This window comes from Pseudomonas sp. H26/SER47-MNA-CIBAN-0231 (assembly GCF_040310465.1).
Classification (GTDB): domain Bacteria; phylum Pseudomonadota; class Gammaproteobacteria; order Pseudomonadales; family Pseudomonadaceae; genus Aquipseudomonas; species Aquipseudomonas atacamensis.
In genome coordinates this window covers 288,358-346,028 of sequence record NZ_JBEOPW010000002.1, presented here as the reverse complement: position 1 = coordinate 346,028, position 57,671 = coordinate 288,358, and the positions used below count along the sequence as shown (strand labels likewise).

Sequence of the window (57,671 nt, the reverse complement as noted above, 5' to 3'; positions counted from 1 at the left end):
TCTCTCTGTGGGAGCGAGCCTGCTCGCGAAGACGGTCTGTCAGTTGACGCATGCGTAACTGACCCGATGCTTTCGCGAGCAGGCTCGCTCCCACAGGGTGAGATTTACATCGCCTCTGCAATCTGGATCGCCGGGCCATAGCCTTCGATAAATTCCGCCGGCATGCGCTTGGGCTTGCCGGTCGACAGCTCGATGCAGACAAATGTGGTCTGCGCGCGCAACAGGGTGGCGTTGTCGCTGGGGCGTTTGAGCTGGAAATGCCGGGTCATTTTCAGGCGCTGATCCCAATCGACGATCCAGGTCGCCAGTTGCAGTTCATCGCCTTCATAGGCTGCGGCCAGATAATCGATTTCATGGCGGACAACGGCCATCGCCCGATCCAGCCGCCGATACTCGACCAGGTCCAGGCCGAGGCGCTGCGAATGGCGCCATGCACAGCGCTCGAGCCAGGTCACATACACCGCGTTATTGGCGTGCCCGAGCCCGTCGATGTCTTCGGCGCCTACTTGCAGATCAATGGTAAACGGCGTTGCCCGATCCCAGCCCATGCCCCACTCCCGGTCAAAGTATTCAACCGGGGCAGTGTAACGGAGCTCAGGCCGATTGGCGCGCCTGAAGGCTGCGACCGGCGAGCAGTGATAACACACCATCAATCACTCGAGGGTCGGCCAGCACGCGTTGATGGCCGCCGCTTTCCAGGCGCAGCAGGCGGCTGTCGAACCAGGCTTCGTGAATCAATTGCGATTCTTTGACCGAGACAAAGCTGTCGTCCTCGGCATGCACGATCAGACCGGGCATATCCAGTTGATAGTGGGCCACGTCCAGCGTCGCGGCGCGCATGCCGACGTCCTGCTCGACCTGGCGGATAAACGCCGAACGCGCGCGCGGCGGCATGCCGACCATGCGCGCAAAACCGCGCAGCACGCCGAGAATCCGCGACGGTGCGGCGATGCTGACCAGAGTTTCGGTGCGCAGGCCCAATTGCACAGCGAGCATCGCGCTGGCGCCGCCCATGGAATGGCCGATAACCGCTTGCAGCGGCGGCAATTCGGCAGCGGCTTCGAGCATGGCGCGGGCGAACAGCACTACATTGGCTTCGCGCCCAGGGGAGCGACCGTGAGCCGGACCGTCGAGCGCGACGACGGTATAGCCGGCATCGACCAGAGCATTGATCAGCGAGGCGAACTGCGTTGGCCGCCCTTCCCAACCATGCATCAGCAACACTGTCGGGCCTTGGCCCCAGCGCAGCGCCGACAGGCCGAAGCGCAACGTGATGCGTTCGGAGCTGGCCAACAGCGGCAGCTCCCAATCCCGCAGCGGTAGCGCGCGGGGCGTCATGAACGCCAGACGCATTTTGCTCGCCACCAGCTTCGGTGCAAACCAGCCCAAGGTACCGTTAACGCCACGAACCCACTTCAACGCGTTCATCGCACTCTCCTCAGGCTTGTTGCCTTCAGGTCAACGCACCGCCGACTTGGCGGCGCGCAGCAATCGATCGGATAACTCTCCCGGACCCAGCGCCCTGGCCAAGGCCAGACCACCGACCATCAACGCGACATCGGCCAAAGCCTTGTCGGTGTCTTCAGGGCTAGCGGCCAGTTGCGCGACCATCAGCTCCAGATGCTCGTTCAGCGCGATGCGGAACGACTCCGGCAAACGCCCCAATTCGCCAATCGAGGCCGGAATCGGACATGCGGCTTCGCTGGAATCCCGGTGTTTGCGCGACAGGTAGAACGCAGCCACCAAAGCGCGACGCTCTTCGCCGGTCAGATCGGCGTCCATGTCGGCAATCAGGTCGCGACGCCGGCCCAGCAGTTGCTTGAACGCTTCGAGCATCATCGCGTCCTTGCTTTCGAAGTGGGCGTAGAAGCCGCCGACGGTCAGGCCGGCTGCGCCCATCACTTCGCCCACGCTCGGGTCAGCCGGGCCGCGCTGAATAAGTGCGGCGCTGGCAGCCTTAAGGATGCGTTCGCGGGTTTGAGCTTTTTTATCGTTCATCGTTGCCTCCGAATATTACGACTAGAATATTATTCGCATAATAATATTCTGCAAGTCATGAATATGACCGCTGGTCTGAAGCACAGTGTAAGGAAAAAGGAGAGTTGGCCAAACGCCGGACAAACAAAAGGGCCATTCAATAATTGAATGACCCTTATAAAATCCCGCAGAGCGGGTAATCGTGGCGTCCCCTAGGGGACTCGAACCCCTGTTACCGCCGTGAAAGGGCGGTGTCCTAGGCCACTAGACGAAGGGGACACAAACCCTTCTATACAACTGATCAGTGCTGAGAGCTGATCGATTCAAGGCCGGTGTGGCCAGACCTTGAACTGTAAAATTGGTGGAGCTAAGCGGGATCGAACCGCTGACCTCCTGCATGCCATGCAGGCGCTCTCCCAGCTGAGCTATAGCCCCGGATTTTTCGCCTCGCGGCGGAGTGATCTCTTGCAACATCACTTCTGTAAAACTGGCGTCCCCTAGGGGACTCGAACCCCTGTTACCGCCGTGAAAGGGCGGTGTCCTAGGCCACTAGACGAAGGGGACGCAAACCCTTCTATACAACTGATCAACGCTGAGTGTTGATCGCTTCAAGGCCGGTGTGGCCAGACCTCGAAGTGTAAATTGGTGGAGCTAGACGGGATCGAACCGTCGACCTCTTGCATGCCATGCAAGCGCTCTCCCAGCTGAGCTATAGCCCCTCATCGCTGAGGACGGGGCGAATCTTAAGGGCGTATCGAAAGCCTGTCAAACTTATTTTTGAATAATTTCAAAATTTTTTGCCGGGATAACAATCACTTACCGCCCTCCCCCGTAAATTCGGGAGAAACGCCGAAGGCAGGATCAAAAGATCACAGCCTTCGGCAGTCCTGCAGAGAAGCAAAAGCAATCAGGCGATGGCGCCCAAGAGCTTTTCCCACTCTTTGTTTTCTTTCTTCGACACGCCGCCCAACAGGTCAATCGCCTGGCGCAGACGGAAACGGGTCAGGTCCGGGCCGAGGATTTCCATCGCATCGAGCACCGACACCGAACTCGCCTGCCCGGTGATCGCAGCAAACATCAACGGCATCGCATCGCGCAGTTTGAGCTCGAGGGATTCGACCACCGCCTGAATCGTCGCGGTGATGCTGTCCTTCTCCCACTGCCGCAGGCTTTCCAGTTTCCACAGGATCAACTGCATCAACTGGCGAACCTGATCGCCGGAGAGCTTTTTCGACTCGAACAGCTTGGCATCCGGATTCACGCCGCCAGCAAAGAAGAATCCCGCCAGCGGTGCGACCTGGCTGAATGTTTCAACCCGGCCCTGCACGTGCGGCGCGATCTTCATCATGTATTCAGAGTTGAACGCCCACTTCTGCACGCGGGCGGCAAACTCTTCCACCGGCAGATCGCGCAGCCACTGGCCGTTGAGCCACGACAGCTTCTCGATATCGAAGATCGGCCCGCCGAGGGAAACGCGCTTGAGGTCGAAGTTGTCGACCATTTCCTGCAGCGAGAACTTCTCGCGCTCGTCCGGCATCGACCAGCCCATGCGCCCGAGGTAGTTGAGCATCGCTTCCGGCATGAAGCCCATGCGCTCGTAGAAGGTCACCGAGGTCGGGTTCTTGCGCTTGGACAGCTTGCTCTTGTCCGGGTTGCGCAGCAGCGGCATGTAGCACAGCTCTGGTTGTTCCCAGCCGAAGTATTCGTAGAGCAAGATCAGTTTCGGTGCCGATGGCAGCCACTCTTCGCCACGCAGCACGTGGGTGATGCCCATCAGGTGATCGTCGACGACGTTGGCGAGGAAGTACGTCGGCAGGCCGTCGGTCTTCATCAGCACTTGCATGTCCATGCGATCCCACGGGATCTCGACGTCGCCACGCAGCATGTCCGGCACCACGCAGACGCCTTCGCTCGGCACTTTCATGCGGATCACGTGCGGTTCGCCAGCGGCCAGACGCGCCGCAACTTCTTCCTTCGACAGCAGCAGTGCGCGGCCGTCGTAACGTGGAGTTTCGCCGCGAGCCATTTGCTCGGCGCGCATCTGATCGAGTTCTTCAGCGGTGCAGAAGCACGGGAACGCATGACCCATGTCGACCAGTTGCTGGCAGTACTTCTGATAGATGTCGCCGCGCTCGCTCTGCCGATATGGGCCGTGCGGGCCGCCGACGTCCGGGCCTTCGCTCCAGTCGATACCGAGCCAGCGCAGGGCGTCGAAGATCTGCTGTTCGGACTCGCGGGTCGAACGCAACTGATCGGTGTCTTCAATGCGCAGGATGAACTCACCGCCGTGCTGCTTGGCAAAGCAGTAGTTGAACAATGCGATGTAAGCGGTACCTACGTGGGGGTCCCCGGTAGGCGATGGCGCGATGCGAGTGCGGACGGTGGTCATGGCTTGTCTCGAAAAAATGAAGAGCAGAACAATCAAGCGGCGAATGGTAACAGGCGACACCCGCCCCGCTCCAGCGGGCAGGGTATTTAAGCCGGAGACCGGGACTCGCTTATACCGAGTCGCCCCCATTCGCGAGCAGGCTCGCTCCCACAGGGAAACACAATGATCGTTCCCACGCTCTGCGTGGGAACGATCCCTTATACCGTAAGCAATCGTTCGCGCAGTTTGGAAATCTCGTCGCGCATCTGCGCCGCCGCTTCAAACTCCAGATCCCGCGCCAGTTGGTACATCTTCTCTTCCAGCGCGCGGATGCGCTTGGTGATTTCGCTTGGCGAGCGCAACTCGGCTTCGTACTTGGCGTTCTCTTCGGCGGCCTTGGCCATGCCTTTGCGCTTCTTGCTGCGCGAACCCGGTACGGTGGCGCCTTCCATGATGTCGGCGACGTCCTTGATCACACCTTTCGGGGTAATGCCGTTCTCAAGGTTGAAGGCGATCTGCTTCTCGCGGCGGCGCTCGGTCTCACCAATCGCCCGCTCCATCGAACCGGTCATGCGATCGGCGTAGAGAATCGCCCGGCCATTGAGGTTACGCGCCGCGCGACCGATGGTCTGGATCAGCGAGCGCTCGGAACGCAGGAAGCCTTCCTTGTCGGCATCGAGAATCGCCACCAGCGACACTTCCGGCATGTCGAGGCCTTCACGCAGCAGGTTGATCCCGACCAGCACATCGAACACGCCGAGGCGCAAGTCGCGGATGATCTCGACGCGCTCGACAGTGTCGATGTCCGAGTGCAGATAACGCACGCGCACACCGTGGTCGGCGAGGTAATCGGTCAGGTCTTCGGCCATGCGCTTGGTCAGCGTGGTGACCAGCACACGTTCTTCGATCGCTACACGCTTGGTGATTTCCGAGAGCAAGTCATCGACCTGAGTCAGCGCCGGCCGCACTTCAACCTGCGGGTCGACCAGGCCGGTCGGCCGCACCACTTGTTCGACCACGCGCCCGGCGTGCTCGGCTTCATAGTTGCCAGGCGTCGCCGAAACGAAAATGGTCTGCGGGCTGACCCCTTCCCACTCGTCGAAACGCATTGGCCGGTTGTCCAGCGCCGAAGGCAGGCGGAAGCCGTACTCGACCAGCGTCTCTTTACGGGAACGGTCGCCCTTATACATCGCGCCGACCTGCGGCACGCTGACGTGGGATTCGTCGATCACCAGCAAGGCGTCGGCAGGCAGATAGTCGTAAAGCGTGGGTGGCGCCGCGCCGGATGGACGCCCGGAAAGGTAGCGCGAGTAGTTTTCGATGCCGTTGCAGTAACCCAGTTCGAGAATCATCTCGAGGTCGAAACGGGTGCGCTGCTCCAGGCGCTGGGCCTCCACCAGTTTGTTGTTACTGCGCAGGTATTCGAGGCGCTCCTGCAATTCGACCTTGATGCCTTCGATGGCGTCGAGCAGGGTTTCCCGAGGCGTCACGTAGTGGCTCTTCGGATAGAAAGTGAAGCGCGGCATCTTGCGGATGACTTCGCCGGTCAGCGGATCAAACGCGGAAATGCTCTCGACCTCGTCATCGAACAGCTCGATGCGGATCGCTTCCAGATCGGATTCCGCCGGGAAGATATCGATCACATCACCGCGCACGCGGAACGTCGCCCGGGCAAAATCCATGTCGTTGCGGGTGTATTGCAGGTCAGCCAGGCGCCGCAACAGCGCACGCTGATCAAGCTTGTCGCCGCGATCAACGTGCAAGACCATTTTCAGATAGGTTTCCGGACTGCCCAGACCATAGATGCACGACACCGTGGTGACGATGATCGCGTCCTTGCGCTCCAGCAAGGCCTTGGTTGCGGACAGGCGCATCTGTTCGATGTGGTCGTTGATCGAGGCGTCCTTCTCGATGAAGGTGTCGGACGACGGCACATACGCTTCGGGCTGGTAGTAGTCGTAGTAGGAAACGAAATATTCCACGGCGTTGTTCGGGAAGAACGCCTTGAACTCCCCGTACAACTGCGCGGCCAGGGTCTTGTTCGGCGCCAGAACCAGCGTCGGACGCTGTACCTGGGAGATGACGTTGGCGATGCTGAAGGTCTTGCCCGAGCCGGTCACACCGAGCAATGTCTGGTGCGCCAGCCCGGCGTCAATGCCCTCAACCAACTGGCGAATGGCTTCCGGCTGATCGCCGGCAGGCTCGAAGCGGGTGACTAGCTGGAATTCCGACATACACACCTCTGGATTCGCGGCGCTCCGCGTCAGACGGAGCACCACGAGGACGACCGCAAACGACCGATGTCGCGCAAGAAAAAACCTGGATTGTGCTGAATGTGGTGGCGATTGCCTTACCTTTCAAGGCAAACGTCCTACATCCGGTAAAGAGTCTGACAAAGTCAATCGACTAACGGTCCAGAAATAATCGGAAAAACTTACCCCAAAAGCCGATTCGCCTGTCGCCATTGCGCGGTGATGGCCTCTATACTAGCTCCCCGTTTGTGCACCGCTCTAGTGCATTCGGCTGGAGCGCTACACGTCCCTCCACTCTCCATTCAGAGCCGCCGTAATAATGAGCCTGTTCTCCGCTGTCGAAATGGCACCCCGCGATCCAATCCTGGGCCTCAACGAAGCATTCAACGCCGATACCCGGACCACCAAGGTCAACCTGGGCGTGGGCGTGTACTGCAACGAAGAGGGGCGAATTCCACTGCTGCGCGCGGTGATCGAAGCCGAGACGATTCGCGTCGCGCAACACGCTTCGCGCGGTTACCTGCCGATCGATGGCATCGCTGCCTACGACCAGGCCGTGCAGAAACTGCTGTTCGGCAACGACTCGCCGCTGATCAGCGCCGGTCGCGTCATCACCACTCAGGCCGTCGGCGGGACCGGCGCACTGAAAATCGGTGCCGACTTCCTCAAGCAACTGCTGCCGAACGCCGTCGTGGCGATCAGCGACCCGAGCTGGGAAAACCACCGCGCGCTGTTCGAAACCGCGGGTTTTCCGGTGCAGAACTACCGTTACTACGACGCTGCCACCCACGACGTGAACCGTGCCGGCATGCTCGACGACCTCAATGCCCTGCCGAACGGCTCGATCGTTGTCCTGCATGCTTGCTGCCACAACCCGACCGGCGTCGACCTGACCCCGGCGGACTGGAACAAGGTGCTCGAAGTGGTCAAGGCCAAAGGTCATGTGCCGTTCCTCGACATGGCTTACCAGGGTTTCGGCGACGGCATCGACGAAGACGCCGCCGCTGTGCGCCTGTTCGCCGAATCCGGCCTGACCTTTTTCGTCTCGAGCTCGTTCTCCAAATCGTTCTCGCTGTACGGCGAACGCGTTGGCGCATTGTCGATCATCAGCGAATCGAAAGAAGAAAGCGCGCGCGTGCTGTCGCAGGTCAAGCGCGTGATCCGCACCAACTACTCCAACCCGCCGACCCACGGCGCCAGCATCGTTGCTGCGGTGCTGAACAGCCCGGAACTGCGCGCGCAGTGGGAAGCCGAACTGGCCGAAATGCGTCTGCGTATTCGCGGCATGCGCGAGCAGATGGTTGCCCTGCTGGCGGAAAAAGCCCCGGGACGCGATTTCAGCTTCGTTGGTCGTCAGCGCGGCATGTTCTCCTACTCCGGCCTGACCACTGAACAAGTGCATCGCCTGCGCAACGAGTTCGGCATCTACGCCCTGGACACCGGCCGCATCTGCGTGGCCGCGCTGAACCAGAGCAACATCAAGGCTGTGACGGACGCGATCGTTCAGGTCATCTGATTTCGGCGAGTGATGAAAAACGGGAAGCCTTTTGGGCTTCCCGTTTTTATTTGTCTCTGGAAACGCCTTGCAACCTCTAGACTGCACACAATTCAAAGTGTAGGAACTGACGAGTGCAACGAGGCTGCGATCTTTTGATCTTGTTTCTAAGATCAAGATCAAAAGATCGCAGCGTTCCGCAGCTCCTACCGGTTTTGTGTACACCCGAGATATTTGAAGAGAACCCACATGAAAAACGACAACCTGCGCGCTGACCGTGACGACCTGGATGATTTCATCCCGCGCGCTCCGGCCAAGCGTGAAAAGAGCCTGGTGCTGCAAGTCGCCACCGGGGTATTCCTCGGTGGCCTGGCCCTGTGGCTGGTGCAACTGGCGGCGACGGCGGCCTATGCCAAGCTGATGCTCGGCACGATTACCTTCGGCAGTTAAGCCAGCTCGACCGAGCGTTGAGTGGCAGCATCGTCGTAAATCACATACAGCGATTCGGCGACCTGGCTCTTGATGGCCTTGCTGCTTTCAAGACCAAGGACGAAACCTTCGGCCTTGCCGCCAGCGCGGTTCAATTCTTCGGCGGTGCTTGCCCCGGTGATTGCATCGAAAAGTTTTTCGGCGTGCGGGCCGATCCCTTTGGGCAGGCTGATCTGTGCAGTGCTCATGCGAGCACCTCGGTGTTACGGGTGATTTGATTCATGGCGCGTACCTTTGCGGCGAATGGCCGGCAGCGCGTGTGACCACTTCCGGGCTGCCATGGTAGACCTCTGAGGCCTTTCTGGTAACCGCCAATCGCTGACAAAATGCCGTCCGTCCCGACGAATCGCAAAAGTTGCCAGGCGATGCTTGACTTCTCTTTTTGAATCAGTAACATACGCACCAATTCCGCAATAGCTCAGTTGGTAGAGCAAGTGACTGTTAATCACTGGGTCCCTGGTTCGAGTCCAGGTTGTGGAGCCAAATAGCAAAGCCCCTGAATCGCAAGATTCAGGGGCTTTTTTGTGGACACTCGAAAAATGCCAAAAGGCCGATCTGCTTGGGCAGATCGGCCTTTTTTGTTTCAGACGCAGCGGTCAGACATGTTCGCTGCTTTTCACCTGAACCTTAGGCGCGCCGTGGCCATGGTCGTGGTCATCCGGCTCGATCACCGGCACTTCCTTGCCATCGCAGTCATGCAGCTTGCCGTCGCTGAAGTAATCGCCTTCACGCAGCGCGGCCAGATCGCGATAACGCAGGGTGCGCTCTTCGGCTGCGGCGAACACCGACTGTTGATCCGAGTTGCCGGTCGTGAAGTGGTTGAACGCCAGGTTGAGCAGGATCGCCATGATTGCCGACGAACTGATGCCCGAATGGAAAATAGTCGCGAACCAGCTCGGGAAATGATCGTAGAAGTTCGGCGCGGCGATCGGGATCATGCCGAAACCGATCGAGGTGGCAACGATGATCAGGTTGACGTTGTTGCGGTAGTCCACCTTTGACAACGTGCGGATGCCACTCGCGGCCACCGTGCCGAACAGCACGATACCGGCGCCGCCGAGTACCGAAGTCGGCACTGCAGCAATCACCCGACCCATGAACGGCAGCAGGCCAAGCACGACAAGGAACAGACCACCGGTGGCCACCACAAAACGGCTCTTGATCCCGGTCACCGCCACCAGACCGACGTTCTGCGCGAAAGCACTTTGCGTAAACGAACCGAAGATCGGCGCAAACATGCTCGACAGCATGTCGGCACGCAGGCCGTTGCCCAAGCGTTTGGAATCTACCTTGGTGTCAATGATTTCGCCCACGGCGAGGATGTCCGCCGAGGTTTCCACCAGCGTCACCATGACCACAATGCACATCGACAGGATCGCGGCGAAATGGAAGGTCGGCATGCCGAAGTGGAACGGTGTCGGGAAGCCGAACATGGGGCCGGTGGTGACACTGGAGAAATCCGCCATGCCAAGGAACACCGCCAGCACCGTGCCGATGACCATGGCCAGCAGAATCGACAGCCGAGAAATGGTCGCGCTGCCAACCTTGCTCAGCAGCAACACCAGCACCAGCGTCACCGCCGCCAGACCGATGTTCTGCATGCTGCCGAAGTCCGGCGCGTGGCTGTTGCCGCCCATCGCCCAGCGTGCGGCCACCGGCATCAGCGTCAGGCCGATGGTGGTGATCACAATGCCGGTGACCAGCGGGGGAAAGAACTTGGTGATGCGTGAAAACACCGGCGTGATCAGCAAGCCGATCAACGAGGCGGCAATCACCGCACCCAGCACCGATTGGAAACCGCCCTCCCCGCCGCTGCTGACGATCGCAACCATGGTCGCCACGCCGGAGAACGATACGCCCTGGACCAGCGGCAGCTGACAGCCAAAAAACGGCAGACCCAGGGTTTGCAGCAACGTCGCCAGCCCCCCCGCAAACAATGAAGCAGCAATCAACAGACCAATGTCCGCCGGCGACAGACCGGCCGCCTGGCCAATGATCAGTGGCACCGCAACGATACCGCCGTACATGGTCAGAACATGTTGCAGGCCGTAAGCCATATTCGCGCCGACCCCGAGGTTTTCGTCCTCGGGCCGTTGGTGTGAAACATGGGGCGTTTTCATGGTGGGGGGTTCCCTGGTTTTTGTTATGCGCACACTGTATTCAATACTCAGGACAAATGTCCATAGAGTTGTATACAACTTGTCAGTCACATAATGGTTAGGTAGCCATCCAACCTTCTAGCCTGCGCTTCTTGTCCCAACAAATCCGGCAACACATCCCCGCTGCGTCCGCGCCAGTGCCCACTAGGCTCAAGTGTTCACGGCGACCGACGGTGCAGTCGCACTCTTTCAGCGGCCATCGGCGAAATCCGTCGCGTATTGGAGCCTGATGTAAAGCCTTAGATGGAGGCTGGCGCGATGACCCGAGCCAGCGCTTGTCGCATACGCGGTGAATCAGGCACCTGAAGATCGAACTCGCGCCGCAGCAATTTCATCAGCTCGTCGACGTCTGCCACCTCGCGCCGCTCACTGTCCGCGCCCATGTGATGAATGGCAAAACTGCCGTTGTTCAGAGTTTTGCGCCAGCCAGCGCCGGTGCGCGCGACCATCAGGCGCTGCGAAAAGGGTGACTCGGGATGGGTGGAGACGTACCAGTTGCCGACGGTGTAATCGATGTCTTCCTGGCGTTGCAAATCGAACAGGTACATCGGCCGCCATTCGCCTGCGACTTTGGCGCGCAGCAGGTAGCCATCAGCTTGCTTGTCGATACGGTAGGGTTCGTGTGGGGTGGGTTGCTCATCTTCACTGTCGAGCAGCAGCGGTGCGGTCGGCACCATGCCGCCAAAGCCGACGTCGGCGATATAGCGAGTGCCGTCAATGGTCACCAGACTCAAACGATGGGTGCGCGCCGTCCAGCTGCCTTCCGGTTGATTCATCACCACGCGCCCGCTGATCGCCCGCGCGTCGAAGCCCAATTCAAGCAGCAGCGCATAAAACAAATGATTGAGCTCATAGCAGTAGCCGCCCCGCCCCTGCTGCAATACCTTGTCTTCGATGGAGACCAAGTCGATCAACACCGGCTCTGCACTGATCGTTGCCAGATTTTCGAAAACAAACCGAGCGGTGTGGCGGGACTGCAACTGGCGCAACGCATCCAGCGTCGGTGCCGGCGGCGCATCGAAACCCAAACGTTGCAGGTACAGATTGGTACTGGTCAGCCGTGGCGCACTCATTGCTCGATCCTTATGCATGGGCCGCAGAACACTGCGTTGATGTTGCCCTGTATACGGGATCAGGCACAGCTTTCGACAATTGATTTCGCCAATCGCCCAGTCAGCGCTTTTTCCGCGAGCCGATGCGAATCCATGTCGGTGCATGGTCGCTGGCGTGCGGTTCGTTGCGCACCCAGGCGTCAACACCAGCGTCGTGCAAATACGGGCTCAATGCCGGATTGAGCAGCAGGTGGTCGATGCGCAGGCCGGAATTGGTTTGCCAATGGTTACGGAAGTAATCCCAGAAGGTGTAGAGGCGTTCTTCGGGATACACGTGGCGCAGGGAATCAGTCCAGCCCTGATCCAGCAGCCGCTGATAGCACTCGCGGCTTTCAGGTTGCAACAAAGCATCCTTGAGCCAGGATCGGGTGTTGTAGATGTCCATGTCGGTGGGCACGACATTGAAGTCACCGGCCAGGACCACCGGGTGATCGCTGCTTTGCAGGTCTTTGGCGTAATTGATCAGACGCTCGAACCAGGCCAGTTTGTAATCGAATTTCGGCCCCGGCTGCGGGTTGCCATTGGGCAGATACAGGCAACCGACCAGCACGCCGTGCACCGCCGCTTCGATATAACGGCTGTGGGTGTCATCGGCATCGCCGGGCAAACCGCGTCGACTCTCCAACGGCTGCGCATCACGCGCCAGAATCGCCACGCCATTCCATGACGCCTGGCCCTGCCAGATTGCGCCGTAACCGGCGGCCTCCAGTTCGGCGGCGGGAAATGCGCTGTCGACTGATTTGAGCTCTTGCAGGCAGACGATGTCCGGTTGCTCGCGCTTGAGCCATTCCAGCAGATTCGGCAGCCGTGCGCGCATGCCGTTGACGTTGAAGGTGGCGATTCGCAGGTTTTTCATCGTCTGCAACTCCTGCCCGGTGGGATTGCAAATTGTGACCCTGAGAACGCCGCGCAGGTTGCATCCAATAACGGTGGGCTAGTTCAGACCCGATTGCGCAGCCATTGCAGAAAGCCCCTTTTCGGCGCGACCACGGGCGTTTCCTCGGTCAGCGACTGCGCCTTGTGCAGACGGAAATCGAGCAATGCCTGCATCGCATCGTGGATGTCATGGCGCGCGTCCAGGCACGGTTTCAGGTAGGACTTCTCGATGCGATACAGGCCGCAGAAAGTCTTCGCGGAAAAATCCGCCGGCAAGGCGGTGTCGGAAAGAATCCCGGCCTCGCCGATCACCTCACCCGGCCCCATGCGCCCGGATTCCAGTGGCGCACCATGGCGCTTGAGCGTCACCGAAACCACGCCGGACTCAATGATGAACAAATGATCGCTGACCTCGCCGCCCGCCAGAATCGTTTCGCCGGCGCGGAAAGTTTGCAGGGTCATGTTCTGGCTGAAGGTGTCTTTTTCTTCTTCACGCAGAGTCGAGAAGATCGGCGAGCTCTCCAGCAGCGCCCGTGGCCGCGACAACTGCGGCGCGGCGCTGGTCTCGTTGCTGGACAGCAGATTGACCCCGGACGCCTGCAAATGCCGGTAAGCAAGGTCGAACAACTGATTGCGCACCACGCGCTTCTCACCCATCGAAGCGACAAACCCGCTGATCTCGTATTCCGCGCCGCCGCTGGCAGAACTCTTCAACGATACGCTCGGCGCCGGCGTGTCGAGCAATTGCCGACAACCCTGCATTGCCCGCTCCAGCGCCTCGATTACCGAACTGGGCCGGGCATGGGGGCTGACGGGCACGCTGACGGAAACGCCGAACATATTGCTCGGTCGGCTGAAGTTGATGATTTTGGCTTTCGCCGCCAGCGAGTTGGGAATCACGGCCATGCTGCCCTGACTGGTTTGCAGACGCGTGGCGCGCCAGTCGATGTCGGTGACGCGGCCCTCGGTGCCGTCGATGGAAATCCAGTCATCGAGTTGATAGGGCTTGGTGGTGTTGAGGACGATGCCGGAGAACACATCGCTCAATGTGCTCTGCAAAGCCAGGCCGACAATGATCGCCAACGCGCCGGACGTCGCCAGCACGCCTTTGACTGGCAGATCGAGCACGTACGCCAGCGCCGCAATGATCGCGATGAGGAAAATCACCGCGCCGAGCAAGTCCTGCAACAGCCGGCCGGTATGGCCGACCCGTTGCATCATCACCGCGCCGATCAGCACCGTCAGGGTCCGTGCACCAAACAGCCACCAACCGATCTGCAGCCCGGTTGCCGCCAGATGCAGCGGCACGTTGTCGGCCCACGGCGCCGGTTCCATCGGGTTGAGACCTTCGTTGAACAGCACAATGCTGAACAGGGCAAAAATCAGCACCCGCACCAGCAGCTTCCATTCACTGCCGCGAGAGCTGATCAGCCGCCACAAGCCAAGATCGAGCAGGATCAGGATCAACGCGCTAAACAACGGGTGTTCGGTCAGCAGAGACAGCATCAAACAACTCCGACAAAGGCCAATCGCGAGAAGATCGCACAGATTGGCACAGTGTAGGAGCAATTGATTTCGGTGGATGAGCACCGGCTTACAAACACTGCAAAACCCTGAGCTGACGAAGGCTGCGATCTTGAGGCTGTGGGACGCGGAGCGTCCCCGGCTGCATTCCCACGCAGAGCGTGGGAACGATCAGACGTTGAACAACCTGTGGGAGTTTCAGTTGCCAGTAAAGCTTCGGGTCAGGCGTGCATCTGGCCAAAGCGCCCGGACTGAAAGTCGGCGAAGGCCTGGTGGATTTCCTGCTCGGTGTTCATCACGAACGGGCCATGGCCAACGATCGGTTCGTCGATCGGCTCGCCACTGAGCAGCAATACCACCGCGTCTTCGCTGGCCTGGAGGGTGAGTCGATCACCGTCGCGTTCGAACAGCGCCAACTGCCCTACCCCAACCGATTCCGCACCGTTGACCAGCACCGAACCCTTCAACACCACCAGTGCGGTGTTGCGTCCTTCGTGCAGATCAAGCGTCAGCAACTTGCCGGCATTGAGGCGCAGATCCCAGACGTCGATTGGCGTGAAAGTCCGTGACGGTCCGGTGTGCCCATCGAATTCGCCGGCGATCAGACGCAGGCTGCCGGCGTTGTCCTTGAGCGCGATGCTCGGAATGTCGCGGTCGAGAATGGTCTGGTAACCCGGCGCGGCCATTTTGTCCTTGGCCGGCAGGTTGACCCACAGCTGGACCATTTCCAGCTTGCCGCCGGTTCGGGCGAAGTTTTCCGAGTGGAATTCCTCATGGAGGATGCCGGAAGCTGCGGTCATCCACTGCACATCACCCGGGCCGATGGTGCCGCCACTGCCGGTGGAATCGCGGTGCTGCACTTCGCCGTCGTAAACGATGGTCACGGTTTCGAAACCACGGTGCGGGTGCTGGCCGACGCCACGCTGTTCAGTGGTCGGGGTGAATTCGGCGGGACCGGCGTGATCGAGCAGCAGAAACGGGCTGATGTGCTTGCCCAGGTTGTCGTAGGAAAACAGCGTGCGCACCGGGAAACCATCGCCGACCCAATGGCCGCGCGGGCTGGTGTAAATGCCGATGATGTTTTTCATGGGGTCTCCAATGGGTAAATGCATTGGATTAAGCGTAAGGGCATATCGAATATTCGACTAGAGGGTGGAAATCGGCTTGAGTGTTCCATATGCAGAACAATTGAGTCAGCGGCGCGCATTTCGCGAGCAGGCTCGCTTCCACAGGAGTCTGCAATGGTTCAGAGGCACCGTGCGAGGCCGTGCATGGCTTCGCGCAACCTGTCGATGGCACGCTCGATAAACGCGTTTTCACCGTCTCGGCATGCCGTGTCCAGATCTGCACACGCCGCAACAACCCGCGCTGCCCCAACCATTTGCGCACCGCCCCTGATGCGATGGGCCAGCTCACGCAGGCCGTTGCGGTCGCCGACGCGGGTCTGATCCAAAGCCTGCAGATCGTCGCGCAAGCTATTGCCGACTTCCTTGCGCAAACGCTCGATCAACGAGTGATCGGCACCGGCCATCTGCTCCAGGGCACTCAGATCAATCTCGACGGGCTCGGCACTTGGCGGTTCATCTTCGTGGCGCTCGCAACGATGAGCGCCTTTCAGGGCTTCAGCCAGATCATGCAAGCGAATCGGTTTGAACAGGCAGCCGTCCATGCCGGCATCCAGACAACGCAGGCGCTCTTCGATCTGCGCGTTGGCCGTAAAACCGAGGATCAGACAGGGCCTGCGGCCGCTGGCGGCTTCTTCGTTGCGAATCGCCTGCGCCAGCTCATAGCCATTGCGGCGCGGCATGTTGCAGTCGGTGATCACCACATCGAAGGCCTGGGTTCGCAAGCGGTCCAGCCCCTGTTCTCCGTCGCCCACGTCTACCGTGCGATGCCCCAATTCACTCAGTTGCCAGCACATCAGCAAGCGATTGACCGGGTGATCGTCGACCACCAACACGCTTAATACACAGGTCGCGGCTGCCGCCTCGGGCGTTGCCAGTGCGGTCGTCACCGACGTCAACAGCGGCAACTGGATATTGATTTTTACTCGCGTGCCTTGCCCGAGATCACTATCGAGACCCAGTGTGCCGCCCATCATTTCGCAGAGGTTACGGCTGATCACCAGCCCCAGGCCGGAACCGCTGCGCGCCGCTTGAAGGCTATTGCTCGCTTGAACGAACGGGCTGAACAGGCGCTTTTGATCTTCGCCGCTGATGCCGATGCCGTTGTCTTCGATGCGCAACAGCAAGTCCACTTCAGCGTCGGTCATGGCGATGACCTGCAAGCGCAAACTCACCTCGCCCGCCTCGGTGAATTTGATCGCATTGCTCAACAGGTTCGACAGCACTTGTTTGAAGCGCGTCGGATCAATCAGCACATCCACGTCGGCGCGCGGATCAAGTTCGATGCGCCACAACAAGCGCTTCTGCCGCGCCAGCCCTTCGAAAACCCGACACACCGATAACACCGTCTCGCGCAGGTTGGCCCGCTCGGGCGAAAGGGACAAATGCCCCGACTCGATACGGGCGATATCGAGAATGTCGCCAATCAACGCCAATAATTGCTGGCCGGCATTCGACGCCACCTGAATGGCGAGTCGATCGGTCACGCCCTCCTCTGCGCGCTTGAGGGCCAGTTCGAGCATGCCGATCAAGGCGTTCATCGGTGTGCGGATCTCGTGGCTCATGGTCGCCAGGAAAGTGCTTTTGGCCCGATTGGCCTCATCCGCTACGTCCTTGGCCTGTTGCAGTTGCAACAACCATTGCTGGCGCTGATGGATCTGCCGACGCTGCCAGCCGATCCAGATCAAGGCCAGCAGCAGCAAGCCTGCGGCGCCGGCAAAACCAAGCAGAATCTCGCGGCGATGGCGCGACCAATAGCTGTCCTCCACCACCACATCGTGGCTCCAGCGTTCGACCAGTTCATCCATTTGCTGCGGCGCGATGCTCAGCAACGCCTTGTTCAGGATCGAGTGCAGCAGCGCCGACTGCGGCGCCGTGGCCAAAGCGATGCGCGCCGGCTGATCGCCTACGGTGCCGGTAATACGCAGGCGGTCGCGGTATTGGCGGGCGATCAGAAAACGCGCCACCAGCAACGAACTTACCGTCACGTCGACCTGTCCACGGGCAATCAGCGCCATGCCTTCGGCGGGGCTTTTGACTTCGACCAGACGCAGTCCGGGCACCCGTTGCAGCAAATAATCGCGCAACGGATGCCCTCGATAGATGGCCAGGCGTTTGCCCGCCAGTTCGTCGAGCGGCAATGGATGTGGTCCGTTCGCTGCGCTGACCAGCACGAACGGATTGTTCAGATAGGCGCGGGTGAATTGCAGCTGCGCTTCCCGCTCGGTGCTCGGCGTCACCACCGGCAGAACATCGAGTGCGCCGGCCTGGAGCTGCTCGAACTGATCGTTCAAGGAGGTGCCACGCACGATCTCGAAATTCAGCCCGCTGCGCTGTGCAATCAGGCTCAGCAACTGCGCTGCCAGCCCGTTGAAGCGTCCATCGGCATCGAAAAACGCCAACGGCGCGAAGTCTTCGACAGCGCCGACCCGCACCACCGGGTGCTGATCCAGCCACTGCTGCTCGGCGGCGCTGAGCTGTACCCGCGACTGTTCGGCCATCTCGGCGAGGCCGACGCTCCAGCGCTGTTCGATCAGATGGCGACGCTCCATGGGCACGGCCAGCAAGGCCTTGTCGACGATGCGTTTGAGCACCACATCGCTGCGCAACAACGCAAAGGCGAACGGATTGGCATCAAGCCCCGACGGCCCGGCCAGTTGCAGGTCGTTGCGATAATTGGTGTTGATCAGGTAGTTGGCGCTGATGAAGTCGCCCAGGTACACATCGTCGGCACCGAAGGCGACCGCGCCGAGTGCATCCATGGCCGAAGCATAAAGCTGCACGTGGGCGCCGGGGTAGAACGCCTGAACATGGGCCAGTGGCAGGTAATCCTCGACCATGGCGATGCGTTTGCCTGCAAGGTCAGCAGGCAGTTTCTCGTCATGACGCGTCACCAGCATTGGCTGATCTTCAGCGTACGGCCGCGACAGAACAAAGGCCGGATCGGCGGCTTCGAAACTGTTCGAGGTGCCCAGGAGTTCGACGTCAGCGCGCTTGAGTGCGGCCATCAGTGCGGGACGATCGGCGAAACGCCGCACCTCGATCCTGATGCCGAGCAGTTGCGCCAGCAGATCGGCGTAATCGGCGGTCAGCCCTTCCAGCTCATGCTGATTGCGGGTGATTTCGAAGGGCGGGTAATCCGGGCCGGAGATGCCCATGCGCAAGACTGGATGCTCACGCAGCCACTGGCGCTCCCGATCATCGAGGCGGACCTGGATACTTCCCGGTTCGAGGCGCGCCAGCACCTCCAGCGTCTGCGGCTGGTCATTCGCCCCGACCGAGGCAACAAGCCCCAGCCACAGCAATAAAACCCGCAGTCCCTGCATCATGTCGGGGTACTCAGATCAAGTGATTGCGCTTGGCGAACTCACGCAGAAGCACCAGCGAACCCAGGCCAAGTTTCGCCATCATGCGGGTCTTGTAGGTGCTGACGGTTTTGTGACTCAGGTGCATTTCCAAAGCGATGGCCTTGTTCGGTTTGCCCAGCGCCAGATTCACGAAAATGCATAACTCTCGATCGGACAGCTGCGCGATCAGCTCCTTTTCCGTGCGTTGCACGGCGTTGTACAGACCGCTGGTATTGGGCAATGCGGAGAAATAAGTGTGGCCGGACATCAATGCCTTGATGGCTTCGTGCAGCAGAGTCAGTTGATTGCTCTTGGTCACGTAGCCCCTCGCGCCGGCGCGCAGACAACGCTCTTGATAATGCGTGGGCTCATGCATGCTGAACACCAGCACCCGGCAACGCGCCGTCGGCGCCTTGATCTGGATTCGCGTCAGCACTTCCAGACCGTCCATCGATCCCAGCCCCAGATCGAGCACAACCAGGTGCGGATCATGCGCGCAGATCAACGGCACGACTTCATTGCCATTGGACGCTTCATGAATCTGCGTGAAGCCTTGAGCCTGCAGGACAATTCGAATGGCCGCGCGCACGACTGGGTGATCATCGACGATCAGCGCTGACTTCATTGGTACTCCTGCAAAATCGAAGACACCGCAACAGTCTGTCCCGGAGTCGGTGGCCGCGCCGGCACTGTTACATGGATGAGCAAGAGAATCACCTGTCAGGTCTGACAGTTGTGCAGAGTGGTTTTTTATGCATTGGCATGGCGCAACGACGCGTGAGAGTCGGGCGCTGCCTGGCGTTCGTCGCAAGCTTCGACTCTCGCCATCACCTGCCCGATGAGCTGTGAATTGGGCAATGGCGTCGGGCTGATCTGCGCGTTTTCCTGAGCAAACCCCGCAACCGCCAGCAAGGGCGCCGACGGTTCGTTGTAGATCAGAGCGTGGCGAACCTGTGGGTGATCGAGCAGAAAGCCCGACAGATCCAGGGAGCCTGCCGCCAGCTCGGCATTGATCACCAATACATCGAACGGCTCGCAGCCATAGTCAACCAGGGTCAACAGTTCGCCGAGAGTCTGCACCGGGGCGACGCGGTAGTAGCCGAGCGCGTTGAACAGGCGCTCGATTTTCATGCGATGAAAATGCTGCGGGTCGGCGATCAGGATGCGCAACGCTTTGTTGCTCATGGTCATTCTCCCGGTGAGGTTTGGGGAGGGCAAGACTACGCAAGCGTCGGGGATAGCTCTGTAGGACTTTTCCTAAAAACCCGCTCATTTATCCGGCGGCCCTGACGCACCAATATCCCCTGTGGGAGCGAGCCTGCTCGCGAAGGGGCTATACCAGTCAGAGATGTACTGACTGACACGACGCCTTCGCGAGCAGGCTCGCTTCCACAGGGGAAAGCATTCCATGGCGGTTATTGCCAGCCGAACCGGCGGATGTAGAAGCCTTTAACGGCTTGGGTCAGCGTCATGTACGCCAGCAGAATCACCGGTAGAAACACGAAATACAGCGACGGCAGCGCCTGCAATTTGAAGTAATGCGCCAGCGGCCCCATTGGCAGGAAGATGCCGACCGCCATGATGACCCCGGTCATCACCATCAGCGGCATGGCGGCGCGGCTTTGCAGGAACGGGATCTTCGGCGTGCGGATCATGTGCACGATCAGCGTCTGGGTCAGCAACCCGACCACGAACCAGCCGGACTGGAACAGCGTTTGGTGATCCGGCGTGTTGGCGTCGAACACGTACCACATCAAGGCGAACGTCGTGATATCGAAGATCGAACTGATCGGGCCGAAAAACAGCATGAAGCGCCCGACGTCAGCCGGCTGCCAGCGCTGCGGCTGTTTCAGCATCTCGTCGTCGACGTTATCGAACGGAATGGCGATCTGCGAAATGTCGTACAGCAGGTTCTGTACCAGCAGGTGCATCGGCAGCATCGGCAGGAACGGGATGAACGCGCTGGCAACCAGCACCGAGAACACATTGCCGAAGTTGGAGCTGGCAGTCATCTTGATGTACTTGAGCATGTTGGCGAAGGTGCGCCGCCCTTCGAGCACGCCCTCCTCCAGCACCATCAGGCTTTTTTCCAACAGGATGATATCCGCCGCTTCCTTGGCGATGTCCACCGCGCTGTCGACGGAAATGCCGATGTCGGCGCTGCGCAGCGCCGGCGCGTCGTTGATGCCGTCGCCCATGAACCCGACCACATGGCCGTTGCCCTTGAGAATGCCGACGATGCGCTCTTTGTGCGATGGCGTCAGTCTGGCGAAGACGTTGGTCGTCTCAACCGCCACGGCCAGTTCGGCATCGCTCATGCGCTCAATGTCATTGCCCAGCAGCAAACCCTGTTGGGCGAGGCCGACCTCACGGCAGATTTTCGCCGTCACCAGTTCGTTGTCACCGGTCAGCACCTTGACCGCTACGCCATGCTCGGCCAAAGCCTTGAGCGCTGGCGCGGTGCTTTCCTTCGGCGGATCGAGGAACGCCACGTAACCGATCAGCGTCAGTTCCTGCTCATCGGCCAGGCTGTAAATCTCGCGCCCTGCTGGCATTGAGCGAGCCGCGACCGCCACCACGCGCAGACCTTCGGCGTTGAAAGCACCGGTGACGTGGCGAATCCGCGCCAGCAATTCATCGCTCAAGACTTCATCGACCTCGCCGTGACGCACCCGGCTGCACACCGCCAGCACTTCTTCCACCGCGCCTTTGCAGATCAGTTGATGGGGCTGACCGCGGCTCTCCACCACCACCGACATGCGCCGGCGATTGAAGTCGAACGGGATCTCATCGACCTTGCGAAACACGCTGCCGACTTTCAGTTCGCGATGGACTTCCACGTGTTCGAGCACGGCGACATCCAGCAGGTTTTTCAGGCCGGTCTGGTAGTAGCTGTTGAGGTAGGCCAGTTCCAGCACAGCGTCAGAATCCTCACCCCAGACATCGACATTACGCGCCAGAAAGATCTTGTCCTGAGTCAGGGTGCCGGTCTTGTCGGTGCACAGCACATCCATGGCGCCGAAGTTCTGGATCGCGTCGAGACGTTTGACGATGACCTTTTTGCGCGACAGAAACACGGCGCCTTTGGCCAGGGTCGAAGTGACGATCATCGGCAGCATTTCCGGGGTCAGGCCGACGGCAATCGACAGCGCGAACAGCAGCGCTTCACTCCAGTCGCCCTTGGTGAAACCGTTGATGAACAGCACCAGCGGCGCCATGACGAACATGAAGCGGATCAGCAGCCAGCTGACCTTGTTGACCCCCTGCTGGAACGAGGTCACCGCCCGGTCCGTCGCGCCGACCCGTTGCGCCAGCGCACCGAAGTAGGTGCTGTTGCCGGTGGTGAGAATCAGTGCAATCGCGCTGCCGGACACGACGTTGGTGCCCATGAACAGAATGTTGTCCAGCTCCAGCGGGTTACGCGTGTCGCGATCGGTCTGCCGGGTGAATTTTTCCACCGGCATCGATTCACCGGTCATCGCTGCCTGGCTGACGAACAGGTCCTTGGCGCTGAGCACGCGGCAATCGGCGGGAATCATGTCGCCGGCCGAGAGCACGATCAGATCGCCGGGCACCAGTTGCTTGATCGGCAGCTCCCGCCGTGGCACATCCCGGCGCAGCACCGTAGCGGTGTTGCTGACCATGGCTTTGAGCGCATCGGCAGCCTGATTGGATTTGCTCTCCTGCCAGAAGCGCAGCAGCGTCGACAGCACCACCATGGAGAAAATCACCACGGCCGCCTTGAGGTCTTCGGTCAGCCAGGAGATCACCGCGAGTAAGGTCAGCAGCAGGTTGAACGGGTTTTTGTAGCAGTGCCACAAATGGGTCCACCACGGCAGCGGCTGCTCGTGTTCGACTTCGTTAAGGCCGTGTTGCGCGCGCAGTACATCGGCCTCGACCTCGGTGAGCCCCTCGCCGTGCGTGCCCAGCGATGACAGCAACGCAGCGCTGTCTTCATGGGCGGCAGCGACCAGCGTGTTGGCCAGCGTCGGCGGCACTTCACGGCTGACCGTGGTGTCATTGATCGAATCCAGCAGCGCCAGACGACGGAAGTGCCGGGCGATGTGGCGGCTGCGCAGAAAGCCTGCGAAAAATTCCTTGAGCGTGAGTTTCATGGCTGTGTCCCCTGTGGTCAGCCGGGAAACCATCGAGCAGGTACCGCCGCGCCCTGGCACCGGGAAAACCGGCACGGCAAGACGTGGCACGCCGGTCGGGAATGACAGGCGTGTCGATAGGCGGCGCTGACGATTGAGGTCGTCAGCACGCTTGGTTCAGCGTCGTTGAGAAGGACGTCGAGACACGATCCAGAACTGGCCGTGCACGGGATGCCGCTGCTCGCTGTTACGGCGAGACAACGGCAGGGAAAGGCTGCGCGTTATCTTGCCGAGAATCTGCCGGTGATCGAGACCGGCCGACAACTGTCACTCGAACAAGTACCCACTGTGGGTCTCCGCAATTGATGAAAACGCGCGCAGCTTACGCCCGCAGCTAAACGGCTGGAAGAGGTGTTTTCGGGGAATGTGGGGGGTGTTCAGGAAGGGTTCAGAATTTCCCCGCGATCGTTCCTGCGCTCAGCGTAGGAACGCCTCATCGGACGCTCCGCGTTCGGCTTCTGAAATGGACGCGGAGCGTCCCGGGCTGCATGCCCACGCAGAGCGTGGGAACGATCATATGTGGGGCTTTCCATGGCCCCTTCGCGAGCAGGCTCGCTCCCACATTCTGGCCTGCGTTCACAGAACCATTGTGGGAGCGAGCCTGCTCGCGAAGGCGATATGTCAGACAATGCAGATTCAGCTGGCAGTCGCCAACAACAGCTCCGCCACGGAACGGCTGTGCCCGCGCTGTTTGCCATGCTCGTACAACGAGCCAGCGATTTCATCGGCGCGAATCGGCAGCACCGACAGCAGCGTATCGCTCAGGCCATGGCTGGCCTGGCAGAAGCCCTGCATATATATGCCGGCCTTGCAGCGCTCGTCGGTGATCAGTTTGTAGTTGCGATCGACTTCGAATTCGCCGAGGTATTCCTCCAGCGGCGCGAGCAATTTGCGGTGCATCTGCCGCTCGTAACCGGTGGCCAGCACCACGGCGTCATAGATTCGCACCGTGACTTCGCCGGTGGCGTTGTTGCGCACGGCCAGTTCGATGCCGTTTGCCGTGGCAGTGGCGCTCTCGACGGTGGTCAGGGTGCGGAACGCATGACGGGCAATCCCGGAAACCTTCTGCCGGTAGAAGATGCCGTAGATGCGTTCGATCAGGTCGATGTCGACCACCGAATAGTTGGTGTTGTGGTACTCGTTGACCAGACGCTCGCGCTCGACGCTGTTCTGCTGGAACACCAGATCAGTGAATTCCGGCGAGAACACTTCGTTGACGAACGGGCTGTCGTCCGCAGGCTTCAAGGCCGAGCCGCGCAGGATCATGTCGACCTGCACCGACGGGAATGAATCGTTCAGATCGATAAAGGCTTCCGCCGCGCTCTGTCCGCCTCCGATGATGGCGATGCTCATCGGTTGATTGTTCACGCAAGGCTGTCTGGCCATTTGCGACAGATACTGCGAATGGTGGAACACGCGATGATCGCCCTTCAGCGCCTTGAACGCCTCCGGAATGCGCGGTGTGCCGCCAGCGCTGACCACCACCGAACGTGTGGTACGCACGAATTGCTGGCCGTCGCTGCCCCGGGAAATCACCCGCAGCGCTTCAACCTGCTGGTTGTGCAACACCGGTTCGATGAACTGCACTTCTTCACCGTAACGGCTCTGCTCGGTGAACTGCCCGGCCACCCAGCGCAGGTAGTCGTTGTACTCCATGCGGCATGGATAAAAAGTGCCGAGGTTGATGAAGTCGACCAGACGCCCGTGGTGCTTGAGGTAATTGACGAAAGAATACGGGCTGGTCGGATTGCGCAGGGTCACCAGGTCCTTGAGGAAGGAAATCTGCAACTCGCTCTGCGTAGACAAGGTGTTGCCGTGCCAGCTGTAAGTGGCCTGCTTGTCGAGGAACAGCACATCCAGTTCGCCCTGAATCCGGCCCCGCTCTTGCAGGGCGATGGCCAGTGCCAGGTTCGAAGGGCCGAAACCGACGCCGATCAGGTCGTGAACGATGGGCGATGCAATTGCCTGTGTCATTTCCAGTGTCCTCTGGATGAACCCCTCAACGCGGGGAAATAAAGCCTGGGTGGCCTGACCGGCCTGAATCAGGTCAGCAGGTCGTCTGTTGAGTAGGAACGAGGACGATGAAAGGAAATTTAACCGGCGCGGCTCACTGGCCATCCCATTGCTGGATGCGCAGGCGGCAATGTTTCATGGCGTTGACGATGTGTTTTTCCACCAGCGCCCGGGAGATGCCGAGGGTCTGGGCGATTTCCGGATGGGACATTCCTTCGATCTTGCGCAGCAGAAAACTGTCGCGGCACAGCGGCGGCAGCTCGGCCAGTGCGCGCTGAAGCATTTCCAGGCGCTGTCCGTGATCGAGGGTGCCGTGGGGGGACGGGGTGAAATAGCGCTCTTCATTGTCGAGCACGTCCAGCGATTCGACCTGGCGCAGCGCGTTGCGGCGGTGATCGTCGATAACCAGGTTCAACGCGGTGCGATAAAGGAAGGCCCGGGGTTGTTCGATCGGCACCTCGCTGGAGCGCTCCAGCACGCGTACATAGGCGTCATGCACCACATCCTCGGCGACCTGACGGTTGCCCAGTCTGGCGTTGAGGAAACACACCAGCTCACGATAGTAGTTTTCCAACATGACTCCCGACCGCATCGATGCCGTTTCTGTCCTTGAGCGCACTGATCAGAACTGCAAATCACGCAGTAGCAAGATAGTGGCAACTTGAGGTGCGTAATTTATAGTAATTCTCATATAGATTTAAAGAGTTGATTCGATATCCCGGACAAATAGTCGTGGCCCGGCTGCGGTGACTCGATGTGTCTGCGGCTAAATTGCGTCGCCCATGCCTCGTTTACAGGACAGCCCCTGTGTCTGTCGTGCCTTGCGACGGGCCGCAACCACTGGCCGGAACCCTGCATGAATCGTCCCCGCCCCGCCCGTCGCGCGCTGTTTGCCGCCCTCTGTCTGATTCCCGTGATCGCCGTCGCTGCCTGGCAAGTCTTGCCACCCGGTCGCGACGCCGTTGCCACTGTGCAGGTCAGCCGCGGCGATATCGAAAACAGCGTGACAGCGCTCGGCACCTTGCAGCCGCGCCGCTATGTGGATGTCGGCGCACAGGCTTCGGGGCAGATTCAGAAGATTCACGTCGAGGCCGGCGATACGGTCAAGGAAGGTCAGTTGCTGGTGGAAATCGACCCGTCGACACAGAAAGCCAAGCTCGATGCCGGGCGCTTTTCCATCGAGAACCTCAAGGCGCAGCTGCAGGAGCAACGTGCCCAGCACGATCTGGCGCAGCAGAAATACCAGCGCCAGCAGAAACTCGCCGCCGGTGGCGCCACCCGCGAAGAAGACGTGCAGACCGCGCGCGCCGAGGTTCGCGCAACCCAAGCGCGCATCGACATGTTCCAGGCGCAGATCCGTCAGGCCCAGGCCAGCCTGCGCAGCGACGAGGCCGAACTCGGTTACACGCGCATCTATGCGCCGATGAGCGGCACCGTGGTCGCCGTCGGTGCGCGCGAAGGCCAGACCCTCAACGCGCAGCAACAGACCCCGCTGATCCTGCGCATCGCCCGACTGTCGCCGATGACGGTATGGGCCGAAGTTTCGGAGGCCGACATTGGCCACGTCAAACCGGGCATGACCGCCTACTTCACCACCCTCAGCGGCGGCACTCGGCGCTGGAGCAGCACCGTGCGGCAGATCCTGCCGGTGCCACCACGTCCGCTTGAACAGAATCAGGGCGGCAGTCCCAACAGTGGTCGCAGTGGCAGCGAACGGGTGGTGCTGTACACCGTGCTGCTCGATGTCGATAACGCCGACAACAGCCTGATGACCGACATGACCGCCCAGGTGTTCTTTGTCGCGCAACAGGCGCAAGACACTTTGACCGTGCCGACTGCCGCCCTGCAACCGGGTTCGCGTCCGCAGTGGCAGCGGGCGCAGATCGTCGCTGCCAACGGCGATATTCAGGCGCGTGAAGTACGCACCGGCATCAGCGATCGCCTGCGCACCCAGGTGCTCGAAGGTCTGGCCGAGGGCGAGCATGTTCTCAGCGCGCCGGCCACTGGTCATGGAGGCTGAATGCACACGCCCCTGATCGATCTGCGGCAGATCCGCAAAGCCTATGGCGGTGATGACAGCCCGCTGGTGGAAGTGCTGCGCGGGATCGATCTGTCGATCCATGCCGGCGAGTTCGTTGCGATTGTCGGCGCCTCCGGTTCGGGCAAATCGACGCTGATGAATATCCTCGGTTGCCTCGACCGTCCCACCAGCGGCGAGTATCTGTTCGCCGGGGAAAATGTCGCGCAGCTGGACAGCGATGAACTGGCCTGGCTGCGCCGCGAAGCCTTCGGTTTTGTCTTTCAGGGCTACCACCTGATTCCCTCCGGCTCGGCCCAGGAAAACGTTGAGATGCCAGCGATCTACGCCGGCACCCCGGCCGCCGAGCGGCATGCCCGAGCTCACGCGCTGCTGGAACGTCTCGGCCTCGGCACTCGCACTGGCAATCGTCCGCATCAGCTTTCCGGCGGCCAGCAACAGCGGGTGTCGATTGCCCGTGCGCTGATGAACGGCGGCCATATCATCCTCGCCGACGAGCCGACTGGCGCCCTCGACAGCCACAGCGGCGCCGAGGTCATGACCCTGCTCGACGAACTCGCCGATCAGGGTCATGTGGTGATCCTCATCACCCACGACCGCGAAGTGGCGCAACGGGCCAAACGCATCATCGAAATCCGTGACGGCCTGATCATCAGCGACAGCGCCGAGCACGCGTGCGCGCCGCCTGTGGCCAATCCCGGCGCGTTGCAAGCGGTCGACCTGCGCCAGCGCCTGAGCAACGGCAGCAGCCAGACCGGCGCCTGGAAAGGTGAACTGCTCGACGCTGTACAAGCGGCGTGGCGGGTGATGTGGATCAACCGCTTTCGCACGGCGCTGACCCTGCTGGGCATCGTCATTGGCGTGGCCTCGGTGGTGGTCATGCTCGCCGTCGGCGAAGGCAGCAAGCGGCAGGTCATGGCGCAAATGGGTGCGTTCGGCTCGAACATCATTTACCTCAGCGGCTCGGCGCCGAACCCGCGTACGCCGGAGGGCATCATCACCCTCGACGACGTCGCCGAACTGTCCGCCCTGCCCCAGGTGGAACGGATCATGCCGGTCAACGGCTCGACCGCCGGGGTGCGCTTTGGCAACGCCGATCACAGCAGCTACGTCGGCGGCAATGACACCAACTTTCCGCAGATTTTCAACTGGCCGGTGATCCAGGGCAGCTACTTCACCCAGGCCGACGAGGACAGCGCCGCCGCTGTCGCGGTGATCGGCACCAAGGTCCGCGACAAGTTGCTCAAGGATGTCGCCGACCCCATCGGCCGATACATCCTCATCGAAAACGTGCCGTTCCAGATCCTCGGCGTGCTTGCGGAAAAAGGCGCCAGCTCCGGCGACTCCGATAGCGATAACCGCATCGCCGTGCCCTATTCGGCGGCGAGCACGCGCCTGTTCGGCAGCCGCAATCCGCAATACGTGGTCATCGCGGCCAAGGATGCGCGCAAGGTCAAGGACGCCGAACAGGCCATCGAACAGGCAATGCTGCGTCGGCACCACGGCAAGAAGGATTTCGAGCTGACCAACAATGCCGCGATGATCCAGGCCGAAGCGCGCACGCAAGGCACGCTGTCGCTGATGCTGGGGGCGATTGCGGCGATTTCCCTGCTGGTCGGCGGTATCGGCGTGATGAACATCATGCTCATGACCGTACGCGAACGTACCCGCGAGATCGGTATTCGCATGGCCACCGGCGCCCGTCAGCGCGACATCCTGCGGCAGTTTCTCACTGAAGCGCTGATGCTCTCGGTGGTCGGCGGAATCGCCGGAATCGGCCTGGCGCTGCTGGTCGGCGGCGTGTTGTTGCTCAGCGGCGTGGCGATCGCCTTTCAAGGGCTCGCGGTGATCGGTGCGTTTGCCTGTGCGCTGGTCACCGGGGTCATTTTCGGCTTCATGCCGGCCCGCAAAGCTGCCCGGCTTGACCCGGTCACGGCCCTTACCAGTGAATGATCGACCTATGAAAGTGCGACTGACGTTCCTTGCCGCCAGCCTGTTGCTGGCGGCCTGCAGCGGCCCGGCGCCGCGCCTCGACAGCGGCGTGCAGCCACCGAGCGCGTGGCAGTCCGCCGACACCCCCGGCGCGCTGCAGAGCAATCGGCAATGGTGGACGCAGTTCGGCAGCCCCGAACTGGAGCGGCTGGTGGAACAGGCGCGGCTGGGCAGCTACGACCTCGCCGCCGCCGTGGCACGAGTCAGACAGGCCGAGGCCAGCGCAACCATTGCCGGCGCCCCGCTGCTGCCGGAACTCAAGGCCGGGCTGAATGCCAATCGGCAGAAACTGATCCACGGCAAGGGCTACAGCCAATTGGATGTCAGTCCCGAGAATCGCTCGCTGGACTATTACGATGCCGAGCTCAGCGCCAGTTACGAAATCGATTTCTGGGGCGGCAAGCGTGCCGCCCGCGACAGTGCGGTGTTCGGCGTGCAGGCCAGCGAATTCGATCGCGCCACCGTCGAGCTGACCTTGCTCAGCGGCGTCGCCAACAGTTACACCCAAGCCCTGGCCTTGCGTGAGCAGGCGCGCATTGCCGAACTCAATCTGAAAAATGCGCAGAATGTGCTGCAGCTGGTGCAGACCCGCTTCGACGCCGGCAGCGCCACCGCGCTGGAACTGGCCCAGCAGAAAAGCCTGGTGGCCGAACAACAGCGTCGCCTGCCGCTGGTGCAACAACAGGCCCGCGAAGCACTGATCAGCCTCGCCGCCCTGCTCGGTCAACCGGTGCAAGCGTTGCCGTTGCCCACGCAATCCTTCGCCCAACTGCACTGGCCGGACATCGCCAGCGGCGTGCCGAGCGACTTGCTGAGTCGGCGTCCGGACATTGCCAGCGCCGAGGCCAAGCTCGCCGCAGCCCAGGCTGATGTCACCGTCGCCCGCGCCGCGATGCTGCCGAAAATCACCCTGACCGCCAGCCTCGGCAGCGGCGCCGATCTGGCCGCCGATTTGCTGCGCACGACGTTCTACAACCTGTCCTCGGGGCTGACCGCGCCGATCTTCAACAACGGCCGCCTCAGCGCCGAACGCGACAAGGCCAAGGCGCGGCAGGACGAATTGCTGGAGACCTATCGCGGGGCAATCATCAACGGCTTCGCCGACGTCGAAAAAGCCCTCAGCAGCATTCGTGGCCTCGACGAACAACGGCAATGGCAAAGCGAAGAACTGAACCAGGCACAAACCGCCTTCGACATCGCCCAGAGCCGCTACCAGGCCGGCGCCGAAGACCTGCTCACCGTCCTGCAAACCCAGCGCACGCTGTATGCGGCGCAAGACCTCAACGTACAACTGCGCCTGTCGCGATTGCAGGCGAGCATTGCCTTGTACAAAGCGTTGGGGGGTGGTTGGGAGGTGATCTGAGGGCAACGCGTCGACTGAACTGACGCCTTCGCGAGCAGGCTCGCTCCCACAGGGAGCCTTGGTCGTGCCGAAAATTTCTGTCCAGACCGAATTTCATTTGTGGGAGCGAGCCTGCTCGCGAAGGGGTCCTGTCAGGCACTGATGCATCTGCATGACACTCCGCATTCGCGAGCAGGCTCGCTCCCACAAGGGGATTGCGACCTATCCTGAGTATGTGTTGAACCAATCTAGAGCTGTCGGCCCTTGACCTTCAAGTGCCGCGCATACCAAGGGCGCTGTGGCACTTTGCGGAACAGTTCGGTCATGTTGTCTTCGTCGCCAAAAGTGATACGCAGCGCCAGTTTCATGGTTTCCGGGTCCATCTCCACGGATCGCCCCGCTTGCAGGCCGGGCACGGTGCTGCAGCCGTGGGTGTCGGGGCCGAGCCAGGGGTCGGCGACTTCCACCCAGCGTCCCGGCGCAAACCACGGCACGCCGTTGACTTCCAGACGGCTCACTTCGCCCGGATGAAAACGTTCATGGGCGCGGAACCAGTCTTCCAGGCGATCATCGATCCAACCATGAAAGCGCCAGAACACCGGGTTCACATGGGAGGAAAACGGATCACCGAGAAAGTCGTTTTCCGGCGCATACCAGCGCGCAGCGAAGTCCGCCTGATCGCGCGCCATCGGCACCGGAATGTCGTTGGACGGATCACGCGCCACCGAAGCCCAGCGCATGTGCAGCCAGTCGTGCAGGCCCAGTTCGACTTCCGAGCCGAACTGGCCAAGGGTCAATTTCGACAAGTAGCGCGGGTCACGGTACTGCGATTCCCATACCAGGAAATTGCTCTGGAAAGTCTCCGCCGCTTTGATGTCGCTGACCCATTTGGTGTACTCGTCATCACCCTCGGCCAGCCAGGTCGGCGGCAGTGAGTTGCCGTCGTGGTTGTCGAAATAACGCGCGAAGCCTTGGCGGTCCCGCTCCAGCTCAGGCTGCGGCTGCGGGAACGCCGGCCACGATGGCAAATCCTGCATCGAGCGGGCGATGCCAAGCATGTGCCGGTGCATAAAGAAAAAATCCACGCCCGAGCCATTGCGATCCTTGCTTGGCCCACGGGCGTCGCGTTCCTTGTCACGTGGCCCGGGCTGCCAGCCGATGCCGCGCAGCGATTCGCGTTTTTTCTCCGAGAGCTTGTGCCACTTGTCGCGGGTAGCGTGCCAGAGTTGGTGGAACAACCGATGCTCGGGCGCCACCAGCCAGGCCAACAGTTGCGGATTCAGACCGGTGCGTTCACGGGCCTCGGGAAAACGCCGCTTGATAGCGATGAAATGATTGTCCAGCTCGGGCAACGCCAACGGCCGGTCCAGACGCAGCACTTGCCCGGTGAACGAGGCGCTGCCGGCATTGCCGAACGCCGCCCAGACTTCATCCAGTTTGACTTTGAATTCATACACCGGTGGCGCCAGCGGCTCATCGGTGCGCAGCAGGCGCCAATACATCTCGGCGCCGTTGCCCGGTGCCAGATCGCCAACCACTTGATAACGCACAGGCCCTTCGGCACGCAGATTCGCTCCGGTGTCGAGATAACCGCGCAGGCCGCGCCCACGATGAGCGATGTCGAGAAACAGTTCCAGACCTTGCGCAGGCAGACCATCAAGCCCCGCCGCCGCACCGGTAAAGCGAATGTCCCAGACCCCACGCAAATTGTCCGCCAGCTGTTGCCCGGCGGTGTCCGCCAGATCGACCGTGGCCTCGCCCGGGGTGATCGGAAACTCCTCGCGAGTCAGTTCACGATGTGCATAAAAAGCGGCAGGCAGCGCGGCGCCCGTGAGTGCCATGCCCGCCATGAACCAGCGTCGAGAGATCGTCATTGCCCTACCTGTGTCAGCCATGAAGCAGGCTTTATCCAAGCTAGAACGTTTGCTCGGCGCGGAAATTTACGCTGCCGGCAAACATCACCCGCGCCGCTGCCGGGCATTTGTAACGCACACCTAAATTAGCCGTGCAGCCACTCGTTCTTCCCAGATAGCAAAGGCCCCTGCGCCTGTACCTCGACGGCGAACCTGAATGAGATGGCAATGACAAAACCGCGTTGGAAAAAGGCTCTATTCATCGGCCTGCCGCTGGCCCTGGCGATCAGTGCCGGCGCAGGATTTCTGGCCTGGGATTACCTGAACAACCCCGGCTACCCGGTGAAGGTGATGAAACAGGCGACCGAGTTGCAGGATCGCCTGCTGTCGTTCGACAGCCACATCACCGTGCCGCTGAGTTTCGGCAGCCACGACCACGAAGTCGACAAGGATGGCTCGGGCCAGTTCGACCTGGTCAAGGCCAATCGTGGGCGCTTGTCTGGCGCGGCGTTGACGGTGTTCGGCTGGCCGGAAATGTGGAACGGCCCGAACGCCCCGCACCGTCCGACCGAGGGTTTTGTCGAAGAGGCGCGCAACCAGCAGGAAGTGCGCTACAAGATCATTTCCGGGATTGTCCGCGACTTTCCCAATCAGGCCGGCATCGCCTACACACCGGATGATTTCCGCCGCCTGCACGGCGAAGGCAAGTTTGCGATTTTCATCAGCATGCTCAACGCCTATCCACTGGGCAATGACCTGAGCAAGCTCGACCTGTGGGCCGGGCGCGGTATGCGCATGTTCGGTTTCAGTTACATCGGCAACAACAGCTGGGCCGACTCGTCGCGGCCGCTGCCGTTTTTCAATGACTCGCCCGATGCCCTCGATGGTCTGTCGGACATCGGTAAACAAGCGGTGCAGCGCTTGAACGATCTGGGGGTGATCATCGATGTTTCGCAGATGTCGACCAAGGCCCTCGAGCAAGTCGCCGAACTGAGCCGTACACCGCTGGTGGCCTCGCACTCGGCGCCCCGGGCGGCGGTGGATATCCCGCGCAACCTCAGCGATAAAGAGCTGCAACTGATCAAGAACAGTGGCGGCGTGGTGCAGGTCGTCGCCTTCTCGCAGTACCTGAAACCGCTGACCCAGGGCGCGCAGGACAAACTCAATGCGCTGCGTGCGCGCTTCGATCTGCCGCCACTGCCTAATCTGGCCATGGCGCTGATGCCGGGCGATCCGATCATCACCGCCTGGTCGGAACAGAAGCTCGGCCAATACGCCAGCGGCCTCTACGCGATCCTCGAAGAAGAACCGAAAGCCACTCTCAAGGACTTCGGCGACGCCATCGATTACACGGTACGCAAGATCGGTATCGACCACGTCGGCATTGCTTCGGATTTCAACGACGGTGGCGGCATCAAGGGCTGGGAAAACGTCGGCGAGATCCGCAACGTCACCGCCGAACTGCTGCAGCGCGGCTACTCCGAAGCGGATATCGCCAAGCTCTGGGGCGGCAACTTCATGCGCGTCTGGGATCAGGTGCAAAAAGCCGCGAAACCGGCGCTGGCGTCACGCCAGGAGGTGGCGCGACCATGACCGATCGTCGCACTTTTCTGAAACAGGCCGGCCTGCTCGCCGCCGCGCTGCCCCTGGGCGCCAGCCTGACTGCACCGGCGGCCGTCGCTGCCGTGCCGAATGCCTCGCGGGACAAATGGGCGCAGTTGCGTCAAATGTTCGATCAGGATCCTCAGGCGATTCACTTCGCCAATTTCCTCGTCACCTCACATCCGAAACCGGTGCGCGAAGCGATCGAACGCCATCGCGCAGCGCTGGATCTGAATCCGGGTCTGGCGATGGATTGGGATCTGGGCGTCACCGAGAAACGCGAAGAAAACGTGCGCCACTGGGCCGGCAAGTATCTGCAAGCCAAACCGGCGCAGATCGCCCTGACCGGCAGCACCACCGAAGGCCTGGCGATGATCTACGGCAGCGTGCAGGTGCGCGCGGATCAGGAAATTCTCACCACGGTTCACGAGCATTATTCGACGCGCAACATCCTCGATTTCCGCAGCCGGCGTGACGGCACGCGCGTGCGCAAACTCAAGCTGTTCGAAACCCCGCAGAGCATTTCTCTGGATCAGGTGCTCGACACGATCAATCGCAATATCCGCCCCGAGACCCGTGTGTTGGGCATGACCTGGGTGCATTCGGGCAGCGGCGTGAAGCTGCCGATCCGCGAAATCTCGCAATTGGTCGACGAGCACAACCGCCAGCGTGCCGATCAGGATCGGCTGATCTACGTGGTCGATGGCGTGCACGGATTTGGCGTCGACGACTTGAGTTTCCCGCAGATGAACTGCGACTTTTTCATCGCCGGCACGCACAAGTGGATGTTCGGCCCGCGCGGCACCGGCATCGTCTGCAGCCGCACCGAAGAACTGAAATACGTCAGCCCCAGCGTGCCGACCTTCTCCGAGGCCACCGCTTTCTCGACCATCATGACCCCGGGCGGCTACCACGCTTTCGAGCATCGCTGGGCGCTGGACGAAGCCTTCAAGTTGCACCTGCAACTGGGCAAGGCCGAAGTGCAGACGCGCATTCATCAGCTCAACAGTTACCTCAAGCAACGATTGCAGGAGCACCGCAACATCGAGTTGGTGACACCGCTCGACTCGCAGTTCTCCGCCGGTTTCACCTTCTTCCGGATCAAGGGCCAGGACAGCGACGCAGTGGCGGCCTGGCTGATGCAAAACCGGGTGATCTGCGACGCGGTCAGCCGCGACGTCGGGCCGGTGATTCGCACCGCCCCGGGCTTGCTCAACAGCGAAGCCGAAGTGGATCGCTTCATGGACATCCTCGGCAAAAAGCTGCGTGCCTGATCCTCGATTGCCGTTTTCCTTTCAAAGAGACGACTCATGAAAAAGCCTCACGCGTCACTCACCTTCAAAGCCCTGCCCGCATTGGCGCTGAGTGCCCTCTGCGCTGCCCTGTTGCCCGGCACCGCGCACGCGGCGACAGCACCCGCTGCGGGCAAAGTGTTCAAGGATTGCAAGGACTGCCCGGAAATGGTCGTGTTGCCGACCGGCAGTTACACCATGGGCACGCCGGACGATGAGGTCGGCCGCCAACCCGACGAAGGCCCGCTGCACACGGTGACGTTCAGCAAACCATTCGCTATCAGCCGCTCGCAGGTGCTGGTGGGCGAATGGGACGCCTATGTCCGCGAAACCGGCAACAAGCCCTACGACTTCGATGACCGCCCCGGCCGCCGCTGCACCGCCGGCAAGCCGGAATTCAAACAGACGCCACGCGATCCGGCCGTATGCATGAACGTCGCCGAAGCCCAGGGCTACATCGACTGGCTGTCGAAAAAGACCGGCCACGCCTATCGCCTGCAAAGCGAATCGATCCGCGAATACGCCGCGCGTGGCGGCAGCACCGGGCCTTTCCCCTTCCCGTTCGATGAGGGCAAGGATTACCAGATTTCCAAGCACGCCAACACCTACGGCGCGGCCGATGGCTACAACTTCACCTCGCCGGCCGGCACCTTCCCGGCCAATGCGTTTGGCGTGTTCGACGCCCACGGCAACGTCTACGAATGGACCGCCGATTGCTACCACCCGGACTACTCCGGCGTGCCCGCCGACGGTCGCCCATGGACCCAGGAAAACTGCGAACGCCAGGTCATGCGCGGCAATGACTGGGGCGAGGCGCCGATCTTTTCCCGCTCGGGCAACCGCAACAGCAGCTGGCCGACCAGCAAGGGCGACTGGCTGGGCTTTCGCGTAGTACGCGACCTCTGACCCCGCCCTCGACGAGCGCAGCCACGCCTGCGCTCGGTTAAAGAAACTCCGCGACCATTCGTTTTCCTTAAGTACCGGCACTCCCTCCGCATCGAAGCAGGAATCCTCCATGACCAAGCCTACGCGTGGGGCGATCAACGAATTGTTCGCCCTGCTCAAGCCCTTCCGCCTGATCGTCTCGGCGTCCATCGTGCTCGGCATGCTCGGCGGCCTGAGCGTCACCGTGCTGCTGGCGACCATCAACAACGCCCTGCATTCCGATGACGGCCTGACCCGCACTGTGGTGATGATCTTCGCCGGCCTCTGTGCCCTGGCCCTGCTGACCACGATCCTGTCGGACATCGGTACCAACTATGTCGGCCAGCACATCATCGCCAAACTGCGCAAAGAGCTGGGGGAGAAAGTCCTGTCGGCGCCGATCGACCAGATCGAACGCTATCGCAGCCATCGCCTGATCCCGGTGCTGACCCACGACGTCGACACCATCAGCGACTTCGCCTTCGCCTTCGCGCCCTTGGCGATCTCCATGACCGTGACCCTTGGTTGTCTCGGCTATCTGGCCATGCTGTCGTGGCCGATGTTCCTGATGATGCTGGTGGCCATCGCCATCGGCACCACCATCCAGGCCATCGCCCGGGCCAAAGGCATGCGCGGTTTCTACGCCGCCCGCGACTCCGAAGACGAACTGCAGAAGCACTACAACGCAATTGCCGAAGGCGCCAAGGAACTGCGTATCCACCGCCCGCGTCGCCAGCGCATGTTCGTCGCCGGCATTCAGAAAACCGCCGAGAAAATCTGCGACACCCAGATCAGATCGATCAACACCTTCGTCATCGCCAAGTCGTTTGGCTCGATGCTGTTCTTCGTGGTCATCGGCATGGCCCTGGCCCTGCAATCGCTGTGGCCGAGTGCCGACAAAGCGGTGATGAGCGGTTTCGTTCTGGTGCTGCTGTACATGAAGGGGCCGCTGGAACACTTGATCAGCACCCTGCCGATCATCAGCCGCGCGCAGATTGCCTTCCGCCGCATTGCCGAACTCAGCGAACAGTTCTCCTCCCCGGAGCCGCACCTGTTGCTGCAGGATCAGGGCAGCAAGCCAGCCGCCGTCAACAGCCTGGAACTGCGCAACGTGCGCTACGCCTTCCCTCCCGTGGAAGGCAGCGAGCCGTTCCGCCTCGGCCCGGTGAACCTGCGTATCGAACAGGGCGACATCGTGTTCATCGTCGGTGAGAACGGCTGCGGCAAAACCACGCTGATCAAATTGCTCCTGGGCCTGTACGCGCCGACCGAGGGCGAAATTCGCGTTAACGACAAGCCCATCACTGCGGTCAACCGCGACGATTACCGGCAGAACTTCACGACGATCTTCGCCGACTACTACCTGTTCGATGACTTGATCCAGGGCGATCGTGAAGTGCCGCAGGATGCCACCCGCTACCTCGAGCGTCTGGAGATTGCGCACAAGGTCAGCGTGCGCGACGGCGCCTTCAGCACCACCGACCTGTCCACCGGTCAGCGCAAACGCCTGGCACTGGTCAACGCCTGGCTCGAAGAGCGCCCGGTGCTGGTGTTCGATGAATGGGCGGCGGATCAGGACCCGACCTTCCGGCGGATCTTCTATACCGAGCTGCTGCCCGACCTCAAGCGCCTGGGCAAAACCATCATCGTGATTTCCCACGACGACCGTTACTTCGACGTCGCCGACCAACTGGTGCGCATGGAGGCCGGCAGGGTCAAAAGCGAACTGCAAACCGCTTGATCGAGGCAGCCGCGACCGGGCCGGAGAAAAAACTTTTCCGGTTTGCCGCGGCTTCCTCGTCTTAATGAGATGAATAAGAACCATTAACAACTATACCTGCCAAGGTCTTAACCTCATGTCCGCATCCCGTTTCATGCTTCGCCCTCTGACTCGAGCCCTGCTGATGCACGGCGCGACCCGCACACGCCTGGCCGGTAGCGGCCTGGGTCTGGCACTGACCCTCGCGGCAGCGCCGTATGTCCAGGCCCAGGAATGGACCCTGAACATCCCGGCCCAACCGCTGGCCCAGGCCCTGCAAACCCTCGGTCAGCAGACCAGCCTGCAAATCGTCTACAGCCCGGAAAGCCTGCAAGGCCTGCGCTCCAGCGCCCTCAACGGCCGCTATCAGGATGACGAGTCGCTGAAAGCCATGCTCAGCGGCACCGGCATTCGCTATCAGCGTGACGGCAACACCGTCACCGTGCTCGGCCCGGCCACTGGCGGCAGCGCGATGGAGCTGGCGCCGACCAACGTCAACGCCAACCGCCTCGGCGCCACCACCGAAGGCAGCAACTCCTACACCACCGGCGGCGTGACCATCGGCAAGGGCGTGCACTCGCTCAAGGAAACGCCGCAGTCGGTCACGGTGATGACCCGCAAGATGCTTGATGACCAGAACCTCAACACCATCGAACAGGTGATGGAGAAGACCCCGGGCATCACCGTCTACGACTCGCCAATGGGCGGCAAGTATTTCTACTCGCGCGGTTTCCGCATGACCGGCCAGTACCAGTACGACGGCGTGCCGCTGGACATCGGCAGCAGCTACGTGCAGGCGGACAGCTTCAACAGTGACATGGCCATCTACGACCGCGTGGAAATCCTCCGCGGCGCGGCCGGCATGATGAAGGGCGCGGGCGGCACCGCCGGCGGCGTCAACTTCGTGCGCAAGCGCGGCCAGGACACCCCGCACACGCAGCTGTCGCTGTCGGCCGGGACCTGGGATAACTATCGCGGCCAGGTCGACACCGGCGGCCCGCTGAACGACGCCGGCACTGTCCGTGGCCGCGCCGTGGTGACGCAGCAGACCCGTAAGTATTTCTACGACGTGGCTGAACGCCGTGATCAGATCTACTACGGCGCCCTGGACTTCGACCTCAGCCCCGACACCACCCTCGGTCTGGGCATGGCCTATGAAGACCTCGACGCCACCCCGTGCTGGGGCGGCCTGCCGCGCTACGCCGACGGCTCCGACCTGCACCTGAAACGCTCCACCTGCCTGAACACCTCGTGGAACAACCAGCGCAGCAAACGCGCCACCTACTTCGCCGACGTCAAACACCAGTTCAACGATGACTGGTCGCTGAAAGTTGCCGGCGTCTACTCGCGCAACACTCAGGACATGGAATATTCCTTCCCGAGCGGCACAGTGCCGTTGGGCGCCACCGCCACCAACACGCTGATGCTCGGCAGTACCTATGATTACGATCAGCGCGACTACGGCTTCGATGCTTACGTCGACGGCAAATTCGACGCCTTCGGCCAGCAGCACGAACTGATCGTCGGCGCCAACGCCAGCCGTTCGCACAAGGACGACTTCTACGCGGTGGCGGCATTGCCACAGCGCCAGAACGTGTTCAACCCGAACCACAACATCCCGCAGCCGGATGAAAGCTACTACCTGGCCAACGCCTCCCGTGGCGGCCCGGTGGACATGCACATCAAGCAATACGGCGCCTACTCGATCGCCCGCCTGAAACTCGCCGACCCGATGACCCTGGTACTCGGCAGCCGGGTCAGCTGGTACAAATCCGATACCGATTCGGTGCAGTACTTCCGCGGCGAAGGCACCGAGGTCAACACCCAGTCCACCGAAACCGGCCAGGTCACGCCATTCGCCGGCCTGCTCTACGACCTCAACGACAACCTGACCGCCTACGCCAGCTACACCGACATCTTCACCCCGCAAGGCTCGTACAAAACCATCGACGGCAGCACGCTCAAGCCGCTGATTGGCCAGAGCTACGAGCTGGGGATCAAGGGTGAGTGGTACGACGGTCGTCTGAACACCACGTTCAACCTGTTCCGCACCATCCAGAAAGATGCGGCCCAGGATGACCTGCGCTGCGAAGACAGTTCGTGCCAGATCAACTCCGGCAAGGTCCGCGCCCAGGGCTTTGAAGCTGAAGTCAGCGGTGAAGTGATCGACCGCCTGCAATTGCTGGCCGGTTATACCTACACCCAGACCAAAGTGCTGGAAGACGCCGACGCCACTCAGGATGGCGCGGTCTACAACTCCTACGTGCCGCGTCACCTGTTGCGCGTCTGGGGTGATTACGCCCTGAGCGGGCCGCTGGACCGTGTGACCATTGGTGCGGGTGTCAATGCGCAGACAGGCACTTACCGTGTCTCGCCTCTGGGCGGGGACAATGTCGACGGCGCGGGTTATGCGGTCTGGAACGGTCGCATCGGTTATCGGATCGATGACACCTGGTCGGTGGCGTTGAACGGCAACAACCTGTTCGACAAGCGTTATTACGCGACCATTGGTACCGAGGGGTTCGGTAACTTCTACGGGGATCCGCGCAATTTTGTGATGTCGGTGAAGGCTGATTTCTGATTGGTCTGATGTTGTTTAGAAGCCCCGCTTTGGCGGGGCTTTTTGATTTTTGGGATTGGGGGCATATCCGTTGTTGCGGGTGCTGCCGCTGGCGGTTTCGCTCTTACAGCGAGTCCCTTTTTCAAACGCCGGAGTGCCGGCCCAGCAAAAAGGAACCAAAAGGCTTTGCCCCGGCGTACGGCCCGCTCGCTGGGGCTCGGGGTACCTTCGTTACGGGACCGATCCTGGCGCAGCGTCTACGGTTGGCTTCGCTGCACCTACAATCGCTGTGTACGACTGCGTCGTACGGTCGCTGCGCTCCCACGCCCGGATCGATCCCGTAACGAAGCCTGCCGAAGGGGCAAAAGATCAAAAGCCGGATCAAAAGCCAAAGCCAAAGCCAGATCAAAAGATCGCAGCCTTCGGCGGCTCCTACAGTTGGATCAGGTGCGGGCATAGAGAAATCGGTCGGCTGTCAGGACGCCTTCGCGAGCAGGCTCGCTCCCACAAAAAACAAAAAGCAAGGCAGCGCAGCTGCCCGCGGCGAAGCCGCACCACTCAACAATGAGCGCAAGCTCGAGTGCTTTTGATCTTGATCCACCGGCGACGTCGGAAGGCTGAGTGGAGGGATTGATCCGGGGGTGGGAGCGCAGCGACCGTCTGGCGCAGCCAGACACATCGGAAGGAGGTGCAGCGAAGCAAACCGTAGCCGCTGCGCCCGGATCAGTCCCGCAGCGATGGAACCCGAGCCTGCGAGGGCCGAACGTAGGAGCTAGCGTTTTTTGCTTATTTTTTTTCTGGGCCGGCATTCCGGGCGCTTGTAAAAAAGTAAGTCGCCGTCAGGCGAAACCGCCAGCAGCCGCTACCAAAGCAACGGATATTCACCCCATCCAAAAAGCCCGCGCAAGCGCCCCACCCACCCTCGAATAAACCTCCAGAACCCCAGGCACCACCGCCCCCAACCGCAACAAATCATGAGTCAACCCGGCACAAACCTCGACCTCGACCTCAACCCCCTGCCCACGCAGCCTGTCGACATAAGCCTGCCCCTCATCCAGCAATGGATCAAACCCGGCGAGCAGCACAATGGCCGGCGCAACCCCACGCAAATCCTCCGCCAGCAACGGCGAAAAACGCCAATCCAGATAATCCTCCGGCCCACGCGCATAGTGCTGATAAAACCACTCCAGCGTGTCGTTCTCGAGCAAATACCCCTCGCCAAACAACAGCCGCGAATCATGCACCCGCGAAGCATCGGTCACCGGATAACACAACAACTGCGCCTTGGGCGCGATAGCCACCGTGTGCGGCTGCCGCACCGCCTGAATCGCCAGCACCGTCGCCAACGTGGCACCCGCGCTGTCGCCACCAAACGCAACGCGCGAACCATCCAGGCCGAGGCTCGCAGCCTGTTCGGCCAGCCAGGCCAAAGCGTCCTCGCCATCCTCCAGCGCTGTCGGAAAGCGATGCTCCGGCGCCAGTCGATAACCGACCGAGAGCACCGCACACGGCGTGCGCTGGCAAAACTCGCGGCAGACGCCGTCGTGGGAATCCAGACTGCCAACGACAAATCCGCCACCGTGGAAATACACCAGCACCGGCAGCGACGAGGCAACACCGCTGGGCCGATACAACCGCAACGCCAGCGCCGCACCATCGCGGGCCAGTGTCTCAATCTCGCTGACTTCAACATCCTGCGGCGCTGGCCAGCGCAGTTGCGCGGTGGTCTGTTCGAAGGTGGCGCGGGCCTCGCTCGGGGTCAGTTGGTGCATGGCCGGCAAGCCGGCGTCCTGGCTGTCTTGAGCGAGGTCGAGAAAAGCTTCCAGATCAGGGTGTAACGACATCGTTAAAAATCCTTGTATCTGCAATAAGACGGGCGCGCCTGGGCAGCGCCCGCGCAAAAGGCCGGGTGATCAACCCACCCGCGCCATGCAATGTTCGATCAACGCTTCAAGCTCGCGCTGGTAATCGCTCATCAGCGCATCCATGGTGCCGGCGCGGTAACGCTGGCTGCTGTAGATGCAGCGCAAGGCCAGTTGCCCGTCATAGACCTGGCCGACGATTTCCAGCCAGTTGCCCAGATTCGCCTTGAGACTGTAGTTGTCGCCGGTCTCTTCCAGTGCCGGCACCAGCAACGCCTGTTCGTCGAAGCTCTGGTCGAACTGTCCGAGGTAGTTGAAGGTCACCCGTGCCTGCGGCAGTGCGGCCAGTTGCGCCGAGATTTCCGGCCCGGCCAGATGACGCAGCACGCCATAGCCGATGCCCTTCTGCGGTACGCCCGCCAGTTGCGCCTGCACATCGATGATCGACTGGCCGATGTCATCGCTGTCCGGGCGCAAACGCACCGGGAACATGCTGGTGAACCAGCCGAGGCTGCGGCTCAGGTCGATCGATTCGAAGAGGTCTTCGCGACCGTGACCTTCAAGCAGAATCAGCGCCGACGGTTGCTGACTCCAGCGGCACAGGGCGCGGCTGAGCGCCGACAGCAGCAAGTCGTTGATCTGCGTGCCGTACACCGCCGGGGCCTGTTTGAGCAGTTGTTCGGTGTGCTCGCGGGAAAGCTTGAGCCGTGCCTGCGCTTGTTGCCGCACAAGGTTCTTGCCGCGCGGGTTGTCGCATGGCAGATCAACGCCGGGCTGATCCATTTGCTCCAGCCAATAGCTCAATTCCCGCTCGGCTATCACTGGCGCCTGCGCCTGCAACGCCTCGGCAAACGAACGATAACTGCTGGTACGAATCGGCAGTTGCGGCACCCGCCCCTGCACGCACGCCTCATAAGCGACTTTCAGGTCGTCGAGCAGAATCCGCCACGACACGGTGTCGACCACCAGGTGATGAATCACCACCAGCAACCGCGCCTGACCATCCGGCAAGGCCACATGCATGACCCGCCAGACCGGCCCGTCATCGAGTTTGAGACTGCGCTGCGCGAGGTTGGCCAAGGCTTCGACCTCTTCGCTGCTTTGCGCTTCGCGGCGCCACAGCACAGCCTCGTCGGACAAGCGGGTGCTGTAGCGCTGCAACCAGCGCCCGCCGTCGTTGGAAAAACGCAGGCGCAGCGAATCGTGATGCTGTTCGATCAAGCCCAGCGCCTGTTCCAGGGCATCGAGATCCAGCGGCTGACGTGCGCTGAGCAGCAACGACTGGTTGTAGTGATGCGCCTCGGCCATGCCTTCGGCGAAGAACCATTGCTGGATCGGCAGCAAATTGAACGCGCCCTCTGCGGCAACCTGAGTCAGGTCCGGCAGCGCTTGCCCGGCGCCCTCCTTCGCCACTTGCTGCTCGAGAATGCCGGCGATGGTTTGATAGCGCATCAGATCGCGCAGCTTCAGCTCCATCTGCAGCGTCGGGTGGTTTCTCACCCGCGAGATCACTTGCAGGCTGAGGATCGAATCGCCGCCCAGTTCAAAGAAGTTATCGCTGATACCGACCTGCCCGACCTGCAACACCTGCGCCCAGATTTCCGCCAGCAGGCGTTCCTGCTCGGTGCGCGGGGCAACATATTCGTCGCTTTTGAACTCCGGCTCCGGCAGTGCCTTGCGATCAAGTTTGCCGTTGGGCGTAACCGGGAACGCGCTGAGGCAGACGATCTGCGCCGGCACCATGTATTCCGGCAGCGAAGAACGCAGCCTGGCCTTGAGTTCATCGCCGATATCATCACCCGTGGCGGTGACCACATATCCGATCAGTTGCTTGCCGGAGGCATTGTCGCGGGCAATCACCAGCGCATCGCTGACCGCCGGCAACTGACGCAGGCTGGCCTCGACTTCGCCCAGCTCGATGCGGAAGCCGCGCACCTTGACCTGATGGTCGATGCGCCCGACGTAATCGACCACGCCGTCCGCGCGACGGCGCACCAGATCGCCGCTGCGGTACAGGCGTTCGCCCGGGGCAAACGGGTTGGGCACGAAGCGCTCGCCGGTCAGATCGGGGCGCCCGTAATAACCGCGAGCGACGCCGTAACCGCCGATGTACAACTCACCGGCAAAACCCGGCGGCAGCGGATTCAGATCGTCGTCGAGCACGTACAGCGAACGCGCACCGACCGCGCGGCCGATCGGCGCATACGCCGCTTCGCAATGCTGGCTGATGGCGACTTTCCAGAGCATCGGCGTGACCACAGTTTCGGTCGGACCATAACCGTTGGTGAAGAACTGCGGACGCAACGCGGCTTTGACCTGTTCGAAGGTCTGTTCCGGCACCGCATCGCCACCGAAGCAGTAGATGCGCACCGGCGGCGGTGCAATGCCGCTGGCGGCCGCGTACTCGGCCAGTTGCTTGAGATAGGCCGGCGGGAAACAAGCGATGGTCACGCCGTAATCGTGCAGGGCCTGATAGGTCTGCTCCGGGGTCCACAGGCATCCGTCGCGAATCACCAGACGACCGCCGCTGTACAAGGTACTCAGCCAGCGTTCATGGGCACCGTCGAAAGCGAACGACATGAAGTGCAACTCGCAACTGCTGGCGTCCATTTCGTACAACTCGGCAATGGCCTGGCAATGCATGCTCAGCGGTCCCTGGGTCACGGCCACGCCTTTCGGCCGCCCGGTGGAACCGGAGGTGTAAACCAGATAGGCCAGGCTCTGCTCGTGAACATCGCAGACCGGGGCAGCATCGCTGTAAAGACTGCGATCGAGTTGATCGATTTCCAGACGCCGCACGCCTTGTGGTGCAGGCAACGTCGCGCGCAGGCTGGTTTGCGTCAGCAGCAGGGCCATGCGCGAATCTTCGATCATGTACGCCAAGCGCTCGGGCGGGTAATCGATGTCCAGCGGTACGTACGCCGCACCGCTCTTGAGCACGGCGAGGAAACTCACCAGCATTTCCAGCGAGCGCGGCAACGCCACGCCGATCACCACTTCCGGCCCGGCGCCGTGGGCGATCAGGCACTGCGCGAGTCGATTGGCCTGCCGCTCCAGTTCCGCGTAGGTCAGGCTCTCGCCGGCGCATTGCACCGCGATCGCATTCGGTTGCTGTTGCGCATGACGACTGATCAGCTCCGGCAGCAACTGCGGCGCGTGGCGGTGGGAAGGCTCGGCGCTCCAGGTCTGCGCCGCTTGCCATTGCTCGGCGGACAGACGCTGCAAGTTGCCCAGCCGCTCATACGGCGCGGCCATCATCGCCGCGAGGGTGTTTTCCAGGGTCAGGCGAATGCCATCTACCGCCTCGGCGCTGAAGTGGCTGCGCAGGTACAGGTACTCGATCGACAACTCGTCGCCGAGCATCACCGCAAGGTCCATCGGCACGTTGGTCACGCCGTGGCCAATGGATTTGCCGAAGGTCAGCTCGGTGTCGGTTTCTTCCTGCAAGCGCTCGTCGATCGGGAAGTTCTCGAACACCACGATGCTGTCGAACAGCGCCTGACCACCGAGGTTCGACCAGCGCTGCACATCGGCCAGCGGTGCCTGGGAGTAATCGCGAATGTCGAGGTTGTAGGCCTGCACTTCACCCAGCCAGTCGGCCAGACGCTGATCGGCCTGCGGGGTCTGAATGATCGGCAAGGTGTTAATGAACAGGCCGAGCATGTTGCCGACGTTCGGCAGACTTTCCGGACGCCCTGATACGGTGGCGCCGAAGGTCACCGTCTGCTGGCCGGTGTAGCGTTGCAACAGCAGCAGCCACGCGCCCTGGATCAGTGTGTTGGGGGTGATGCGCAGGTCGCGGCAGAACTCCAGCAGGCGTGAGGTTTGCGCCTTGTCCCAATTCGAATAGAGCGCATCGTGACCGGTAACGTCGGCACTGTGGCGCGGGTGCATGGCCTGACTCAGCGCGGTCGGTTCGTTGACCACCGCCAGACGCGCCTTCCAGAACAGCTCCTGGGCATCCTGATCCTGCGCCTGCAACCAGGCAATGAAGTCGCGATAGCGGCCATTTTCGCCAGTCACCTCGCCCGTGGAGTAGTACTGCAAGACCTCGCCGAACAGCCGCGAACTGCTCCAGCCGTCCATCAGAATGTGGTGGCTGGTCCAGATCATCTGGTACTGCTCGTCGCCCAGCTGCAGCAGGGTCACCCGCTGCAAACGCGCTTCAGCCAAGTCGAAGCCCAGCGCGCGATCAGCGCTGGCGAACTCGGCAATCGCCGCCTCGCTGCAGTCCTGCCCACGCCAATCGAGCACCTGCATCTGCAGCGGCGCATGGCGATGGACGACCTGCAGCGGTTTGGCCAGGCCGTCCTGCCAATGGAAACTGGTGCGCAGGATCGCCTGACGCACAATGATGAATTCCCAGGCCCGGCGGAAACGCTCAACGTCGAGGCCCTTGATCGGCAGGCTGACCTGTTGCACGTAAAGGCTGCTGCCGTTATCCGACAGGGTGTGGAAGAGCATGCCTTCCTGCATCGGCGACAGCGGATAGACGTCTTCGATCAGCTCCGCCGGCACCGGCAAGGCATCGAGCTGCGCCTGATCCAGTTGCGCCAACGGGTAGTCGGCGGCGCTGGCGGATTGCGCGTCTGCAAGCGAAACCACTGCGGCCAGTTTCTGCACCGTCTGCTGCTGGAACAGGTCTTTGGGCGTGAAGCAAACGCCCTGCTGCCGCGCGCGGCTGACCAGTTGAATCGAGATGATCGAATCACCGCCGAGGGCGAAGAAATTGTCGGTCACGCCGACCTGCTCGATCTTCAGAATGTCCTGCCAGACCTCGGCCAGCTGCTGCTCCAGCGGCGTCGACGGCGCGACATAATCGCGTTGTGCCTGGCTGGCATCCGGTGCCGGCAAAGCCTTGCGATCAAGTTTGCCGTTGGGTGTCAACGGCAACTGTTCGAGGAACAGCCACTGCGCCGGCACCATGTAGTCCGGCAGATGCGCCTTGAGCGCGGCTTGCAACTCAGCACTCAGCGCGTCCAGTTGCGCGGGGCTTTGATCGGCTTCGGCCGGTACCACATAAGCCACCAGTTGCTGGCCGCCAACGCCGTCCACCGCCAGCACCACGCCTTCGCGCACGCTGGCCTGGGCCAGCAGACGCGCTTCGATTTCACCCAGTTCAATACGGAAGCCACGCACCTTGACCTGATGGTCGATGCGGCCGACGTATTCGATCCGGCCGTCATCCAGCCAGCGCGTCAGGTCGCCGGTGCGGTACATACGCTCGCCGTTGCTCGCCAACGGGTTGGGCACGAAACGTTCGGCGGTCAGGCCCGGGCGCAACAGATAGCCACGGGTGATGCCCTCACCGGCCAGATACAGCTCCGCTGCGATGCCGACCGGCGCTTGCTGCAATTGCTCGTCGAGCAGGTACGCAGTGGTATTGCGCAATGGCCGGCCGATATTGGCCTGGCCACCGAGTTCGCGACGGGTCCAGGTCGAATACGTGGTGTCTTCGGAAGGCCCGTACAGGTCGTATACGTGGGCAACCGAAGTCTCGCGGTACAGGGTGTCGACCAGCGCCTGCTTGAGCGGCTCGCCGGCCAGATTGATGATGCGCACGCCCGCCGGGATCTGGCCGATGCGTTGCAACGCGGCAATCGCCGACGGCACGGTGTTGATCAGGCGCACCTGATCACGCTCGGGCAAGTCCGCCAGCTCCAGGGCATTGCGCGCCATGACCATGGACCCGCCGCGCGCCAGGGTGACGAAAATCTCCCACACCGACAGGTCGAAGCACACCGACGTCGAGGCCAGCACGCCTTGCAGATCGTCCTCGCTGTAGACCTCGGCGGACCACTGGATCAGCGCCTGTACGTTGCGATGGGCGATGGCCACGCCTTTCGGTTTGCCGGTGGAACCGGAGGTGTAGATCACGTAGGCAAGATTGGCCGAGTCGGCGCGCGCCGGCAGGTTGTCCGGTGCTTGCGCGGCGAACGCCTCACCGCCGGCCTCGACCAGCACCACCTGCGCTTCGCTGGACGGCAGTTGCGCCAGCAAGGCTTGCTGGGTCAGCAGGACTTTCGCCTGACTGTCGTCGAGCATGTAGGCCACGCGGTCGGCCGGGTAGTCCGGGTCCAGCGGCACGTAGGTGCCGCCGGCCTTGAGCACCGCCATCAGGGCGATCACCAGTTCCGCCGAACGCGGCAGTGCCACGCCGACGCGCACTTCGGCGCTGACACCCAGCGTCACCAAATGCCGGGCCAACTGGTTTGCGCGCCGGTTCAGTTCGCCATAGCTCAGCGCCACGCCGGCATGACTCAACGCCAGTGCCTGCGGATGTGCTGCGACCCGTGCTTCAAAGCTCTGCGAAATCAACCGCTCGGCCGGATAAGCCGCGTGATTGTCGTTCCACTGCGCCAGCGTCTGCCGTTCGGCCAGCGGCAGCAGACCGATCTCGCCAAGTGCCCGTTGCGGCGCTGCGATAAACTGCTCGAGCACTTCACGCAAATGCGCCGCCAGAGCAAGCACGCTGCGTTCGGCAAAGTGCTCGGTGAGGTAGTTGAAATCGAGGTTGAGCACTTCGCTGGCACCAGCGATCAGGGTCAGGCCGTAGTTGGTCTGTTCACGATGCTCCAGACCGGAAAAGCGCAGCCCGCCCGGATTGGCCTCCAGCGCTTCGGACACCGGATAGTTCTCGAACACCAGCAAGGTGTCGAACAACGCTTCGCCACTCAATGCGGCCAGACGCTGAATGTCCTGCAACGGCGTCTGTTCGTAGTCGCGCAACAGCAGGTTATGGTCCTGCACGCTGCGCACCCAGTCGCCGACGCTGAGGGTGGCCTGCGGGCTGGCGATCACCGGCAGAGTGTTGATGAACAGCCCCAGCTGTTCTTCGATGCCCGGCAAATCCACCGGCCGCCCGGATACCGTGGCGCCAAACGCCACCGTGGCTTGGCCGGTGTAGCGCTGCAACACCAGCAGCCACGCGGCCTGCACCAGACTGTTGAGGGTCACCTGTTGCTGACGGGAGAAGCTGTTCAGACGCTGGGTCAACGCTTCATCGAAATGCAGACGGTGCATCTGTTTGCCCGGCCCCGGCACGGTGCGTCCGTGGCAGGCAGAGGCCAGTCGGGTCGGCTCGTCGAGTTCGGCCAGTTGCCCGCGCCAGAATTCCTGCGCCCCAGCCTTGTCCTGGCCCTGCAGCCAGACCAGAAAATCGCGATAGCGACCCTGCGCGCTCGGCACCGACTGGCCGGCGTAATCCTGCAGCACCTCGCCGAACATCCGCGAGTTGCTCCAACCATCCATGAGGATGTGGTGACAAGTGAAAATCAGTCGATGGCGATCGTCGGCAGTGCGCAGCAGGCACAGGCGCAACAGCGGCGGATTCTGCAGATCGAAGCCGCGTTCGCGGTCGGCCTGCGCCCGTGCTTCAAGCACTGCTGGCAGATCAGCGGCATCGCGCACATCGACTTCCGGCATTTCCAGGGTCAGTTGGCGATTGATCACCTGCAACGGCGCGTCGAGGCCATCGCGGCCCCAGATGAAACCGGCGCGCAGCACTTCATGGCGATCGACCACCCGCTGCCAGGCTTGCTGAAACCGCGCGACGTCGAGGCCGTCGATGTCCAGCAGCATCTGATAGACGTAGGCGCTGGGGTCGGCGTCGTACAGGCTGTGGAACAGAATGCCCTGCTGCATCGGCGCCAGCGGATAAATGTCCTCGATGCGCTGGGCGGCAATCGGCAGGCTGTCCAGATGCGCCTGGGACAAACCGGCCAGCGGCACATCGGACGGCGTGAGGCCGCCCGCATGGCTAAGGCAGTGGTCGATCAATTCGCTCAGCGCCACTTCGTAGGCGCGGGCCAGCGCGGCGATGGTCGCCTCCTCGAAGACGTCGCTGCTGTAGGTCCAGGTCAGGCTCAACTGGCCCTGATAAACCCGGCCATCGATGGTCAGCCAGTTGGCCATCGGCGCGTTTGCGTCCTGACCGGCGCCCTTGTCTTCGGTGGCAGGCCGCCACAAGGCGTCTTCGTCGAAGTTGTTATCGAACTGGCCGAGGTAGTTGAACGTCACCTGCGGTTGCGCCAGTTCATGCAGTGCCGCTTGTGCTTCGGCGGTGCCGAGATAACGCAGCAAGCCATAGCCGATGCCCTTGTTGGGAATCGCGCGCAGTTGCTCCTTGATGCCTTTGATCGAGCTTTCCAGGCTGGCGTTTGGTGTCAGGCGTACCGGGAACATGCTGGTGAACCAGCCCACGGTGCGGCTCAAGTCGATGTCATCGAAGAGGTCTTCGCGGCCATGGCCTTCGAGCTGCACCAACGCGCTGTCGCTAGCGGTCCACTCGCAGAGCACCCGCGCCAGTGCGGTCAGCAGCAGGTCGTTGACTTGAGTGCGGTAGACCGCCGGGGCCTGTTGCAGCAGCTGGCGAGTGCGTTCGGCGTCCAGCCGCGTGTCGACGCTGCGTTCGAAGCGGTTGTTCAATTGGCCCTGCGGATTATCCAGCGGCAAACCGAGCGGCGCATCGCGCAACTGTTCGCGCCAGTAGCTCAGTTCGCTGCCCAGCGCCGCGCTTCGCGCATGTTCTTGCAGGCGCACGCCCCAGTCCTTGAACGCGCTGGTCTTGGCCGGCAGATGCACGCGCTGTCCGCTGCTGATCTGCTGATAGGCGCTTTGCAGGTCTTCGAGCAGGATTCGCCACGACACGCCATCGACCACCAGGTGATGAATCACCAGCAACAGACGCTGACTGGCGTCCGGCAAATCGATCAGCGCCGCACGGATCAGCGGGCCGTTGTGCAGGTCGAGGCTGCGTTGCAGGTCCAGGCACAGCGCTGGCAATGCCGCGCTGTCGTCCAGCGTGAAAGTACGTAACAACGCTTGTGGCTGATCCGCCGCGCCGTGGCTTTGCTGCCAGCCCTGCTCGGTTTGGCGATAACGCAGACGCAAGGCGTCATGCTGCTTTTGCACCTGCGCCAGGGCCTGTTGCAGCGCCGCGGCTTGCAGGGTTTTCGCCGGGGTCAGCAGGATCGACTGGTTCCAGTGATGCCGCGCCGGGATGTCGCTGTGGAAGAAATACTGCTGGATCGGCGTCAGCGGCGCGTCGCCAAGCACTTCGCCCTGCTCCGTCTGCACCGCGTCGCTCTGCTGCGCCACGGTGGCCAAGCGCTGCACGGTCTGATGCTGAAAAATGTCCTTGGGCGTAAAGCGAATGCCGGCCTGCCGCGCGCGACTGACCACTTGAATCGAGATGATCGAGTCGCCGCCCAGCTCGAAGAAATTATCGTGAAGCCCGACCCGTTCGACCTTGAGCACGTCCTGCCAGATCTCCGCCAGACGCTGTTCCAGTTCACTGCGCGGCGCGGCGTAGGCTTCTTGCACCTGCGCAACGTCCGGCTGCGGCAGTTGTTTGCGATCGAGCTTGCCGTTGGCGGTCAGCGGCAGTCGGTCGAGGAACGCCCAACTGACCGGGACCATGTAATCCGGCAGGGTTTGGCGCAGGTGCAGCTTGATCGAATCGCGCAGCGCGCCCTGCTCGTCCGCGTTCAATGTCTCGGCCGGCACGACCCAGGTCGCCAGTTGCTGACCGCTGAGGCCGTCCACCGCCAGCACCACCGCTTCGCGCACCTGTGGATGCTTGAGCAGTTGCGCTTCGATTTCGCCGAGCTCGATACGGAAACCACGGATCTTCACTTGGTGGTCGATACGGCCGATGTACTCGATCACCCCGTCGCCGCGCAGCCGAGCGAGGTCGCCGGTACGGTACAGACGCTGGCCGGCCCTGCGGTTGAACGGATCGGGCACGAAGCGCGTGGCGCTCATGCCGGCCTGATTCAGATAACCACGGGCCAGACCGGCGCCAGCGATGTACAACTCACCGATGCAGCCTTGCGGCACCAGGTTGAGCGAGCTGTCGAGCAAGTACCACGACAGGTCGACAATCGGCGCGCCGATCGGGCTGCTGTGATTGCTCTGCAGATCGGCCAGCGACAATGGCCGGTAGGTCACGTGCACGGTGGTTTCGGTAATGCCGTACATGTTGATCAGCGTCGGCGCGCGGTCGCCAAAACGCTCGAACCACGGACGCAGATTCTGTACTTCCAAAGCCTCGCCGCCGAACACCACGTAACGCAAGGCGTTGCTGCGGCTCGACTCGCAGGCGACCTGCATCAGCGGTTTGAATGCCGACGGCGTCTGGTTCAACACCGTGACGCTTTCATCGCACAGCAGCGTGTAGAAATCCTCCGGCGAACGGCTGACATCGTGCGGCACCACCACCAGTTTGCCGCCGTACAGCAGCGCGCCGAAAATCTCCCACACCGAAAAGTCGAACGCGTAGGAATGGAACAGCGTCCAGCTGTCCTGCGGGCCGAAATCGAACCAGTGCGCGGTGGCGCTGAACAGGCGCATCACGTTGCCGTGCGGCAGCAACGCGCCCTTGGGTTTGCCGGTGGAACCGGAGGTGTAGATGACGTAGGCCAGATTGTCCGGCGTGGTCAGGCATGGCGGGTTGCTTTCGATGCTGTGTTCCGGCGCCTGATCCAGATCGAGGCAGACCAGCCCCGGCGGAATCGGCAATTGCCCGAGCAAATGGCCCTGGGTCAACAGCAATCGAATACCGCTGTCGTCGATCATGTAGCTCAAGCGGTCATCCGGGTAGCTCGGGTCCAGCGGCACATAGGCGCCGCCGGCTTTCAGCACCGCGAGAATGGCGACGATCATGTCCAGCGAACGCTCCACCGCAACGCCGACGCGCACGTCCGGGCCGACGCCCTGCTTGATCAGCGTATGCGCCCACAGGTTGGCGCGGTGATTGAGCTCGGCGTAGGTCAGGCGTTGCCCGGCACAGCTCACCGCCACCGCATCGGCATGCCGCTCGGCCTGGAGCTCGATGGCTTGCTGGATGCACTGGGTCAGCGGTTGTTCAATCAGCGGCGGATTCCATTGCGCCAACAGCTGTTGCTGCTGGCCGGCGGCGAGCATCGGCAATTGGCCGATGCGCCGGCTCGGCTCGGCGACGATCGCCTGCAACAGCGCGGTCCAGTGTTGCGCCAGGCGCTCGATGGTCGCTGCGTCGAACAGGTCAGTGGCGTACTTGAGCACCGCTTCGATGCCGTGAAGCTGTTCGGTGGTGTTGAGGGTCAGGTCGAATTGCGCGGTCTGGCTCTGCCATTCCAGCGGTTCGATGTTCAGGCCGTTCAGGCGTGTGGCGACGCTCGCGCGGCGCTCGGCCTGGTGGTTGAACATCACTTGGAACAGCGGACTGTGGCTGAGGCTGCGGCCCGGCTCCAGCGCTTCGACCAGTTGCTCGAAGGGCAAGTCCTGATGCGCCTGCGCCTCCTGCGCCGTCTGTTTGACCTGACGCAGCAGTTCGATAAACGGCAGCTCTGCGTCGATGTCCGCCTTGAGCACCTGGGTGTTGACGAAGAAGCCGATCAGGCGCTCGATTTCCACCCGGCCACGGTTGGCCACCGGCACGCCGACACGAATGTCGCTTTGCCCGCTGTAGCGATGCAGCAAGGCCTGAAACGAAGCCAGCAGCAACACGAACAGGGTGACGTTTTCCTGCCGGGCAAAGGCCTTGAGGGCATGGCTCAGCGCCGGATCAAGAATCAGGTTATGGCTGGCGCCGGCAAAGCTTTGATCGACCGCGCGCGGGCGATCCAGCGGCAGTTCCAGCACCGGTTGTTCGCCGCCAAGTTTTTCCTGCCAGTAGGCCAGTTGCCGCTCCTGCTCACCGGCCTCCATCCACTGGCGCTGCCACAAGGCGTAATCGGCGTATTGAATCGGCAGGGCCGGCAGACCGGCGTCGTGACCAAGGTTGAAACCGGCATAGAGCTGCACCAGTTCCTCGATCATCACTTGCAGCGACCAGCCATCGGAAACGATGTGGTGCAGGGTCAGCACCAGCACATGCTCAGCGGGGTTGACCTGCAGCAGCGCGGCACGCAGCAACGGGCCGTGCTGCAGGTCGAAAGTCTTCTGGCTCTGGGTCTGCACGAAAGCCTCGATCGAGTGCTCCGGGTCATTCGCCAGATCAGCGCTCAGGTGATGAATATCGAGGGTAAAAGGTCCTGCGGGCAGGACCACTTGCAAGGGTTGCGCGCTGTCTTGAGAGAACACCGTGCGCAAGGTTTCGTGGCGTTCGATCAGCGCCGCGATGCTGCGTTCCAGTGCCGGCACATCCAGCGGCCCCTGCAAGCGCAGGGCCGTCGGAATGTTGTAGGCCGCGCTGTGCGGTGCCCACTGCCAGAGGAACCACTGGCGCTGCTGAGCGTAGGACAGCAGCAACGGCTCTTCAGCCGTGCGCTTGAAAACCGGGGCAATGTCAAAGAGGTTGACGCCTTTCTGCTTGAGCAGAACCGCCAGAGCCTTTCTTTGCTTAGCCGAAAGTTGTCCTACCGACTCGATTAACTCTTGCACGCGTTTTTCCCTCTCAAGAAATCAGTTTTTCCAGATCATCGAGGGATAGACGTTTGAGGGCCTCCAGTGATTTAGCCAATTCATCCTGAACGGGCGACATTTCGACGCGCAGCGCTTCGATCCGCACGCAGAAATCCTTGAGCGTGTCGGTCTCGAACAACGCCTTGAACGGCACCTTGTCGCCCAGACGTTCCTGCACCCGGGTCACCACCAGCGTCGCCAGTAACGAATGGCCGCCGAGCTGGAAGAAGTTGTCCGCCAGCCCTACCCGCTCGACTTCCAGCACCTCCTGCCAGATCGTCGCGACCTCCCATTGCAGATCGCTTTGCGGTGCATGGTATTGCTCCTGCGTCGGGCTCTCGCCCAACGCCATCAGCGCCTTGCGATCGAGCTTGCCATTGGGCGTGAGCGGGATCGCGTCGATCAGGTGCAGATGCCCCGGCACCATGTGCGCCGGCAAGCGACTGGCCAAGGCATTGCGCACCCGCTCGGCCAGCGTCGACCGCTCGCTGTCCGGCGCGGCGACGAGGTAGGCATGCAGGTGTTTGCCAGCGGTGCCGTCCTGCGCCAGTACCACCGCTTCGCCGATATCGTCGAGTTCCAGCAGGCGTGCTTCGATCTCGCTGAGTTCGATGCGGAAACCGCGAATCTTCACCTGATGGTCGGCGCGACCGATGTACTCGATGTTGCCATCGTCGCCCTGGCGCACCAGATCGCCGGTGCGGTACAGGCGCTCGCCGTTGCTCGCGTAAGGATTCGGCACAAAGCGTTCGGCGGTCAGCGCGGCGCGGCGCAGATAGCCGCGCGTCACCCCGGCACCCGCCAGGTACAGCTCGGCCGCCACGCCCTCGGGCAGCACCTGCAACTGACTGTCGAGCAGGTGCGCCACGGTGTTGTCCAGTGGCCGGCCAATGTTCGCCCGGCCCTGCGGCGTGCGCAGGGTGAAGGTTGAATAAGTGGTGTCCTCCGACGGCCCGTAAAGATCGTAGACCTGCTGCACCTGAGTGCTGGCGTAGAGGCTGTCGACCAGACTCTGCTTGAGCGGTTCGCCGGCCAGATTGATGGTGCCGACCGAAGTCGGGATCTGCCCAGCGCGCTGCAACGCGGCAATCGCCGACGGCACGCTGTTGATCAGCGTGACCTGATCGCGCGCCGGCAAATCGGCCAGCGCCAGAGCGTTGTCGGCCAGCACCAGGCAGCCACCGCAGGCCAGCGTGACAAAGATTTCCCACACCGACAGGTCGAAGCAGATCGACGTCGAAGCGAGCACGCCGCGCAATTGTTCTTCGCGATAGACACCCGCTGACCACTGAATCAGCGCCGACAGATTGCCGTGGCTGATCGCTACGCCTTTCGGTTTGCCGGTGGAACCGGAGGTGTAGATCACGTACGCCAGATTTTCAGCCGCGAGGTTAACCAGTGGCGCAGTGGCCGGGTATTCGCTGGCGACGTTCTCGTCCACCAGCAGCACCTGCGCACTCAAGGTTTCGGGCAGCATCGCCAAGGCCGCTGGCTCAGTGAGCAGCACCGCCGCGTGGCTGTCGTCGAGCATGTGCAGCAAGCGTTCCTGCGGGTAATCCGGGTCGAGCGGTACGTAGGCGCCACCGGCCTTGAGGATCGCCAGCAAGCCGACCAGCATCTGCGGCGTGCGGCGCATGCACACGCCTACGCGCACTTCCGGCCCGACGCCCATGCCTTGCAGCTTGTGCGCCAGACGATTGGCCCGGGTATCGAGGTTTTGGTAAGCGATGGACTGCTCAGCGAACAGCACCGCGTTCGCCTGTGGCTGTCGCTGCACCTGCGCGGCGATGTGCGCCAGCACCGTGCGTTGATCCGGCGTGGTCGCCGGCGCCTTGCCCCACTCGATCGCTTGTTGCCGTTGTGGCTCGGCGAGCAGTTGCAGCGCACCCAGCGGCTGCGTGGCTTCGGCGAGGAACTGCTCGAGCAGGCCTTGCAGCTGCGCACTCAACGCGCGGATCGCTTGAGCGTCGAAACTGGCCTGATCGTAACTTACGCCCAGACTCAGCTCGCGGCCGGTGACCGCCACCAGCGTCAGCGGATAGTTGGTCTGCTCCTGCCGGCGGATTGCCGAGAACTTCAGACCCGTCTGCGGGCCCTGCGCCAAGGCCTCGGCCATCGGGTAGTTTTCGAACACCAGAATGCTGTCGAACAACGCGCCGGCACCCGCCCCGGCCCAGCGCTGAATGTCATACAGCGGCGTGTGTTCGTGCTCGCGCAAGGCCAGGTTGAGGTCTTGCACCTGTTGCAGCCATTGGCTGACGCCGATCTCCGGCGATGGCGCCGCCACCACCGGCAAGGTGTTGATGAACAGGCCGATCTGCTGCTCGACACCCGGCAAATCGGTTGGCCGCCCGGCGACAGTCGCGCCGAACGCTACGTGATCCTGGCCTGTATAACGCTGCAACAGCAGCAGCCACGCCGCTTGTACCAGCGTGTTAAGGGTGACTTTCTGCTCGCGGGCGAAGCGGTTCAGTTCGGCGGTCAGCGATTCGCTGAACACATGCTGGTGATCGGCATAGCCGCTGGCCGCGTGCCTGACCGGCATGGCACTGGCCAGTCGCGTCGGCTGTTCAATGTCCGCCAGCGCTGCGCGCCAGAACTGCCGACTGGCTTGCTGATCACGCTGGCCGAGCCATTCGATGTAATCGCGATAACGCCCCTGCCCTGCGCTCGGCACGATGCCGGCGTAGCGTTGCAGCACTTCGCCGAACAACTGCGAAGTGCTCCAGCCGTCCATGAGGATGTGATGGCAGGTGTAGATCAGGTGATGGGTGTGTTCATCGATGCGCACCAGCGTCACGCGCAACAGCGGCGCGTCGAGCAGATCGAAGCCACGTTGCAAATCTTCAGCGGCGAGATGATCAAGCGCGGAATCAAGATCATCGCGCCCGCGCCAGTCCTGCACTTGCCACGGCATCTGCACACGGCTGCGCACCACCTGCACCGGCGCGGCGGCATCCTGCGGCCAGACGAACGCCGTGCGCAAAATGTCGTGGGCATCGAGGGTCTGCTGCCAGGCCTGGCGGAAGCGCTGGGCGTCGAGCTGCTCGACGTCGACGCGCAGCTGAGTGGTGTAGGCCGGGCTGTCCGGCTCGTTGCGGCTGTGGAACAGAATGCCTTGCTGCATCGGCGACAGCGGGTACAGATCGACGATGTCACGCGGCGCCATC

General features: G+C 61.8%; 31 protein-coding genes and 5 tRNA genes (1 of these 36 running past the window's edge). 11 read left to right on the top strand and 25 right to left on the bottom strand.

Going from position 1 to position 57,671, the window contains the following annotated elements:
- Positions 1 to 104 precede the first annotated feature (104 nt).
- The 9 genes from AAEZ10_RS04315 to uvrB form a co-directional block, all read right to left on the bottom strand.
- Positions 105 to 548, bottom strand: a complete 444-nt coding sequence (locus AAEZ10_RS04315) for an acyl-CoA thioesterase (RefSeq protein ID WP_016773923.1) — start codon at positions 546 to 548, stop codon at positions 105 to 107.
- Positions 549 to 594: 46 nt separating this feature from the next.
- Positions 595 to 1,428, bottom strand: a complete 834-nt coding sequence (locus AAEZ10_RS04310; protein WP_313872759.1) for an alpha/beta fold hydrolase — start codon at positions 1,426 to 1,428, stop codon at positions 595 to 597.
- 30 nt (positions 1,429 to 1,458) lie between these two features.
- Positions 1,459 to 1,998, bottom strand: coding sequence for a TetR/AcrR family transcriptional regulator (locus AAEZ10_RS04305; RefSeq protein ID WP_016773921.1), 540 nt, complete (start codon positions 1,996 to 1,998; stop codon positions 1,459 to 1,461).
- A 182-nt stretch (positions 1,999 to 2,180) separates the two neighbouring features.
- Positions 2,181 to 2,256: transfer RNA gene (locus AAEZ10_RS04300), tRNA-Glu, on the bottom strand.
- Between the two features lie 80 nt (positions 2,257 to 2,336).
- Positions 2,337 to 2,412: transfer RNA gene (locus tag AAEZ10_RS04295), tRNA-Ala, on the bottom strand.
- A 53-nt stretch (positions 2,413 to 2,465) separates the two neighbouring features.
- Positions 2,466 to 2,541 (bottom strand) — tRNA-Glu (locus AAEZ10_RS04290).
- Positions 2,542 to 2,620: 79 nt separating this feature from the next.
- Positions 2,621 to 2,696: transfer RNA gene (locus tag AAEZ10_RS04285), tRNA-Ala, on the bottom strand.
- Between the two features lie 188 nt (positions 2,697 to 2,884).
- Positions 2,885 to 4,366 (bottom strand): glutamate--tRNA ligase, encoded by a 1,482-nt coding sequence (gene gltX, locus AAEZ10_RS04280; RefSeq protein ID WP_016773920.1) that lies wholly within the window; start codon positions 4,364 to 4,366, stop codon positions 2,885 to 2,887.
- 197 nt (positions 4,367 to 4,563) lie between these two features.
- A complete protein-coding gene (gene uvrB / locus AAEZ10_RS04275) occupies positions 4,564 to 6,579 on the bottom strand; it encodes an excinuclease ABC subunit UvrB (protein ID WP_071171644.1) in 2,016 nt (671 codons plus the stop codon).
- 337 nt (positions 6,580 to 6,916) lie between these two features.
- Here uvrB and AAEZ10_RS04270 point away from each other — a divergent pair, with 337 nt between their 5' ends.
- The gene (locus tag AAEZ10_RS04270; protein ID WP_016773918.1) at positions 6,917 to 8,113 is read left to right on the top strand and encodes an amino acid aminotransferase; all 1,197 of its coding nucleotides are present in this window, start codon (positions 6,917 to 6,919) and stop codon (positions 8,111 to 8,113) included.
- 228 nt (positions 8,114 to 8,341) lie between these two features.
- Positions 8,342 to 8,542 (top strand): hypothetical protein, encoded by a 201-nt coding sequence (locus AAEZ10_RS04265; RefSeq protein WP_016773917.1) that lies wholly within the window; start codon positions 8,342 to 8,344, stop codon positions 8,540 to 8,542.
- Here AAEZ10_RS04265 and AAEZ10_RS04260 read toward each other — a convergent pair.
- The gene (locus AAEZ10_RS04260; protein WP_122706879.1) at positions 8,539 to 8,769 is read right to left on the bottom strand and encodes a hypothetical protein; all 231 of its coding nucleotides are present in this window, start codon (positions 8,767 to 8,769) and stop codon (positions 8,539 to 8,541) included. The genes AAEZ10_RS04265 and AAEZ10_RS04260 overlap by 4 nt on opposite strands.
- Positions 8,770 to 8,988: 219 nt before the next feature.
- Between AAEZ10_RS04260 and AAEZ10_RS04255 the strand changes: the two genes are divergently transcribed.
- Positions 8,989 to 9,064, top strand: a tRNA-Asn gene (locus AAEZ10_RS04255).
- Positions 9,065 to 9,177: 113 nt separating this feature from the next.
- On the opposite strand, the gene AAEZ10_RS04250 is transcribed toward AAEZ10_RS04255, so the two are convergent.
- The 11 genes from AAEZ10_RS04250 to AAEZ10_RS04200 form a co-directional block, all read right to left on the bottom strand.
- Complete coding sequence (locus AAEZ10_RS04250; protein ID WP_024012376.1) at positions 9,178 to 10,701, bottom strand: nucleobase:cation symporter-2 family protein; 1,524 nt, start codon at positions 10,699 to 10,701, stop codon at positions 9,178 to 9,180.
- Between the two features lie 278 nt (positions 10,702 to 10,979).
- Positions 10,980 to 11,813 (bottom strand): arylamine N-acetyltransferase family protein, encoded by an 834-nt coding sequence (locus AAEZ10_RS04245; protein WP_350567916.1) that lies wholly within the window; start codon positions 11,811 to 11,813, stop codon positions 10,980 to 10,982.
- Between the two features lie 100 nt (positions 11,814 to 11,913).
- The gene (xth, locus tag AAEZ10_RS04240; protein ID WP_039762022.1) at positions 11,914 to 12,708 is read right to left on the bottom strand and encodes an exodeoxyribonuclease III; all 795 of its coding nucleotides are present in this window, start codon (positions 12,706 to 12,708) and stop codon (positions 11,914 to 11,916) included.
- An 83-nt stretch (positions 12,709 to 12,791) separates the two neighbouring features.
- Positions 12,792 to 14,234, bottom strand: a complete 1,443-nt coding sequence (locus tag AAEZ10_RS04235) for a mechanosensitive ion channel domain-containing protein (protein ID WP_350567913.1) — start codon at positions 14,232 to 14,234, stop codon at positions 12,792 to 12,794.
- Between the two features lie 239 nt (positions 14,235 to 14,473).
- Positions 14,474 to 15,340, bottom strand: coding sequence for a pirin family protein (locus AAEZ10_RS04230; RefSeq protein ID WP_110646435.1), 867 nt, complete (start codon positions 15,338 to 15,340; stop codon positions 14,474 to 14,476).
- Between the two features lie 158 nt (positions 15,341 to 15,498).
- The gene (locus AAEZ10_RS04225) at positions 15,499 to 18,705 is read right to left on the bottom strand and encodes a transporter substrate-binding domain-containing protein (RefSeq protein WP_350567910.1); all 3,207 of its coding nucleotides are present in this window, start codon (positions 18,703 to 18,705) and stop codon (positions 15,499 to 15,501) included.
- 10 nt (positions 18,706 to 18,715) lie between these two features.
- Positions 18,716 to 19,348 (bottom strand): response regulator transcription factor, encoded by a 633-nt coding sequence (locus AAEZ10_RS04220; RefSeq protein WP_016773908.1) that lies wholly within the window; start codon positions 19,346 to 19,348, stop codon positions 18,716 to 18,718.
- Positions 19,349 to 19,473: 125 nt separating this feature from the next.
- Complete coding sequence (locus AAEZ10_RS04215) at positions 19,474 to 19,908, bottom strand: ANTAR domain-containing protein (RefSeq protein ID WP_122706867.1); 435 nt, start codon at positions 19,906 to 19,908, stop codon at positions 19,474 to 19,476.
- Positions 19,909 to 20,138: 230 nt separating this feature from the next.
- Complete coding sequence (mgtA, locus tag AAEZ10_RS04210) at positions 20,139 to 22,838, bottom strand: magnesium-translocating P-type ATPase (protein WP_350567906.1); 2,700 nt, start codon at positions 22,836 to 22,838, stop codon at positions 20,139 to 20,141.
- A 675-nt stretch (positions 22,839 to 23,513) separates the two neighbouring features.
- Positions 23,514 to 24,851, bottom strand: a complete 1,338-nt coding sequence (locus tag AAEZ10_RS04205; RefSeq protein WP_041478512.1) for a lysine N(6)-hydroxylase/L-ornithine N(5)-oxygenase family protein — start codon at positions 24,849 to 24,851, stop codon at positions 23,514 to 23,516.
- Between the two features lie 133 nt (positions 24,852 to 24,984).
- Positions 24,985 to 25,467 carry a sigma-70 family RNA polymerase sigma factor gene (locus AAEZ10_RS04200; RefSeq protein ID WP_016773904.1) on the bottom strand — a complete coding sequence of 161 codons (483 nt, stop codon included), beginning with the start codon at positions 25,465 to 25,467 and terminating at the stop codon, positions 24,985 to 24,987.
- 279 nt (positions 25,468 to 25,746) lie between these two features.
- Between AAEZ10_RS04200 and AAEZ10_RS04195 the strand changes: the two genes are divergently transcribed.
- From AAEZ10_RS04195 to AAEZ10_RS04185, 3 genes are read left to right on the top strand one after another with little or no spacing between them, the layout of a single operon-like run.
- Positions 25,747 to 26,910 carry an efflux RND transporter periplasmic adaptor subunit gene (locus AAEZ10_RS04195; protein ID WP_122706863.1) on the top strand — a complete coding sequence of 388 codons (1,164 nt, stop codon included), beginning with the start codon at positions 25,747 to 25,749 and terminating at the stop codon, positions 26,908 to 26,910.
- Positions 26,911 to 28,881: a MacB family efflux pump subunit gene (locus AAEZ10_RS04190; protein WP_350567901.1), complete on the top strand. Its 1,971-nt coding sequence runs from the start codon at positions 26,911 to 26,913 to the stop codon at positions 28,879 to 28,881.
- Positions 28,882 to 28,888: 7 nt separating this feature from the next.
- Positions 28,889 to 30,283 (top strand): efflux transporter outer membrane subunit, encoded by a 1,395-nt coding sequence (locus AAEZ10_RS04185; RefSeq protein WP_350567898.1) that lies wholly within the window; start codon positions 28,889 to 28,891, stop codon positions 30,281 to 30,283.
- Between the two features lie 227 nt (positions 30,284 to 30,510).
- Here the strand turns inward: AAEZ10_RS04185 and pvdP are convergent, their stop codons facing one another.
- Complete coding sequence (pvdP, locus tag AAEZ10_RS04180; RefSeq protein WP_350567895.1) at positions 30,511 to 32,136, bottom strand: pyoverdine maturation tyrosinase PvdP; 1,626 nt, start codon at positions 32,134 to 32,136, stop codon at positions 30,511 to 30,513.
- Between the two features lie 207 nt (positions 32,137 to 32,343).
- On the opposite strand from pvdP, the gene pvdM reads away from it, so the two are divergent.
- From pvdM to AAEZ10_RS04155, 5 genes are all read left to right on the top strand, one after another.
- A complete protein-coding gene (gene pvdM / locus AAEZ10_RS04175) occupies positions 32,344 to 33,708 on the top strand; it encodes a pyoverdine-tailoring dipeptidase-like protein PvdM (protein WP_350567892.1) in 1,365 nt (454 codons plus the stop codon).
- A complete protein-coding gene (gene pvdN, locus AAEZ10_RS04170; protein WP_350567889.1) occupies positions 33,705 to 34,991 on the top strand; it encodes a pyoverdine-tailoring periplasmic protein PvdN in 1,287 nt (428 codons plus the stop codon). Before pvdM ends, pvdN begins: the two co-directional genes overlap by 4 nt.
- Before the next feature lie 36 nt (positions 34,992 to 35,027).
- Positions 35,028 to 35,915 carry a dihydropyoverdine dehydrogenase gene (gene pvdO / locus AAEZ10_RS04165; protein WP_151552277.1) on the top strand — a complete coding sequence of 296 codons (888 nt, stop codon included), beginning with the start codon at positions 35,028 to 35,030 and terminating at the stop codon, positions 35,913 to 35,915.
- 109 nt (positions 35,916 to 36,024) lie between these two features.
- A complete protein-coding gene (locus AAEZ10_RS04160; protein ID WP_323168256.1) occupies positions 36,025 to 37,674 on the top strand; it encodes a cyclic peptide export ABC transporter in 1,650 nt (549 codons plus the stop codon).
- Positions 37,675 to 37,789: 115 nt separating this feature from the next.
- Positions 37,790 to 40,273 carry a TonB-dependent siderophore receptor gene (locus tag AAEZ10_RS04155; protein ID WP_350567885.1) on the top strand — a complete coding sequence of 828 codons (2,484 nt, stop codon included), beginning with the start codon at positions 37,790 to 37,792 and terminating at the stop codon, positions 40,271 to 40,273.
- 860 nt (positions 40,274 to 41,133) lie between these two features.
- On the opposite strand, the gene AAEZ10_RS04150 is transcribed toward AAEZ10_RS04155, so the two are convergent.
- The 3 genes from AAEZ10_RS04150 to AAEZ10_RS04140 form a co-directional block, all read right to left on the bottom strand.
- Positions 41,134 to 42,096: an alpha/beta hydrolase gene (locus AAEZ10_RS04150; RefSeq protein ID WP_350567882.1), complete on the bottom strand. Its 963-nt coding sequence runs from the start codon at positions 42,094 to 42,096 to the stop codon at positions 41,134 to 41,136.
- Between the two features lie 69 nt (positions 42,097 to 42,165).
- Positions 42,166 to 54,480, bottom strand: a complete 12,315-nt coding sequence (locus tag AAEZ10_RS04145) for a non-ribosomal peptide synthase/polyketide synthase (RefSeq protein WP_350567879.1) — start codon at positions 54,478 to 54,480, stop codon at positions 42,166 to 42,168.
- A gap of 13 nt (positions 54,481 to 54,493) precedes the next feature.
- On the bottom strand, positions 54,494 to 57,671 hold the final stretch of the coding sequence (locus tag AAEZ10_RS04140) for a non-ribosomal peptide synthetase (RefSeq protein ID WP_350567876.1). The gene runs 4,649 nt beyond the window's last position; the window shows 3,178 of its 7,827 coding nt (coding positions 4,650-7,827); its start codon lies off the right edge, out of view; it ends in the stop codon at positions 54,494 to 54,496.

What these genes read in the sequence shown, in the direction of transcription:
- AAEZ10_RS04315 (WP_016773923.1), bottom strand. Translation starts at nt 548, where the DNA reads ATGGGCTGGGATCGGGCAACGCCGTTTACCATTGATCTGCAAGTAGGC.
- AAEZ10_RS04310 (WP_313872759.1), bottom strand. Translation starts at nt 1,428, where the DNA reads ATGAACGCGTTGAAGTGGGTTCGTGGCGTTAACGGTACCTTGGGCTGG.
- AAEZ10_RS04305 (WP_016773921.1), bottom strand. Translation starts at nt 1,998, where the DNA reads ATGAACGATAAAAAAGCTCAAACCCGCGAACGCATCCTTAAGGCTGCC.
- gltX (WP_016773920.1), bottom strand. Translation starts at nt 4,366, where the DNA reads ATGACCACCGTCCGCACTCGCATCGCGCCATCGCCTACCGGGGACCCC.
- uvrB (WP_071171644.1), bottom strand. Translation starts at nt 6,579, where the DNA reads ATGTCGGAATTCCAGCTAGTCACCCGCTTCGAGCCTGCCGGCGATCAG.
- AAEZ10_RS04270 (WP_016773918.1), top strand. Translation starts at nt 6,917, where the DNA reads ATGAGCCTGTTCTCCGCTGTCGAAATGGCACCCCGCGATCCAATCCTG.
- AAEZ10_RS04265 (WP_016773917.1), top strand. Translation starts at nt 8,342, where the DNA reads ATGAAAAACGACAACCTGCGCGCTGACCGTGACGACCTGGATGATTTC.
- AAEZ10_RS04260 (WP_122706879.1), bottom strand. Translation starts at nt 8,769, where the DNA reads ATGAGCACTGCACAGATCAGCCTGCCCAAAGGGATCGGCCCGCACGCC.
- AAEZ10_RS04250 (WP_024012376.1), bottom strand. Translation starts at nt 10,701, where the DNA reads ATGAAAACGCCCCATGTTTCACACCAACGGCCCGAGGACGAAAACCTC.
- AAEZ10_RS04245 (WP_350567916.1), bottom strand. Translation starts at nt 11,813, where the DNA reads ATGAGTGCGCCACGGCTGACCAGTACCAATCTGTACCTGCAACGTTTG.
- xth (WP_039762022.1), bottom strand. Translation starts at nt 12,708, where the DNA reads ATGAAAAACCTGCGAATCGCCACCTTCAACGTCAACGGCATGCGCGCA.
- AAEZ10_RS04235 (WP_350567913.1), bottom strand. Translation starts at nt 14,234, where the DNA reads ATGCTGTCTCTGCTGACCGAACACCCGTTGTTTAGCGCGTTGATCCTG.
- AAEZ10_RS04230 (WP_110646435.1), bottom strand. Translation starts at nt 15,340, where the DNA reads ATGAAAAACATCATCGGCATTTACACCAGCCCGCGCGGCCATTGGGTC.
- AAEZ10_RS04225 (WP_350567910.1), bottom strand. Translation starts at nt 18,705, where the DNA reads ATGATGCAGGGACTGCGGGTTTTATTGCTGTGGCTGGGGCTTGTTGCC.
- AAEZ10_RS04220 (WP_016773908.1), bottom strand. Translation starts at nt 19,348, where the DNA reads ATGAAGTCAGCGCTGATCGTCGATGATCACCCAGTCGTGCGCGCGGCC.
- AAEZ10_RS04215 (WP_122706867.1), bottom strand. Translation starts at nt 19,908, where the DNA reads ATGAGCAACAAAGCGTTGCGCATCCTGATCGCCGACCCGCAGCATTTT.
- mgtA (WP_350567906.1), bottom strand. Translation starts at nt 22,838, where the DNA reads ATGAAACTCACGCTCAAGGAATTTTTCGCAGGCTTTCTGCGCAGCCGC.
- AAEZ10_RS04205 (WP_041478512.1), bottom strand. Translation starts at nt 24,851, where the DNA reads ATGACACAGGCAATTGCATCGCCCATCGTTCACGACCTGATCGGCGTC.
- AAEZ10_RS04200 (WP_016773904.1), bottom strand. Translation starts at nt 25,467, where the DNA reads ATGTTGGAAAACTACTATCGTGAGCTGGTGTGTTTCCTCAACGCCAGA.
- AAEZ10_RS04195 (WP_122706863.1), top strand. Translation starts at nt 25,747, where the DNA reads ATGAATCGTCCCCGCCCCGCCCGTCGCGCGCTGTTTGCCGCCCTCTGT.
- AAEZ10_RS04190 (WP_350567901.1), top strand. Translation starts at nt 26,911, where the DNA reads ATGCACACGCCCCTGATCGATCTGCGGCAGATCCGCAAAGCCTATGGC.
- AAEZ10_RS04185 (WP_350567898.1), top strand. Translation starts at nt 28,889, where the DNA reads ATGAAAGTGCGACTGACGTTCCTTGCCGCCAGCCTGTTGCTGGCGGCC.
- pvdP (WP_350567895.1), bottom strand. Translation starts at nt 32,136, where the DNA reads ATGACGATCTCTCGACGCTGGTTCATGGCGGGCATGGCACTCACGGGC.
- pvdM (WP_350567892.1), top strand. Translation starts at nt 32,344, where the DNA reads ATGACAAAACCGCGTTGGAAAAAGGCTCTATTCATCGGCCTGCCGCTG.
- pvdN (WP_350567889.1), top strand. Translation starts at nt 33,705, where the DNA reads ATGACCGATCGTCGCACTTTTCTGAAACAGGCCGGCCTGCTCGCCGCC.
- pvdO (WP_151552277.1), top strand. Translation starts at nt 35,028, where the DNA reads ATGAAAAAGCCTCACGCGTCACTCACCTTCAAAGCCCTGCCCGCATTG.
- AAEZ10_RS04160 (WP_323168256.1), top strand. Translation starts at nt 36,025, where the DNA reads ATGACCAAGCCTACGCGTGGGGCGATCAACGAATTGTTCGCCCTGCTC.
- AAEZ10_RS04155 (WP_350567885.1), top strand. Translation starts at nt 37,790, where the DNA reads ATGTCCGCATCCCGTTTCATGCTTCGCCCTCTGACTCGAGCCCTGCTG.
- AAEZ10_RS04150 (WP_350567882.1), bottom strand. Translation starts at nt 42,096, where the DNA reads ATGTCGTTACACCCTGATCTGGAAGCTTTTCTCGACCTCGCTCAAGAC.